Here is a 57671-nt window from a genome sequence, read left to right as displayed (position 1 = left end):
AGCTGATAAACCCCTGCTGTTGCCAGAGATTGGTAGCGATCGGTGGAGATTTGGGCTTCTTCCAAAGTTTTTGGCGTTGTCACCACCAGCGCTGATTTTACTGTCCCTGCTTGGCGTAACTGCTCTAGCTCAGGGCGCAGTTTGACCGATCGTGTGATGAAGACGATCGGCTGTTGGGTATAAAACACGAGGCTGGGTTTCTCAAAGAAATTGACCGCCATGATTAAGGGCTCGCCGGAGGTTTGAACTTGGCGAATTTCCACAGCCAGTTGGCGCAGGGGCAGTTGGCGCTCCTGATCCACCAGGCCCAGTAACGGTAAAACAAATAGGGCGATGAAGAGAGCCATGGCCGCTAAATTGATTGTCCAAAGCCTGCGGTATTTCTGAAACAGGAACGCGAGGAGGATGGAGATCGCGGCAGTGGCCCAAATGGCGGATCCTAAATAGGGTAGACCGAAGGCTGCGACCTGTTTCCCGAGGTTGGGCATGGCCGGATCTCCCTGCAACCAGTTGGGACAGAGCCAAGCGGCCACTGCCAGGGCGATCGCCAGTAATCCTGTGACCGCAAGGGTGATGATTTGCCCCAAATTCTTTTCCTGCGGTTTGCCAGACGCAGACTGCCGCTGTTGGCTCCACCAGAGTCCGACCAGAATGGCCGCAGCGGGAATGGAGGGCAAGCTGTAGGTAATGTATTTCGTTTGGGCGATCGTGAAAAAGCCCAACACACTGCTGAACCAAATCAGTGCCAGTAAGCCTAGATGTTGCTGGCGATCGGCTGATCGCCAAGGTTTTTGCTGGATCACCTGGGCGATCGCGGCGGGTAAGGCCAAGGACCATGGGGCAAACCCACCCAACACCATTAAGAAGTGGTAGTACCAAGGCCCACTGTGTTTGTTCACCACTTGGGTGAAGCGGGCTACGTTATGGAAGCCGAAAAACGCATCAATAAAGGATTGACCGTTGGCAAGATAGGCCAGGATGTACCAAGGCAGGGCGATCGCGACCAGTAAACTGAGGCCCCATTTCCATGGCATCTCCTGCCAAACTTTACGCCACTGTCCTGTGATCAAGACAAATAACGCCATAATGCCACCGGGCAGCACGATCGCCACGGGGCCTTTGGTCAATATCCCTAGCGCCATCAGGATCCACAACAGGATGTACCAGCGGTTCCGGCGTCGGGGTTCCGCTTGCCCATATCCACGCCAAAAGGCCAGAATCGACCCGCTGAAACACAAATTCAGCAGCATGTCGGAATAGCCAGTGCGCCCAAAGAAAATCATTTGCAGATTCAGGGCGAGGGGGGCGGTGATGAGGTAGGGCAGGGCTAGATCGATCGGTGAGGATGAGGGGCGATCCAAGGATCCTGGGGAAGCTGTTTCGGCCTGCCGTGTGGGTGACTCTACCGAGGGCGATCGCACTGGCTTAACCCACTGCTGAGCGATGTAAAAGATAAAGCCCACCAATGCCGTTGCTGCGAGGGCTGAGGGCAACCGCGCCGCCCAACTGTTGACCCCGATCGTCTGGTAGGCGATCGCCATCAGCCAGTAAATCAAGGGGGGCTTATCAAAGCGCGTTACGCCGTTGAAATAGGGCGTGATCCAGTCTCCGGTTACAGTCATCTGCCGTGCGGCCTCGGCAAACAGGGGTTCGGTTTCGTCCAGTAGGCCCGTGCTGCCCAAGCCATACCCAAAGGCCAACCCACCCAAGAGGCCAATCCAGATCCAAGGGACCCAGCGATTTGCTTGCAACGCCTTCACCCGTGCACTCCTTACAGAAACCCCAATCAATATACAGGGTGAAGGGGATGCCTCGGACAGTTAGGGCGTTAAACCTGGACACAAACGCCCGCGAAAATCTCTCGGAACTGCTGCACGACCAAATCCGGCTGTTCTACCATGGCCAAGTGGCCGCAGTGGGGAATTTCAAACACATTGGCCCCCCATTCCTGAAACAACGGATGGAAGCTGGCCAGGTGCCGTACATATTTCAGTTCCATGATGCGATCGTCGGTTCCGGCGATGAAGTAAACCGGCTGGCGCAGACGGGCAACAACCTGGGGCAGGCGATGGACTTCGGCTTGGGTCGTGGAATCCAGTAGGCTCCCTTTGGCGGCATCGGCATCGGCTGCGAGAAAGTCGAGGAGGCGTTGCCGTCCCCAGTGGGGCGCTAACTTCTGGGTGACCATGGCCTGGGCAAACACCCGATCGAGCCAGGGTACGTGGGGCAACCAGCCCGGTCGGAAGCGTACCATTTGCTGTCCCGCTTGACGAAAGCGTTCAAATTCTTCTTTGAGGTAAATTCCGCCCCCGGCATTGACGCAAATCACCCCTTCCACCCGATCGGGCAGGGCCTTGGCGGCCCACAGTGCAATGCTACCCCCCAGGGAATGGCCAACTAACCAGGCTTTGCGGATGCCGAGTTGCTCCAAAAGGTGGGTGAGATCCTCTGCGTAGGCTTGGAGGCTGTAGGGTGAGTGCTGGCTAATTTCTCGGGGATGGCAGGGGTGGGATTGCCCAAAGCCCCGCAGATCGTAGGTGAGGCATTGATAATCCTGGGCTAGTCGATCGACGACAGGCTGCCAATATCCACGGCTCAACATCCAGCCATGGACGAAAACCAAAGTTGTCTGTGAATCGGTGGGAGCGGTTAACTCATAGGTATGAGGGACTCCCAAAACAGAAATCATCGGCATTTTTCAATCCTACCCCGAAAGCGGAAGAGGATTTTTCCACAATTAGCCAGATCAGCCTTGGGATGGACGCAAATTGGCAGAAATGGTCAAAAACAAGCAGAAATGTTAGCCAAGAAACCATTAGTGCTAAAACCTGCGACCCAATAGCCGTTGCTTGACTCCTTCTGCGATTTTTTGGCCGAGATATTCTGGGATCAAGCTTTCATTGGGCCCCAGCAGATAGAGAATTAAGCGGGTGCGCCCGCGCCACACCAGTAAGTTGGCATTGACGACCAACAAATCTTCCTGCCAAATGGCATACATCACTTTGTAGAACAGACCGGGTTGGTTATCGGCTTCGATGAGTAAGGCGGGTAGGTGAAATACTGGATCCACATAGAACTCGGTTTCAACCTGTTCGAGTCCTGCATCGAGATTAAATTCGACCGCGAGCATTTCTTCCACTTCAAAGCGGCCTGCTAAGGCTTCCCGAATGGCGCGGCATACGTTTTCTGCGGTCTTGTCTGTCAGGGCTTTGCCACTGCGAGAAACAATCAGCTTGATAAAGACGAGCATGGGGGGATAAATTTGCCCGTACAGACTCAAGCTATGAATGGTTAACCCATAGGCGGCCAGCACCCCAAAAATGTCACTGAGGAGAAACGACTGATTGCGATAGGCAAAATGAAGTGCGCTTTTGCTTCCCTCCGGTTTGAGTTCGATGACTGCTTGCCGTGTTTTGTATAGTTGGTAAGCTAGCCGGAGATTTTGCAGTTGAATTTCGCTGCTGACAAACTGCTCATAGAACTGGGGAAACGCTCGGTTAAAGCGCTTCAAGAGTTCTAGGGTGGATTGCTTGAGACCCAAGGCCATAGGGAAAAAGTTTCAGTGCAGTATCAAGGAAAGGGTGGGGCGAAAGAGAAGCAATTCTGGTAAACAGCAGACGGGGCCATCCACCGATCGACTATTTTTTGACCATTACAAGAAATTTATCCAGCCTAGATCGCAGGGGTGGTTCGTCCCGCGATCGAACCAGCGTCCTATTGAGATTGGTGGTCTAATCCGGCTTTTAGGTCTGCATACTGGATTCTGCATACTAGATTATGCTTGTCTTGCGACCGTCAGCGCAGAATTCTGGGAAATTCTGTAGCTTCATAGGCTGTCAAGATCAATTCTGTTGGTCTAGATTAAGATGCCCCATGGGAAATACCTGATGCCAATCATCCGAACGATATACTAGCTAGTACTGATTCCACGTTATTGACCTCCACCGCGATCGCATGGGTTTTTGGAAAAGCTTATTCAATGGGCCTGAAACAGCCTCAGCGTCGAAGACCGTCGCGCTAGAGAACTATTCTGCCGTCGAAACAACCGACGATCGCTCGACTCCACGAATTTTTTTTAGTGTCGATCGAGAAATTGATCTCTACGAACTAGAAGAACTGTGTGATGCGGTGGGCTGGTCCCGTCGCCCTTTGCGCAAAGTCAAAAAGGCTATTCAGCACAGTTTCATGGTGGTTTCTATGTGGGAGCAACGGGGCGTCCGGCGACGGATGATTGGGTTTGCCCGTGCTACCTCTGACCATGCCTTTAATGCCACCATTTGGGATGTGGTTGTCCATCCTGACTTCCAAAGCAAGGGGCTGGGTAAGGCACTCATGAAATTTATGATTAAAAAGTTGCGCGGCGAAGATATTAGCAACATTACTCTATTCGCAGACCCCCATGTGGTAGATTTCTACCGCAACCTTGGCTTTATGCCTGATCCCGAGGGAATCAAGGGCATGTTTTGGTACCCCGATTGATCTAGCGGAAAATCCCTAGACTCTGGCTAGCCTTCAGTGCGGTCTTGATTCAATATGCCCCGATCGATCAGGAAAGCTTCGATCACGGTTGACGTTCGTAAACCAGTAATAGTTGAGCTTGACGGATCCAGTGTGATATTTCACCTGCATTAGGGCAGAGATCCGGGCGTTGCATTATGGTGACTTGAAGTTTAAGGATCTGACGGTGCAGTTGGCCTGCTTGTAATTGGGCTAGGCGTTCTACCGTTGCCACTCCTGCATGGAGGAGTAACCCGTTGTATTGGCAGCCCACGCTGGGGACCCGTGCGAGGTCGGCCAGGGCAACCCACTTTTGCACATGTTGGAGGTGGAGATTGAGTTGGGCTGCTAGGGCTTCGCGGGCGGTGGCTGTCCAAGCGGTTTTTAAGAGTTGATGGGTGGTGGTGATGTTGAGCGATCGTAGTTTTGCTTGATCCTGTTCGCTCAATCCGGGCAGTTGGCTTAGTAACCAGTTGGCTGATTTGAGTCGTGCGGGGGCAGAACCCTTGCGCTGGGGCGGGTTTGTTGGATTAGGGGTGGGTTTGGAACGGTGCACCACAATGGATCGTCTCCCCAAGCGGGTACAAAGGATTTGGGCAAGGATGGTTCGGCAAAAGGCACAGGGCTGAAATTGCGCCAGTTACAATCGAGGTTGTTGAACTTGTGGGCTGAAATTGTGAGTTGAACTCTGTGAGCTGAACTCTGTGAGTTGAACTCTTTGAGCTGAACTCTTAGTCTAACGAAGATTTGGATTGTTCAAACTTGTTAAAATTTTTGCTATAATCTCTGAGTGCCAGTACGGGATGTAGCGCAGCTTGGTAGCGCGCCTGCTTTGGGAGCAGGATGCCGCAGGTTCAAATCCTGTCATCCCGATTTGAAATTCAGAGGCTTGAGAACTTGGCTTCTAGTTGGGCTGAGATAGGGTTCTTTGGCTGAGGGAGAGATTTAAGGTGAGTCTGGAGAGTTGGCGAGGCTTCGTGCTTGGCTTGTTCTAGATCTCAGCAAATGGGTTTGGGAAAGTGGTTTTGGGAAGTGGTTTTGGGTGCGGTGGAATTTTAGGGCTTCTCTGTAGGATGTGCAGACTTGCGAGGGCATATTTATAAAATCTACCAGTGGAACGCCTCAGCCAAAAAGCGGAAATTGGTGGGGCAGGCAGGCTCGTTTTAGATAGCGTTGTCAACTGTTCTCGCCTTTTTCTAAGTTTTTGAGAATCAGGGGAACTCGAATGCTCGATCTTGCTTCTTGTGGGGAAGTGCCAGAATAACGATGGAGCCAATGGTTGGAAGGATTCGCTTGTCTTAATATGCGCTTGCCCTAGGATGCGCTTGTCCTAGTTTTGTCTCTTAGTTCAAGTCATGGTTCAGGCTCAAGTCATGGTTTAAGCCCAAGTTATGGTCTAAGTCCAAGTCTTCCACTCACTCTACTGGTTTTAATGTCTGATTCTGAATCGTGCGAAGGAAAAATTTACAGATACCCCACTATCTTGCAGAATGGGGAGACTAAGACCCCGGTCTTCAGTCTGTGGCACAATGAACCTTTCCCCTAGCCTTGTCACAGCGAGCCGACAGTGGAGCGCGCGATTTATCTAGCCCTTATTGCGTAATTTTCAGGAGATCTCAATGAAATCATTGGTGCGTTGGACAACGAAAGCAGGTTTGATTAGCGGTGCCCTAGTCGGTGCTGTCCTCGCCAACGGCCTTGCAGTGCTGGCGCTGACCCCCGAACAAATTACCCAGAAGCTGAGCCGGATTCCTGTGTTTACGATCGCGGATTCTAAAGGTGCGCCTCTGGTTGCGCAGCCGCCCAATGGACAGAAGGGAAATCCTGCGGCGGGTGTGTTTTTGAGCCAAAAGGATGCGCAAGGGTTCCTCGATCGCCTCAAGACGCAAAATCCTGATTTGGCTAAAAATGTCAAAATTGTGCCGGTGTCGATGGCGGAGGTCTATGACCTGGAGCGCAAGAGTGCCAATAGTAAAGATGCCAAGCTGGAATTTGTCTATGTGCCGACGAAGCAGCAGGTGGATTCTGCGACGGCGTTGTTGAAGCAAAGTGGTCAGAAAATTGAGCAGTTTCCAGGAACGCCTCTGTTTGCAGCCCGTGCCGGGAAGGATAAGGCCAAGGGCTTTTTGACGATTCAGCAGGGGAATCAGTCGGTGATTCCGATGTTCTTTGATAAGGAGCAGTTGCAAGGATTGCTCGATAGCTTTAAGAAGCAACAACCGGATTTAGCGGCTACGGCAGATATTCAGGTCTTTCCGTTGGAGGGGTTGTTGGATGCGATGCAAACCCAGAAAGATCCTCAGTTAGAAAAAATTGTGCTGGTACCGTCAGCGGAAGCAGTGCAGTTTATTCAATCACTCATGCAGCAGCAACCTAAGGCGGCTCCCAATGGCCAACCGGCTGCCCAGCCTGCTGCTCCGAAGAAGTAGATTGACGGTTATGCATCGGGTTCTTGGAGCGATCGCTCTGGTAGAGAACCCTGCATCGGATGATGAATGATTAGGATGCCATCCCTTGTTGCCTTATTGGCGGTAGGGATGGTTATTTTTTTGATACAGCGGCGATCGAATTGTTTTGGCTCAGACGATTTTGTTGCATCAGATGTAGTGATGCTAGTCATGAACGAAGTGGACTTGATAGAGCGATCGCTGATCTGACGATTTCCCACAAGTTAGCTGCGGAGTGAGTAGAATAACAGCCACATTTGGAATTATCCGCTAAAATCTACATAACTTCTAGTTTGACTTGAAGCACACTCATGGAGAAATAGTTGCGAGTCTTTTTCTAGAATGCGATTATTTAGATAAGAAGCATTCAGTCTTATATAGCAAGTCAAGTTTATATAGTAAGTCAAGCCCCTAAACTTAGCCTCTATAAATAATGATCACGTCAATTGAACTTGAAAATGTAAGAATTTTTGAGGGTACAGGATGGAATTTTTCACTTCTTCCCATGACAGTATTTTGCGGAACCAATAGTGCCGGAAAATCGACGATTTTGAAGGCTCTATTACTGCTACAACAGAGTCAGGCTGTTCGAGAAAGCTATGGTGGTTTGGAAGGAAGATTAAGGCTTGTTGGGAATCAGGTTGATTTAGGCAGTTATTCTTCATTTGTATCTAATAATGAGACACGGAGAAGTATTTCCTTGTCTGTAACTATCACGGATAAAATGCCTACTCTTTATTACCAGAGAATTTTAGCTTTAAAGCCCGAGAACAAGAACACTGAAGAAGGTGGAAGTATTTCTAGCGATCATTTTAATGGGGATAAGAGAGAGAATCAATTTGTTGATTATGTGCTTAAATCCAGCTTCACATTTGGAATAGTTAGAGGGAAACGTAAGAAATCTAGTGAGACTTCTACATTGAAGGTTATAGAAGGCAGTGAGGGGACGGTATCATTTACACCTCAAGCACTACTGAAGGAAGCCAAATACGAAATCAGTGTTAACAATGAAAAATTACTTTGCTGGAGTGTGAAGAGAAGTGACGATGAGGATGATGAGCTTAGTTATGAAATATTACTTCCGAAAAATTTTTTTAACTCTATTGGAGCAGCAGATGCAATAGTACCAAAGTCAAAAACTAAGATGTATGTAAAGCTTTCGGTTTCGCATCCAGGTATCATCCCTTCCAGTATCATTGCTAAGGTTCAAGATAGTACCAAGAATCCTAGTAAAATTGGATCAGAATTGTCAGAGAAAAGTCAATGGTTGGTCGCAAGATTGCCACCAGTTATAAGAGAGGCAATGATCGACCTAAACAATGCTCTGAATGAAATTCATTATGTTGGTCCTTTGCGTTCCTCACCACAAAGGTATTATTTGTCCTACTCTGAATCCGTGCCAAGAATTGACCCAACTGGGGAAGCTTTGCCGTACATTCTGAGAGAAAAAGCAGTTTACAATTCTAGTGTGTATAATATACCTCCTTGCACGAATGGCGAACCTATACAAGAACCGCTCTCAAAAGCCCTTAACTCTTGGTTGTACTATCTGAGAACAGGAAAAGAGCCTACCCAAGATATAAAAAACTCAGAAATTGAGGTACGTACGACAAGTGACTTGGTTGTAGAGTTGAGGATAAGATCAACTGCTAACCAAAAATGCTATTCGTTAGCAGATTCCGGTTTTGGTTACTCTCAAGTTCTGCCAATAGTTGTGAAAGGTCTTTTAGCAGAGCAAGGGAGTATGTTGCTTATCGAACAACCAGAACTTCACCTCAATCCAGCATTGCAAGTCAGATTGTCAGATTTTTTCATCGCTATGGTTCGATCCAAAAAGCATATTCTCTTAGAAACTCATAGTGAGCATATTGTTAATGCAATTAGAGTCCTCACAGCTGAAGATGAATCTGGAGATTTAGCGACTAGCTGTGGAATCTATTTCATTGATGCCGACTCTGATCGCCCCCTAATACATAAGTTATCAGTACAGTCAGACGGCACAGTTCCTGATCTACCACATAATTTTTTTGGAGAAGCAATTTCTCTAAGCGGTAGGTTACTAAGGGCACAAAAAAGATTTAGGAAATCAGTGCAGGGATAGTTGGAGATTATCTATGTCTTGTTTGCTTTGTCCGTCTCCTATTTTACTTGATCACAGTTTCCCACGGAACGAAGAAGAACTGAGAATTGTTGCCTTTGCGCTTGGTGAATTGGAAGAATTTATTAGTCATGGTAGAGCTAAGCTAGCTAAAACACAAACATTATCTGACTTTATTGATGAATTTGATTGGACTTCTACTCATTCTAATCTACTGATGGAAATTTATAGATTTTTAAGTCAATTGCTTCTCCGCCAGGATGAACGAGTCGTTGACATAAGTAAATATCTTGATTGCATGAATAGTGATTCCGCCTTGACTTATTACTCACATCCATTACCTAAGAGGTGTGGGCATCAAACAGGGCTTTTAGATTTTTGGTCAGATGAGCTAGGAAAAATATTGTTTCTCCATGATCAATGTATTGATAAAAATGATGACTTCTTCATTGGTGTAGCCTGTGCTTATGGATTCGCAGGGCAGTGCATCGATGAATATACGAATCCCCAAAAATGCAGATTTTTCCCCTTAATTAGTCCAGATAATATCGGTATCCTCACTGATGCTTATGAGTGGGAAATACCAAATGATATTCACCAAAAAAAAGTCAGTATTGAGGATGTAAAAAGAAATTGTCAAACAATCGGAGGTATTCTAGAATCACCAGATCGAGATAGTCACTACAAGGTTAAATTTCAAGGGGAAAGACCTTGGACATTCAGTATTAACGATGATCCAATACCAGAACGTTATTTAAGACAGTTAGTGGATAAAACAAACTATCCTATGGATGTCATTAAAACGGCACTTATTAAAGGTAAACTTCCTAGAAAAATTCTAAGGTTAGAAAAGTTATTTTAAGGACTTAAGTGAAGGCTTTATATAGGCTCTTGTTATGTCGAAGGAGTCAGCATAGACTGAGAACAAACCCACTGGAGAATTCGGATAGGCTTTCAGGCGATCGACGTTCGTGCTCAAATATAGATCCCGATTCAGCTTGGTTCTGCTCTGTCGATCGGACACCCAGCTCAAGTATCCAGGGGACTGCCCAGAAGCCCCACCGCCTCACCAAAGGCTACAAGGTACTGTGTCAACAGCTCTCAAGCTAAAATAAAAGAGTCCAAGTCGTAGCGAGGTTAACCCTATGACAGTTCGTCAACGACGTTATAGTAAAGAAGAGATAGCTCGACGTGGACAAGCACTCTATGAGTCCGGTATTCGGCAGCAGGTCGAAGTCGGAAACGAGGGCAAAATTGTCGCTATTGATATTGAAACTGGAGAGTTTGAGGTCGATGAAACGGTCATAGGTGCTACCGATCGACTCTTTGAACGTCTTCCTGATGCTCAACCTTGGGGGATCCGAATTGGGCATCACGCCGTTTATCATTTTGGTTCGCGGAGTTTGAGAAAGAGTCAATGATACACGGAGCCGTAAATCTGCATCGTGAAGCTACCCTTCCTCTTGTAGTTGGTAACTCAACTGGTCAGAAAGAAGTTATCAACACTGTGATTGACACCGGATTTGATGGCTTTCTCTCTTTGCCATCTGAAATTATCGTTCGTCTTGGATTGCCTTGGACGATTTCCAATCCAGCAACTTTAGGTGATGGCAGCGAAGTCTTGTTTGATTTTTATGCTGGAATTGTGATTTGGGACGGGCAATACCGCACGATCGACATTGCGGAATCAGAAACAGAACCTTTGCTAGGAATGGCAATGCTCTATGGTTATCGATTACAGATTGATAATGTTGAGGGAGGTATCGTCCAGATTGATGTGCTGTGATTGTAGTTTGGGTTCGATCGGCGTAATTGCTCCTGGTATCAGTTAAGGCATTAAGAGAGGCGGTCAATCATGCAATCTGAAGTGAAAGTCAAACAGCCATCGTTGTATGACACTGATTATCAGCTTTGGTTGGATCAAACGGTTGCCCAGTTGAAAGTCAAAGATTTTAGCCAAATTGACTTAGAAAATTTAATTGAGGAGATCGAGAGCTTGGGGAGAAGTGACAAACGAGCCATCTCTAGCTACCTGATGCGGTTGTGTGAACATTTTCTTAAGCTGCGGTATTGGGAATCTGAGCGAGAACGGTGTTTCCGAGGTTGGAAGCTTGAGGTTGCTAACTTCCGTTTGCAAATGCAAGCCATACTCAAAGATAGTCCCAGCTTGAAAAATCATCTTCGTGACAACTTTTTGCTGGAGTATCGCAATGCTAGAAAACTGTTCCTCAACGCAAGTGAGTTAGAGGCCCGTTTAATTCCTGAGGAGCCTGAATTTACCCTAGAGCAAGTCCTAGATGAAGATTGGCTCCCCTGGCAGCCCGCATAGCTTCTACTGTTTAAACCTAATGTTTGGATTGAGTGGTGGGTTGAACCAGAACAATGGCAATGTTTCCTTTTTCGGTGTCCGGTGCGGATTTAGAACAGTGGCGCAAAGCAGCTCTGGCGGCGGCGATCGAGGCGCAGGTTGAACCCAGCGAACTGGATTGGTTTTTGCAGGCTGTTGCGAATCTCGATCGGCTCACCTTGCGGTTAAATTTGGTGGCTCAGCAGCCTAGCGTGGGTCTGCGCGTACCCTTTGCAACGCTACAAACCCAGTGGCAGCAACGCCTGCACGATCGTGTTCCCCTGCAATATTTGGTGGGATTGGCCCCTTGGCGTCACTTTGAATTGAGGGTTACGCCGGATGTGTTGATTCCGCGTCCGGAGACGGAATGTGTGATTGATTATGTGCAAACGGCGATCGCGCAGAATCCAACGTTGGCGGAGGGCGATTGGGTGGACTTGGGGACGGGCAGTGGGGCGATCGCGATCGGACTGGCGGATCTCATGCCCCAGGCACGCATTCATGCGGTGGATCTCAGTGCGGCAGCGTTAGCGATCGCGCAACAAAATGCTGAACGGTTGAATTTGCGCGATCGTATTCAGTTTTATCAGGGATCTTGGTTTGCGCCGTTGCCAAATCTACAAGGTCAGTTAAAGGGAATGGTGTCTAATCCGCCCTATATTCCCAGTCAGGAGGTTTTAGCGCTGCAACCGGAAGTAGTGCGCCATGAACCCCATTTGGCCTTGGATGGCGGTATGGATGGGTTGGACGCGATCCATGATTTAATTCAAACGGCCCCGGCCTATCTCCAGTCAGGGGGAGTGTGGTTGGTGGAAATGATGGCGGGACAGGGGGATGCGGTGGTGGAGGCGTTAGCCCAGCAAGGGGACTATTGCAAAATTGCTCTACTCAAAGACTTGGAAGGGGTCGATCGATTTGCGATCGCGGAACGGCGTTAATAAATTGGGGAAATGGGGAGTGCTCCTAGGGATTTATCCCATCCTTTATCACACTAAAGAGCTAGGTAAATCACTGTGATATGGGGATTAAATCACAGTGACACTTGGGAAAGTGTGACATTCTAGAACTTCTATCAAATGAGAAAACGATAGATTAAGGGTCATTGACCTAGTTGGTGGCTTCTAGGCTTAAGTTGGTGGTTTCTCACTTTCTGGCTCATAGCTACTGGCTCGTGGTCAATAGTCTACGTCTTTGCTTACACTTGTTGTCTACATTTATTGCCTACACTTTTGCCTACACTTTTGTTGTCACTTTTACTGACACGCTTTTGCTGACACGCTTTCACTGACACGCTTTCACTGACACTTGGTATCTACCTTTAGTTTTGCTCTACGCTTTTGCTACTCTTTGATTTAAGTTTGCTCACTCAAGTTTGTTGACTCAGTTGTTGTGCTACGTGTTGTTTCTAGATTGTTTAACTTAAATGTTGTAGATTGCCGTAATCTTTCTATGATCTTCCTTAAGACGTATGCTCCCTGTGAGGGAATCAAGGATTAAGTTGCAGATTCTATCTGAGAATTGATTGCCATAATGTTTTCCAAGAGATTTCTTGGGTTGTTGTGAATTGATTTGCTGAACGACTAATCCTTGCTATTAATTTTCGTGTAATACTTGAGTTGTATAATATTTAACTGAGATCACACTTGAGCTAGATAAAGTTACATCGATTTACCGCTAAATTTTTTTCTACCTAGTCAGTAACTTTGTCTTGCTATCAGTGTTGCTGGTTATGCGTCCAGCAAGTTTGATACGAGTTGGCTAGGTATTTTGTTCCTATAAGCTAATTGTTCGATCGTTCGTTATGCCAGAGCCACAGCCAATTCCACCGCAACCTGGGCAAGAGTCTGTTTGGGACTATCCCCGTCCTCCAAGGTTGGAGCCCACGACGAAGCATATTCAGGTGATTTGTAACGGAGTGACTGTGGCGGATACTCGCAGGGCGTATCGGGTGCTGGAAACGAGCCATCCCCCGGTGTATTACATCCCGTTAGACGATATTAACCAGACGTACCTGTTGCCTTCTCCGAGGACAACGTTTTGTGAATGGAAAGGCGAAGGTCGTTACTACACGTTAGCGATCGGCAATATCCAACTGCCCAACGTCGCTTGGTATTATTCTGACCCGACACCTGCCTTTTCTGATATCAAAAACTATGTGGCGTTCTATGCGGCTCCGATGGATGGTTGCTATGTGGATGGCGAGAAGGTGACGCCACAACCGGGGAGTTTCTATGGGGGTTGGATTACCCAGGATATCGTGGGGCCGTTTAAGGGGGAGCCGGGATCGTGGGGTTGGTAGGATTTGCGGCTGGTAGAATTGGGGGTGAAATTTAGCCGCTTGAGTTGGCGATCTGGCTATGACGATTGTCGTTTTTGGCAGCCTCAATATGGATTTGGTGACCCAGGTGCCTCGCTTGCCCCAGGCGGGAGAAACGCTGATGGGCCACCGATTTTTTACGACGCCGGGGGGGAAGGGGGCTAACCAAGCGGTTGCCGCTGCGAAGCTGGGGGTTCCGACGGCGATGGTGGGACGGGTGGGGAATGATGGCTTTGGGCAGGAGTTGTTAGCGAGTTTGCAGTCCTATGGGGTGGAGACTGGGGCGATCGCGATCGATCCGGAGATGCATTCTGGGGTGGCGGTGATTACGGTGGCGGATACGGGGGAGAACCAGATTTTGGGTGTTTTTGGGGCGAACGATCGGGTGGGTGACCCAGAGGTGCAGCGTTTATCCCCGTTACTGCCGACGACGAAGGTGCTTTTGCTGCAACTGGAAGTGCCGATCGAGGCGGTGCGGCAGGCGGCTCAGGCGGCAAAGCAGGCGGGGGTTTGTGTGTTTTTGGATCCCGCGCCTGTCCCTGGGGGATCGATCGAGGATTTGTATCCCTATGTGGATATTTTGGTGCCGAATGAGGTGGAGGCTAGCCAGTTGACGGGGATTGTGGTGAATTCGCTGGAGACGGCCCAGCAAGCTGCCCAGCGGTTACAGGCCCAGGGAGCGAAGACGGTGATTGTGAAACTGGGTGCCCAGGGGGCGTTTTGCCGGACGCTGGAGGAGGAGTTTTTTGTGCCTGCGTTTCCGGTGACGGCGATCGATTCTGTGGCGGCGGGGGATGCCTTTGCGGGGGGATTGGCGACGGCGATCGTGGAGGGAAAGTCGCTGCGGGAGGCGGTGGTGTGGGGTTCGGTGGCGGGGGCTTTGGCGACAACCCGGCGGGGGGCGCAGGTGGCCATGGCCGATCGGTCAGAATTTGATACCTTCCTGCAAACGGTTTCTCGGGCAGGTTAGGTAAGATTGGTTAGGTCATTGTCGTTATTTCCCCATGCCTCGCTGGAAACTTGCCACTGAATTTCATTTTTCTGCTGCCCACCAAATCCGGGACTACAACGGGCCTTGTGGTCGGCTCCATGGTCACACCTATACGGTGAAGCTGGAGGCGACAAGCGATCGGCTCCATGGGTCGGAGTATTGTCCCCATCCGGTGATGGTGGCGGATTTTCGAACGTTGCGTTGGGCGAAGAAGGATGTGACGAAGGGTGGGCTGGATCACTGTGTGCTGAATGAGGTGATGCCACCGGAGTATGAGACAACGGCGGAAATGATTGCGAAGTATATTTACGACAAAACGAAGAAGATGTTGCCCGATGGGGTGAGGCTGAATGTGTCGGTTTCTGAGTCGCCGCATTCTTGGGCGGAGTATACGGATGATTAAGTCGCGGGTGCGATACGGTTAGACCTGTAAAGTTTTTCGATCCCCCCAATTCCCCCCTTAATAAGGGGGGAATTGGGCCAAATTCTCTCAAAGTTCTCCTGATTTCTCGCGCAGTGGCGCGTTGGCGCAGGAATTTTGGGGGATCGTTAGGGATTGCAATTCCAGATTGATTGGGTGTTAGAAAATTGTGCGGCTCTATCTTTTAGTTTTGTTTGAGTTGTTGTTTTAGGGATTTTGTTGTGGTTTCTTTTTCTAATATGTTTTCTAATCCATCTGATGTTGTAACTGATGATCGTTTGTCTGTAGATAAATCATCTGCTTCAGAATTGCAGAATTTGTTGCCGATCGTGGAGACGTTTCATTCTGTTCAGGGTGAGGGGGCTTGGGTTGGGGCGAATGCGTTTTTTATTCGGTTAGCGTTGTGTGATGTGGGTTGTCCTTGGTGTGATACGAAGATTTCCTGGAGTGATAAGCGTCATCCTCGGCATGGCGTTGCGGATTTAGTTGCGGAAGCGCAGTCTTGTCATCCCAGGTTTGTGGTGATTACGGGGGGTGAACCGTTGATGCATGATTTGTCAGAGTTGACGGAGGCTTTGCGGCAAGCGGGTTTGCGGGTGCATTTGGAAACGTCGGGTGCCCATCCGTTAACGGGGCGGTTTGATTGGATTACGCTGTCGCCGAAAATGTTTAAGCCGCCGGTGGCGGAGATTTATGCCCATGTGCATGAGTTGAAGGTTGTGATTTCTCAGTCTGAGGATTTTGCTTGGGCGGAGGAACAGTCGGCGAAGACGCCGGAATCGGTGGTGCGGTATTTGCAGCCGGAGTGGACGAGTGCAGAGGGTCAAAAGTTGGTGTTTGATTATGTGCTGGCGCATCCCCAGTGGCGGATTAGTTTGCAAACCCATAAGTTGTTAGGGGTTCGCTAGGGGGGAGGCTCGATCGAGCCCGCAGATCGATCGGTCTGCAAAATTCTACGATCGAAGTAAGGTTAATATTTTGTTGGTTCTGTACGGTTGACTTGGGAGGAGTTTGTTCGTAGGCTGGTTTTTCATAGCGGTTGCCGTGGACATCCTTCTTTCAGGTGATGGTTAGGTAGGAAGCATGGGGCCGCTGGGATCCTGAAAATTTAGGGCACTACCTGGGATTGCTGACACAAGCCCAAGTAGCTATTCCCCCTCGCTGCGTGAACAGCAAGGAGGCTTGTTGAGAATTTTAGCATTCGATCGAGCCACTCTTGTTTGTGATGTCAAACGGGGTGGCTCTAAATTTTTGGGCTTCTTTAGACCCTCATCCCCAGCCCTTCTCCCACACGCGGGCGAAGGGAGCAAGATTGCAGCAGGGATGGGATGCACTTCAACAAGGAGAAGCTCACATTATGGCGAAAGGTTCTAGCGATCGGAGCGATCGTGAAGTTCAACATGAGAAACAACGCTTACAGATCCACTTAATCGGTCACAAGGAGTTCGTGCAGGATACGATTAATCAATTCCATGCGCATCGAATCGCGGACAGGATTCATTGGAGTCAACCGATGAAGATTGTGCATTCTGACGGACAATACATCAGTATATTGAGTCGCGAACGTCTGCGTTAACGGTTAAAACGTTAGGTGTCCCGCAGGCTTGTTATTTTGGCAGTCTGTGGGTACCTCGGCTAGGGCGATCGAGGTTCCAGTAAAAGCGATTTGCTCATTCGTGGTAGTTGAGAGCGATCGTGTATTTTCTCCCTTATTTGTGTGATGCAAAGTTCGATCTGCTTTTCAGGTTGGTTCGTGGGCAGTTGTTTTCAGATAAAAAAATTAGACAAATTTTATGATTCGCTTAACTTAACCCGTCGTCGTACCTGATTGGTAATGCTGGACTAATTTCAGCAAGGTCAACTCGCAGCAAGTGAACTTTGCGTTATACCGCTTCGGTTAGTGGAGTCGTTTGAATTCAGATATGAATACCAGTCGTGAAGTGGTTGAGATAGTTTTGTCAGAAGTAAACACTACTGATGAACTTCATGCTAAGTTGTCTGATGCTTTGGGGTTTCCAGATTTCTACGGACGAAATTGGGATGCATTTTGGGACAGTATTGCTGGATTACTAGAAATGCCTCGACAATTACGTTTTTATGGATGGAATAAGTTTGTAGAACGATTTCCTGAAGACTCTCACAAACTCAAAAACTGTTTAGCAAATATGATTCAAGAGTCTCCTGAATCGGCTTCGGAAGTAGAATATGTTTGAGTACGTTTACCGTCCTGTTCGCTAAGGTTAAAATAAAGGGGTTAAGTTTGGACGAGGTGAGGCCAATGGCAGTTCGACAACCCCGCTATAGCAAAGAAGAGTTTGCTCGACGTGGCGATGAGATTTATGAGTCTCAGGTGCGCCAACAGGTTGAGGTCGAGAATCATGGCAAGATTGTGGCGATCGATATCGAAACTGGAGCCTTTGAAGTCGGTAAAAACAGCATAATTGCATCCGATCTTTTGCTCGCTCATCATCCTGATGCTCAAATTTGGTTTGTCCGCATTGGTCATCGTGCCGTTCATCGGATTGGATACTTTGAGGCAGGCTGATCACAATGATATCAGGATACGTGAATGCAAATCGAGAAGCAATCATTCAGGTTGCGATCGTGGGTTCCAGTAAACAGTTGAAGAGTGTTAGAGCAATCATCGATACAGGATTTACAGGAGATTTAACCCTACCTAGAGATGTTATTGATGAACTGGGATTTACGTTGAGAGGATTTCAAAGAGTAATTTTAGGAGATGGTAGCGTTCAATATTTTGAGATGTTTGTCGGTATTGTGATTTGGGATGGACAGATGAGGGATGCTGAAATCAATGCAGCAGAAACAGATTCACTGGTTGGAATGGGGTTACTGGAAGACTACAAGTTGGAGGTAGAGGGAAGACCAAACGGTGAAGTCAGAATTATACCCCTGCCAGAATCCCTCTAAAATGCGGTCTAACATATGCCCTAAGCCTCACTAAGTCAAGTCAGAATGCGAAATACACTTCTACTATTGTTGCTAGTCCAAATATAAGCATAGCGATCTAGCGATTCTAAACCAGATTGTTCTAGCGTTGTTAGAATTGAAGGCTAAATCTTAAATTCATTTCATTGGTGTTATTCACAAGTTAACAAATTATTTCATACTTATGAAATAATTTGTTATGCCAACGATGAACTTTTCTGCTGCAATACCAACAGATACTTGGCTGCATCATCAGGGACCCGGTGTTACCCGCAGCAAAACAGAATGCAAACCTATTTGAATGCCAAGGCACGAATTTTTCGCGATCGCGGTAGTTGTTGCCAGCATGAAGCCAAGCCGGAACGATCTCGGCATCGGGACGTTGATGGAACTCACCATCTATTTCAGCTTCACACTGACGCACTGAATTGAGCAAACTGCTAAAAGCGGATGCCAACGCCCCCTTGGATGGAGGCTGCGGTGCCACCACCGCGTTTGTAGGCGTCAAAGGCAATGACGGCATTTCCAAAAACAACGACGTTGCTGTTGGGCAGAGAATAGTCGATGCCGGGTTGGATGGCAAAGGCGGTTTTGTTACCCACAGGTGTATTGCCACCCAGGTGCACAGAAGCCCCTAAGCCCAGGTAAGCATCGGTTTGCCAGTTGATGGGCACATCGTAGGAGATGGTCGGCACGATCGCGGTACCGGAGCCAATAAAGCCTTGGGCCCGGATGGAAATCGGGGCTTCGAGGAACTTATAACGGGCAGCCACTAACCCGGAAATTTCCCGTTCTTCGCCGTTGCCTCCTTTGGTCAGCCCGATCGCGGGGCCAATGCCAACGTAGCTTCCATAGGCCGCTTGGGCTTGAACGGGGGCAGCTTGGAAGCCAACGGCCAAGGCCACACTACTGGCGAGAACGGGGGCGATCAAGGTGATGGGTTTAAAGGCGCATTTCATCGTTGAACTCCTCAGAGCAAGTTCGCTAGGGTTAGCGATCGAAGGTTCTCAGCCAGGTTCAAATGAGCTGATTTCTGCTTTTATCATACCCAAGAACACCAGAACGTTTAATTTTCCTGGTTTGAGCTTGGGTAGACGGGCTGGCTTAGGGGGATGGGCTAACGCTGGGGGACGGGCTGACGCTGGGGGATGGGGAGGGTGAACTGGGACGGCCCTTGAGGATGTCTTGGGCGGAGATGCCGTCGCCTTGGAACCCGAAGTACCAGAGCACCGCGATCGCCTCGGCGCGGGTGACAGAGCGCTTTGGCTGGAAGAGGGTGGTATAGCCTAGGGCGCGGCGAATGTTGGACTGGTCGCTGTTTTGGAAGTCCATGTAGACCGCGCGTAGGGCTTTGGGGGCAATTTTGCTGGCATCTTGGAAGCCCCAGGTCTGCTGGATGCTATCGATCGTTGCGGTGGGTAGGGCTTGGCGGGTGTCGAGTGGGACTTTCCAGAGAATCAAGTCTTCGCGGGTGAGGGGGGCATTGGGCCGAAAGAGGGTGGCGGTGCTGTCGCCGGAGAGGGGACTGGGAATGAGGCCCGCTTCGGCCAGTCCTTGGATGGCGGGAAAGTCAGGATCGTCGCTGGGAATGTCCTGGAAGGTGGGGGGCGTATTGGAGGTTGCGAGACGAATTTGCTTGGTGGTGTTGGCGTGGAGTCGATTGTTGACGATGACCAGCCAGTGGGCGTATTCGCGGCGGGTGATGTTTTTGATCAGGGATGTGTCGTTGCCTAGGGGGATGGTTTCTAGGGCGAGGACATCTTTGAGGTAGGGGTGGAGTTGGCTGGGGACTGGGGTGAGGTCGGGGGTGAGGTCGGGGGTGCGATCGGGGGGAGTGGGGAGTGGGGAGTGGGGAGTGGGATTGGGGGATGACGTGGGGGATTGGGGCGTGGAGGGTGTGGGCAGGGGGGAGGGTGCGGGGGTGAGGCGTGGATCGGCTTGGATGGCTTGCTGGAGGGACTGGGCGTTGGGACTGTTGGCACAGCCGATGGGCATCAGGAGGAGGGGGATGAGGAGGGAGATTCGGAGATCAGACAGCACGGCAATACCCAGGATAACCAAGTCTTTTCTAGTCTAGCTTCCAAGGTTGGCTCTCTGGGAGGGGCGGGATCAGGGGGGCGGTGGGAGAATTGTGGTTAAGGTTAGCCGGATTTTGGGCAGGGTGAGGGGTGTGATGCGATTCTGATATTGCTGCTGTCTACAGATTGAGGGTGAATTGGCGTTGGAGGGCGAAGCGGAGCAGGCGTAGGGGCACGCTGGAACTGCGCAGGATGGGGAAGCGCAGGTACCGTCCGGAGAATAGGCGTAGGAGTCCTTTTAGGCGGGCTTTGCTGCGGGTGAGGAGAAGGTCGAGGGCGTTTTGGGCGTAGGGTGGGCGGAAGGCGAGGCGGCCATAGAGGATGTCGGCGCGGTGGGCGGTGCTGAGGCCGTGGTTACGATGCTCGGGGTTGGGGTGTCCGCCGTGTTCTCCGTAGTTGCGGAAGGCGACGTAGTTTTTCAGTCCTGCCTTGCGGAGGGTTTCTTCGATTTGGGTGTCCCAGGTGGTGTATTGCTGGGGGCCATAGTTGCTGTGAATGCGATCGGCGAGGCTGATGAGATACTTTGCGGCGATCGGTGTGACGATGTAGGCGACGGTGGAGGCAGAGAATCCTTCCGCGTAATTTTGGGGGGAGACGGTATAGATCTGGGGGGCGCAGGTGTAGAGCCATGCAACGCCGGTATCTGGCTGATCGAGGGGGCAGGGCAGGGGCAGTTGGCCGATGCCGCGTACGGGCACAAAGTCGGCTTCGATAATGAGGGCGGGGCGATCCAGGTCGAGGATTTTTTCCCAGGCGCTGCGGTGGTTCAGGAGGCAACGATAGCTGGGGGATGCGTCGGCGAGGTGGGAGGCTGGGGTTTGGCGGCAGACTTCGGGATTGAGGTGTTCTTGGGTCAGGAATTGGGCGAGGGCTTGGGTGTCTTCGCGGTGGGCAATGATAAAGCTTTTGGCGATGGCTTGGCTTAGGGTTTGACTTAAGGTTTGGCTCGGGGCTGGACTTAAGGTTTGGCTCGAAGCTTGGTTCGGGGCTGGACTTAAGGTTCGGTTCGGGGTTTGGTTTGGGGCTTGGCTAGGGCTGTACATAGTACCGGGATAGATCTAGTACCAGGATAAACGCTGAAAGAAGAAAATTACAGGGAGAGGGGCAGCGGGGGGGCAAGTAGTTTTTGCGGGGAGAGGGTTTGTTGAAAGATGCCTTCGATTTCGGCGATGTTGGTTGTTAGGCTGAAGTGGGTCTGGACGTGTTGGCGGCAGCGTTGGGAGAGGAGCGGGTCGGTTTGTTTCCAGGTAAGGACTTGTTGGATGCGATCGGCGAGGGCGGCGGGGTTGCGGGGGGGGAAGAGGGTTTGGGCGAATTCCCCGGTGAGGATTTCGGGGATGCCGCCGGTGTGGCTGGCGATGACGGGGGTGCCGCAGGCCATGGCTTCGATGATGACGCGACCGAAGGGTTCGGGCCAGATGCTGGGCATGATGACGAGGTCGCTGGCTTGGTAGAGGCTGCGGGTTTCGGTGAGGTGTCCTAGGAAGCGGACGTTGGCTTGGATGTTGAGGGTTTGGGTGAGGACTTGGAGTTCTTTGAGATAGTCGGGTCGATCGAGGAGGGGTTTCCCGGCAATCAGCAGGGTCGATTTGGGCTGGGTTGCGTTGAATTTAGCGAAGCCGTGGAGCAGGTTTTCTAGTCCTTTGCGACGATCCAGACGACCTGCGTAGGCCAGGAGGGTGTGATCGGTGGGGAGGTTCCACTGTTGCTGTAATTGCTGGCGGGGGTGGGGATTTTGGTTGCTGGCGGGGGTGAAATATTCGGTGTCGATGCTGTTGTAGACGACTTCGATCGGGGGGTGACCTAAGCTCTGAACCCAAGGTTTTTGTAGCCAGGTTTGTTTGGTGTGTTGGGAAACGGTGATGAATTTATGGACGGCGGAGAGGTAGTGCGATCGTTGGAGATCCAGTTTGTCGGGGGCGGGAAGGCGGAGGTGGCAAACCAGGGGCAGACGGGTTAATTGGGACAGCAGTCCGGCGAAGGGGATGTCATAGATCTGGTTGGTGTAGATCAGGGTGGGTTCGTTGGGGTGGATGAGGGCTTTGGCGCGGTTGAGGTCGCGGGGGAGGTTGAGGAAAGTCTGGAGGGGACGGTGACGGGAAAAGGAGAGGGCGGTGATAGATAGGGTCTGTTGACAAAAAGCTTGATATTGGGACAGGAGATCGCCGGATTGGGTGTAGAGCAGGCTGATGCGATGCCCCCGCTGGTGCAGTTGTCGGGATACTTCAAAGAGGCTGCGTTCTTGGCCCCCCCGTCGGGAGGTGGGTTCTTTTTCCAGGACAAGAATATGCATGGTACCAACTGCCTCAGTAAGGGGGTTCGCGCTGGGCCTGTTGAGATTTGGTGATACAGGCACGAGTTGGCTTAGTGTTCCCCAGAAGCTGTGGGTTTTCCCATGCAGGATTAATTTTTATCTTTTTGGGGTGCTGATGAATTTCTGATGAATTTCTGATGAATAGATAATTGTGGGCTGATTGGCAACGCGGGGTGAATGGCGATCGGGGAATTATTGCGTTACCTGTGGTGTGTATTTAGATGTGTATATAAGTATTGTTTAGCGATAGTCCTGATGATTTTTGTTAATGAATTCTAGTGATTCTAAGCGTGTTGGTTTTTCAGCGTTTTAACTTTTTATGCAATTTTTTCCAGAGGCTCTGGAGGCGGAGTTGGGTGATGCGGCTGGGGGTGAGGGGTGCGATGTCGCTAGGGGACTGTTGCATGTAATCAAAGAAGGTATTGACTTCAGTGAGAATGTGCTGGAGGCGGGAGAGGATGTTTTCAGTGCGGTATTCGGCTAGGAAGTGGGGTGGAAGTTCGATCGGGGGTTGGTGCAGGGTTTGCAGGATGCGATCGCGATCGTATTGGGTGGAGTAGCTGGCGATTTTTTGGCTGTTGAAGCTGGGGTCGAGGTAGTCGGAGAGGCCGTGGTTGACGCTGGAAAAAACATGGCAGCCGCAGGCCATGGCTTCTAGGGGTTGGAGGCCGAAGCCTTCGGTGACGTTGCGTTGGGCCCAGTATTCGGCGGAGTCGTAGAGGTAGACTTTGCTGCGGTTGAAGAGGATGGAGAGGTCTTCAACGTAGTAGTCTACGATTTCGACGCGGCATTGGCTTTGTAGGGCGGGGATGAGTTGGGTGAGGAGGTAGGTGGAGGATTTGCGGGCTTGGATGAGGATGTCGATGTCGCGGGGCTGGTGGCGGTTGTGGAAGTTGTCGGAGATTTGGTTGGGGAGGTAGTAGATGGGGGAGTGGGGGGCGTGTTGGCCCCAGTAGCCGAGGGTGTTGCGGCTGACGGTGACGATCGGGATGTGGGCGGGTAGGCGGAAGTTGTATCCGGCGCTGTGGGCGTGGTAGAGGGTGGGGTTGCTGTGTAGTTTGCGGATGAGTTTGGGGATGTCGAAGCCCCAGCTGATGATGAAGATGCTGTCGGGGTGGTGGGGCTGTTGTTGCAGGAGGTCGTCGAGGAAGAGGTGTTGGGGTTCGCGTTGGCGGTAGGTGACGATTTGGGCGGGGCAAATCTGTTGGGCAAATTGTAGGGTTTTGAGTTCGGCCCAGAGTCCTCCGCAGGCGAATTTGCCGCTGGTGCCGGGGAGGAGGAAGTAGAGCTTTCTCATGGTGGGACGGGGATGGATGAATTCGGTTTGTACGATACCGGGGATGGGGTTTGTTGTAAATGGTTGGGGAGTGTGGGGAGTGGGAGTGGGGAGTAGGGGAGTAGGGGAGAGGAATTGGTCTTGTGTTCTTGTTTGAGACTTGGGATGAGTCTAGAGTTGAGACTTTTGTGGGAGTATGAGATTCGTTTCTGTCGCGATATCTTATTTGAGACTTGTTTTGGGTCTAGATTTGGGTCTTGGATGAGATTTTGGGTCTATTCTCGAGATGACTGGTCTTAAGATGGGTCTTGGGATGAGTCTTGTTTGAGTTTTTGAGACGGGTTGGAGGTGGAATGGCAGTTTATGAGGATCCTGCTCCCTGTTGGGGAGGTGGGTCTGCAAGGGGTTATGAAAAAGGGGCTGTAAAAGGGGTGGGATTTGCAAGGATTCTTGGGTTTGCTGTAATCCTATTGGTTTTTTCTAGTTTTGATTCCCTGTTGTTGCTTGTGGAGTGATGTGTGTAGTGCGGGGGAATCGATCGAATGTGTTGCTAAGTATCACGGGATTGCAACTTTTTGAAATATAGTTGACTTTTCCCCTGGTTTGTCCGTAGGCTTATGTTCCAAGGCCAGTTGCAACCGTGTTGTTTACCGATTGAGTTGGCTGTACCCCAAAAATTAGAGCGCTACCCAGCGTTGAGTGGAGTCAACAAAGGGTAGCTAAACCCCCAAGCTGGATACAACAGCTGGGCGGTCTGACACGGATTGTAACATTCGATCGGGCCACCCTATTTGTCCTGCGCAAGAGGGTGGCTTTAATTTTTGGGATTTCTTCCCGCTACAAGTTTAGGAGAAGTCCCATGGTGATTAATTTTGCGGAACTCGATCGGGTGATCGAGGACGATCGTAAGCCGATGCATGTGTACCTGGTGGGGACGCAGCAGGATGTGCAGGCGACGATCAATCAGTTGTATGTGCTGCGGTTTAGCGACAGAGTTCGTTGGAGTCCGCCGGTTCCGGTGCCGGGTTCGAGTTGGCGCTATGTGAGTGTGATGGAACGCGATCGGGCTTAGGGGTGGAGTCGCTTAAATCTTGAGAGATCCCCCTAAATTGTAAGAGATCCCCCTAAATCCCCCTTCAAAAGGGGGACTTTGAGAGAATCTTTTAGATTTCAGTACAATTCCATCAATTTACTCAATATTTCCGGTTCCCCCTTTTTTAAGGGGGGGTAGGGGGGATCGAATCTGTTGCGGGGATGAGGTAATTTGATATCACTGGATTGTTGCGAAGAACCCCGGTTTTTGTAAGAAAAAAATTGCGGAAAATTGGATTTTTCTGCGGTAGAACAGTAAGTATCTATTTCCTCAATTGATGTAGCCGCTATGGATCCCATTACTTTGGCAACGATCGCTGTAACGCTCATCGCAACGAAGGCGACGGAAAAGGTTGGTGAGAAGATTGGGGAAGGGGCGATCGCGTCTGGTAAGCGGTTGTTGGATGTGTTGCGGCGCAAGTCTCCGGATACGGTGAAGCGGTTGGAAGCTGCGAAGAATCCGGAGGTGATTGATGCAGAAATTATTGAGGAAGTGAAGCAGGTTGCGGCAAGTGATCCGGAAGTGCAAGCTGCGGTGAATGCAACGGCTCAGGCAATGCAACAGCAGTTGGGAACGGTTGTAAATCAAACACAGTTGGCGGAAAAGATTGGCATTTTGATTCAAGGCGGTTACAACCCAATCACGATCGGTAAATTGGAGATTTGACCAGAGTCGTCGAGCGGGGCTGCGACCAAGTTAGATCCCCCTTACTACTATCCGCAGGACTTTTTCGGAGCGATCTTTGTGGGTCGCGATCGGGAAATGGTGGAGCTTCACGATCAGTTGCAGAAGGCCGATCGGGTGGCGATCGCGGCGGTGGGGATGGGTGGTGTGGGTAAGACGACGTTGGCGCGGCAGTATGCGAAGGTGTATGAGGGGGAGTATCCGGGGGGGATTTGGTGGGTTGCGGGGCGATCGGTGGCGACGGAGATTGTGGGCTATGCGGCGCGATCGATCGGGTTGGAGGAGCTTGATCCGAGTTGGGATGAGGCGCGGGTGGTGCAGCATTATCTGGCGCGGTGGGAGGAGCGGTTTCCGGGGCGGAAGTTGTTGGTGTTGGATGATGTGGCTGAGTACGGGGAGGTGAGGGGGTATTTGCCGCTGTCGGGGACGTTTCAGGTGTTGATGACGACGCGGGTGAAGTTGGGGCGTCCGGTGAGTTGTTTGGAGTTGGGGGTGTTGGCGATCGAGGATGCGATCGATCTGTTGTTGCAGATGATGGGATCCCCCCTAGCCCTCGGATCCCCCCTAGCCCCCCTTCAAAAGGGGGGAACTGGAGAAATAGAGGGAATTGATGGGATTGCGAGAGAATCTGAGAATTCTTTCAAAGTCCCCCTTTTTAAGGGGGATTTAGGGGGATCTGCGGGGGATTTAGGGGGATCTGGGTCGGAATTGGCGGCGGCGCGGGAGTTGTGTGAGTGGTTGGGGCGGTTGCCGTTGGCGATCGAGTTGGTGGGGCGGTATTTGGCGGAGACGGGGACGATCGCGGGGGTGTTGGGGGAGTTGCGGGCGAAGTCGTTGGCGGCGCGGGCGATCGATGAGGTGCCGGAGGAGATGGATTATGGGCGGAATGTGGAGGCGGCGATCGCGTTGAGTTGGGAGCCGTTGGCGGAGCGGGCGCGGTTGGTGTTGGGGATGGTGAGTGTGTTTGCGATCGGGCCGATCGAGTTGGGCTGGGTGCGGGATTGTTTGCCGGAGGTGGAGGATGTGGGGGAGGTGCTCGATCGGGGATTGGTGAAGCGGAGTTTGTTGAGTCGGTTGGAGGATGGGCGGTACCAGATGCACGCGCTGGTGCGGGAGTTTGTGGCAGTGCGGCGGGATGGAACGCTGGGAGAACGATTTGTACGAGTGATGACTGAGATTGCTCAGACAATTCCGCAGGAAGTGACATTAGAACAGCAAAAAACTCTACAAGATATTGAACAACATCTTGTAGAAGCCGCAACATATACTAGTTGTTTAGAACAACAGACTAATTCAGTGAGGATCTTTACTGGATTAGTCTATTTTTATGAAAGCCAAAATCAATGGAAACTATCAAAAAAATGGAACAAAGAATTTCTAAAGTTTAGCGAATCTCATTTTGGCTCACATCATTCAGTAACTGCTGATGCATTAAACAATTTAGGTGTTGTACATTACAGGACTGGAGATTATAAAAAAGCTACACGTTTATATCACAAGGCTATTAATATCTGGAAGTTAAGCTCAGGTGAAAATAGCATTAATGTTGCAAAAGGACTCAATAACTTAGCAGTGCTACAGCGAACTTTAGGACAATATCATGATGCCGAGACTTCTCTTTTACAAGTTGTTAAAACTTTTGAGGAGATTTATGGAAGAACACATGCTGACACCACAATAGCAATTAGCAACCTGGCAGATGTATATCATCTTCTGAGAAATTATGAGGAGGCAGAAAAACTATTTCAATTTGTGCTCGAAACAAATAAGGTTGAACGGCCAAAGGATAGATTAACAATAGCAAAAAATCTGAATAATTTAGGAACGCTTTATAAATCAACTAAAATCTATAAGAAAGCAGAGTCACTATATGCTGAAGCATTAGAAATCGTAAAGAGTTTTTTAGGCCATGATCATATTTTTACAGCAGCAATTTTGAATAATTTAGCAGGGGTATATAGAGAATTAGGCAATCATATTAGGGCAGAAAGACTCTACTTGGAAGCCTTAGAAATACGCACAACTAAATTAGGTTGTACACATATTGATACAGCAAGAACCTTGAACGATTTGTCTTTGTTGTATTTTTATATGAAGCAGCTAGATAAAGCTATTTCTCACATGAGTGGTGCTAATCAAATTTTTAAAGAAGTTTTAGGGGAAAATAACTTGAGTACAGTTACCTCTGAGCAAAGTCTTGCTTATATGAAGCAAGTCAAGACGCAAATCGCTGGTTCCTAGAAGGCACATTCATCTAAACACCATATGTTGGTTTAAATAACTTAATTGATCTGAGTCCTGTTCACCGTAGCGAGTTCTATTTTGCAGTACCAACCCCACCCGATCGAAACTGCACACATTACGCTAACGGCAGAGTATTTGAAGTTAGCGGAAATTTTGGCGCGCAATAGCCATGACGTTTGGGTACAGCAACGGCTAGACGATGGCTGGCGCTATGGGCCACAGTACGACCTAACCCAGCGGTACCACCCCTACCTAGTCAACTACAACGACCTGCCCGATCGGGAACAACACAGTCGGCGAGTCACCGTCTCCGAAACCTTAAAAGCCCTACTATCCCTAGGCTACCGCGTGGAAGTGCGGGATCCCACCAGCCCCCCCAGCCTCTTCCTAGAAGACCAAGACCTCGCCGTCATGGTGCAAGGACTCACCCGATCGGCAGAACTCAACCTCAGCTCCCTCCTCGATCTGCGACGGGAAATCATTCGCATCCAGCCCCGTAGCTCCGACATCTACCGCACCTTCGGCGATGCCCTCCTGCAACTGGGCGAACCCCTGATGGCCTACGACGCCCTCGCCGAAGGCTTACGCTACTGGCCCCAAGACCTGCGCTTGCAGCAATTACTCGCCCTCGCCCTCGCCCGCAGCGGCAGCACCGTCACGGCGAATCAGTTACTCGTGCAGTTAGTCGAAGCCGGTCAGCAAGACGAAGAAACGATCGGCCTCCTAGCCCGTACCCACAAAGACCTCTGGCAACAGGCCACCGATCCCGCGATCGCCGCCATGCAGTTAGAGCTAGCCCTACAGCGCTACCAGCAAGCCTACCAGCAGAATGGCAGCGTCTGGACAGGCATTAATGCCGCCACCTTGGCCTTGGTCAAAGGCGATCTGACCCAAGCGCAAACCCTGGCGCAACGGGTGCGATCGCGCTGCTTAGAACAATTGACCGCACCCGTGCTAGGCCGGGGCGAAGACTACTGGCGGTTGGCCACCTTGGGCGAAGCCGCGCTGATTTTGGGCAATTGCGCCGAAGCCGAGGATTTCTACGGGCAGGCCGCCGCGATCGGCCAGGGACGCTTTGGCGACTTGAGTTCCAGTCGGCGCAACGCGGTGCTATTGGCAGAAGTCTTGGGATTAGACACCGATCGGGTCAAGCACTGGTTCCAAATTCCCAAGGTCGTCGTGTTTTGCGGCCACATGCTCGATCGGCCCGATCGGCCCCAACCTCGCTTTCCAGCCGCCTTAGAAGGAACCGTCTATCGAGCGATTCTGGAACGCTTGCAAAAGATGGAAGTGCAGTTGGGCTATGCGCCTGCGGCCTGTGGCGCAGATATTTTGTTCCTGGAGGCGATGCGGGAACTCAAGGGGGAATTGCACATCGTTTTACCCTGCAACCGCGAGCAATTTATTCAGGATTCCGTGGATCTGATTCCGGGGGCAAACTGGGGCGATCGCTTCGATCGGTTAATGCAGGATGCGACGGAGGTGGTGATCGCGTCGGGTAACAAGTTGGAAGAAAACGACGTGGTCTATGAATATTCCCATCGCTTGCTCTACGGCTTAGCCAAAATTCGGGCCGATCAGTTGGGAACGGAGTTAATCCCCTTGGCGGTGTGGGACGGCAAACCGGGGGATGGGCCAGGGGGCACCGCCAGCACCGTAGCCAATTGGCGACGCTGGACGGATCATGTAGAGGTGATCGATCTGGCAGCGATTTTGCGGGAACACCAGGCGCGATCGGCCCTATCCTTGGACACCGCTTTACAAAACGGCCAGACAGCCGCTTCAGCCGCTTTCGGGAATGCGATCGATCCCCCTTTAATGAACGCGATCGGCCATTCCGCCAGCCCCCCAGCCAGTCCCCTCGCCAGCTCCCTCGCCAGCAATCCCGCCCTCGCCACCTGCGACATTTCCAGCCGCGAAATTCGAGCGCTACTGTTTGCCGACGTGGTGAACTTCAGCCATTTGGAAGAAAACCAGCACGGGCCATTCGCCCAGCATTTCTGGGGTGAAATTGCAGCGTTGACGGAACAATATCCCATCCTGATGAAAAATACCTGGGGTGATGCATTGTATTTTGTTTTTCCCCTCGTGCAACAGGCGGGAGAATTTGCCTTGGCACTGTGTGATCTGGTGCAATCGATCGACTGGTCTACCAAGGGTTTACCCGCTGGCCTCAACTTGCGGATTGCGCTGCACGCAGGGCCAGTAGAACGCACGGTAGACCCGATTACAGGGCAGTTGAATTACGTGGGAATGCACGTCAGCCATACAGCCCGGATTGAACCGATTACGCCACCGGGCAAGGTCTACGCCAGTCAAGCCTTCGCCGCGATCGCCGCTTCGGAGGATTTGCGCCAGTTCACCTGCGATTATGTGGGGCAAATGCCTTGGGCCAAGCGCTATGGCACGTTTCCGACCTATCATGTGCGGCGGGTGCTGGCGGGGATGTGAGGCCGCAGGCGGGGCAGCCGTGAGATGTGAAGAATGGTGAATAAAGGCGGGTGGGGATCTTGGCGGTGGCTGAATTAGCGTGGATATACTAGCAATATCTTGCTGAAATGCGCTTGCTGAGGATCGATCGATTCCCCTAAATTCCGTAGATCCCCCGCAGATCCCCCTAAATCCCGCAGATCCCCCTAAATCCCCCTTAAAAAGGGGGACTTTGAATGAATGCTCATCTTTTCGACTCATATTATTAGTTTGCTGCAAATTTCCGGTTCCCCCCTTTTTAAGGGGGGGTAGGGGGGATCTCATCGGTTAGGGGACATCGGGGAGTGCATAGGCTGTGGCGGGTGCATAGGTATAAACAATTTGCTGATGGCTCAGGCCCATTATGAATGCGCAAAATTCCCAAAATTCTCAATCTCCTCGATCGCAATCCCAAGCCTCGCCGCAATTACGATCGATTCGGCGGCAGCAAATTCAGACGTATTTAGCGATTTCTGCCTTTATTGCGGCGCAGTTGGTGGCGGGGTGTAATGACGCTGGCGATGAGGCGGCGGCTCCGATGGTTCCGGCGCTGTTCTATGAAAATAAGGCGCAGTGTGAGGTGGATGCGAAACGCCAGCAGGATCTCTATGCCGCTCGACTGAAGGCAGCGCAGGCTCAGCCGACTGCGGCGGGAACCCCTTCCCCCCAAGTGCACCCCCCGTTGAAACCCCCAGCGCTGAAACCGGAGGATTGTGAAGGGCAGATGCGGGCGGCCCGAGCCGAGCACGATCGGCATGCTCCGGTCTATAAGAGTCTGACCGATTGCCAAGCGGAGGGTGTGCAGTGTGAACCCTATTCTGACGGAACCCAGTCTAGTTCCAGTCATGGGGGCTATCGTCCCCGCTTTGGGGGGGCTTATATCTATCCCGAAGGGAATCCGAATTCACCCAGTGAAAGTCCGGTCAATACCGGGTCGGGGTCGCGGTTTTATCCGCCCCACACGGTCTATAGCGGGCTCAATCCAGGGGAAGTGGTGACACCCAATGGAGATCCGGTCTCCCGCACATCATCTGGATCGGTGATGGTTCCTGCCCACACGGGCTTTGCGGCTCCGAGTCGGCCTGCGGGTACGGCGGCCAAGGGGACGATTACGGGCAGAAGTCAATCGGGGTTTGGTTCTAGTTATAAGAGTACGGGGCGGGGAGGTAAGTAGGTGAAGGCAATTCGGGTGGCTCGACGATCGGGCTGGCAAAACCATATCCGGGAACACGCTTACCAGGCGGATGTGCTGAGTGATGCGGCGCAGAAATATTGGGTTGAAGCGTTGCCGGAACCCTTTGCGATGCAGTTTCACACCACGGAAGAAACGGCGATCGCGGTGGCGACGGAACGGCTGTGGGAAATGTGTGTGACGTTTCTGGACTGGTTTTTCACGGATGAGGTCTATGGTGCGGTCGATCGACGGTTAGAGCGGTTGCGCATTCCGGCTCCCTACTGGCAGGTAATTAAAGACAGTTGGGATCGGTGCGATCCGGTGGAGGATTTGTCGTTGTTGACGCGGTTTGATTTGGCGGTGACGGAGGAGGGCCAGATCAAGTTACTGGAAATTAATGGGGAGACGCCGCTGTTGGGTGCGGAGACGGTGTATCAATGGAATTGGTATGTGGATTATCAACGCAATTACCAACATAGTGATTATCCCTTACCCAGTGATGCGAATCAGTTTAATGATTTTTGGGAACATGTGGCGGGACAATGGCGACGGATTGCAGAGGACTATGATCTGAGGAAAACGGGCATCACGTTTCTGGTGGATGAAAATCTGGAAGAAGATGCGGAAATGGCGATGCAGTTGATTCAGATTCTGCACGATGAGGTTGATCCAAATATCTATGTGCAGATTCTCTATTTGCGTGGGTTGCGGGATGAGCAGGGCAATGAGGTGCAGCGGGGGCTGGGTCTGGATGAGGAGGGCTATTTTATTGATGCGGTGAATCAGCGAATTCCGGTGCTCTGGAAGATTTACGATTGGTCGGATATTCAAAGTGATGTGGCTAATCTGGGGGTGACGGAGGCGTTGGTGCGGCAGTTGGCAACGGCGGAGGTCAAGGTGATTGAGCCGCTGTGGAAGCAGGTTTTGTCGAATAAGGGTGCCTTGGCGTTGCTGTGGGAGTGTTTTAAGGATTCGCCCGATCGACGGTATTTGCTGCCGACGTATTTTGAGGATGATGTATCGGTGGAGGCGACCCGTTTGTTGATGGGGATGTCTGTGAAGAAGCCGTTGCTGGGCATGGAAGGGGTGGGTATTTCGATCGAGACGGGGGGTGGGGCGTTGGAGTCGCGGCCCAGTCTGGGGTATGGCCGGGAGGGGTTTATTATTCAGGAATATGTTGAATTGCCGCAGGCGTTTGGCTATTACTATGTGGTGGGCAGTTGGGCGATCGATGGGGCGGCGGCGGGTATTGTGATTCGGGGAGATACGTCACGGATTACGGGGCGGCATTGTTTGATTATTCCGCATATTGTTTCGGATGCAGGGTTATACATTCCCTAGGGGGGCGATTACAACTCAATTTGGGATTACCACCGGGATTACCACTATGAGCATAGGGCAATATGCAGATTGCAAAATTAGCCAAAATCAATGGGATCTAGATCAGGTGTTGCCCCGTGATTACCAGGTGCCGGACTCGTATTTGCGGACTGCACCGCCGGGGGTTTTGGAGAATTTTTGTCGGCTGCTGGGGCGGGATGTGTTTTCGGAAGCGGATGCAGGGGTTTTGTACGATTATTTGATGGTGCGTCGATCGGAGTTTTCGTCAGAATTTCTGGGGATGCTGGCACTCTGGTTAAACGATGAAACGAAGCATTACGAAGCGTTACGTCGGGTTTACCATGGGTTGTCTGGGGTCAGTTATGGGGCGATGGATCGACAGTTTCACGATCGGGTACATGAGATTGAACCGATCGTAATGGTGTTGCAGGATGAATTTACGATCCTGGTGACGATGATGTTTGATGAGATGGGTTCGGTGTATTCCTATCGCCGGGATTTGCGGGAATATTATGGTTATTTTGGGCCTGTGCTCCAAAAGGTGGGGCAGCATCTGATTCAGGATGAGGGGATGCATTTTAATAATGCGGCGGAGTTGCTGTTGCATGGGCACCGCGATCGGTTGGGGGAGGTGGAGCCTTTGTTGGGGCGGATTGCGGCGCTGGAGGATCGGTTGGGGAAGTATTACAAGACGTTTTTTCTGGATCACGCCCAGGAGCAGTTTCGGTTTCCGCCGCAGTTTAATGGGGTGATTATTCGGGTGGTTTTGGCGCGGTTGGGGTTGGGGGCGAGGCCGGAACCGAGGGAGTTGAAGGCGCTTTGGCAGTGGGTGCCGGAGGGCTGTCGGTTGGTTCCGATCGGGGGGAGGGGTAAGCGATCTTCATAAAAAATCGGGTATGTCAAGTTCCACAGCATACAGCCCTTTGCTTGACTGAATCGATGCAGCCTACAGCATAAAAGGCTTCAGGCTTTGTATCTGCTCTTTATCGTTACGTAATCTGCTGTAACTTTGAGATTAACATCTCAGTTCGTTTTTCTTACATAATTGTAGTTTTTTGAACTATTTCTAATAACACAAAATCATTTTACTCAACAACTTTATAGTAACCATTCACCTCTAATTTGATGTTTGAAGTTCCAGGTGGAATTAAATTTTTAAAAGACAATTCTAAAGACTTTCCTTGCTCAAGAACAATATACTGACCATCTACTTTGGATAGGTTAGGTTGTGTCGAATAAATCCGCCTAATATCGTTAGTGGATGGGTCAATATAAGCTAAAGCAATGGAGTCAATATAAGAAATCTCTTTCTCTCTTTCCTCTATCTTGATTCGAATATTTTCGCCTGATGGCTGACCTATAAATAACTCGTCATAACCTTGAAGACTTTTTGAATTCCTACCAGTTATGATAGTTCCAAACTCTACCCAGTCCTTTTTCTCAGGATTGTAGACCAACAGATAAGGACAACTTCCTTCATTGAATACAGCTTGTATCAGAAAAGGCGGTTCTTGCTTTGGAGATGGAATTTTAATATTAGCATTATTAATTGAAATAGACTCAACTACCCAAATGGAGCCAACTGCAATTTGTTTGGGTATCCTCTCTAACACACGATCTAGTGACTCTATTTTTTCTACAAAGCTTTGAGTAAAGCTCATACTTGAGGATAGAGTTTTTAAACACTCTATAGATGATTCTATAGATTTTAATCCTCTTCCACATAAAGAGTTATATTTTTGCTCTAATGTTGGTTGCGCCATATATAGTTGCGTTAATTTAAGATCCCTCTTGTATTCATCTGTAGAAACTTCATAAAACGATTTTAACTTCTTAGTTTGGGAAGAAGTATCAAATCCAAACTCTACAGGAATAAATAAATGCTCCTTAGGAGCAACGCTCATATCAAGAGACAAGCTTTTCCGGCTAGAAACTTGGAAAACTTTTTCTCGATTATCAACAGTCGTAAGCTCGTATGGGTTTCGTTGAACTTCTTGAACAGATATAGAATCTAATCTAACAACTGCTTCACTGGTGTTCTCTATGTCTAGAAATTTGACATAAGGTGAAGGCATTAGCCTATCTATTAAATCTCTCGTTTCTCTACATCCCAATAAGAACTGGTACACTTCATTCAAGTTCTTTGCATAAGGATATAGAAAAGTAAAAAAGCCTCGAAAATTTGGATTATTTCGAATAATTTTCTCAATCCAGTCTGATTTTAAGCTTGGGCTAAATTTATAACTGTAGTCATCTCTAATACCTTGTTCTGAAAAAGCTGAAAGTTGAGGAAACTGAGCTACTAAGCTATCCTTTTTACTTTGACTAATCAAACGCTTTAAGATTATGGTGAATTTACTATCCTCCTCATTTTGCTGTAATGGCAATGACACAGGTGCATAGTGAAATGCATAAGTTGAATCTTCTCCCTTGTACATCTCCATCTGAAAATTACGCTTTGATGGTTGCTTTTTTGCAAGATCGATAGCTTTAATAGAACTAAGAGCTTCACTACCTTGCTTATAAAGCAAGTATTGATACCTATTTTGCTCATGAATTGTTTTTTCGTTCCCAGTTTCCAACTTAAACTTTTCTATACTTTCAAAAGCAGGACTCTTAGTATAGACAGCAGGAGTTCTCTCAGTTCCTAAGATTTCAGATAGCACAGCTGAAATAAATTTATCATTAATTGAAGGCTTAAGCAATGTAAGAGCTAAAGTTGGGTAATCATTAACCGTTGTCAGATACCTGGCTTTAATACTACTGCCAGGGTTGATTTTATTAGTGTTATCGGGGTTGGGAAGACCAACAAAGAAGAGAGATAATACAATGACAAATGCTGCGAATGCCCCTGTAGCTCGCAATGTTACTTTACTAATCGGCAGCCTTGCTTCCAAACCTAGATCACCTGCGAACAAGTATCCTGACAAACCGGATAAGAATGCAGCGAAAAACCTAACGATTGCCAATTTGCCAGAGTCCATTGCCGTTGGATAAAGTAACACAAAAATGAATACTATGACGACAACACAAACTAAACCAAGCGCAATTCCCCGTTCTGTAGATGAAATTTTCTGTGGTTCCTGACTGTTCGGCTGACTTGGTTGCTTTCTCTTGCCCATAAATCTGGTGTTTCTTGCCTTTCGATACAATTTTTACAGATTATACTCGATGAAAGTGTTTGAGAAGCTTATAAAAATAAGCAATTACCAATGCTAAGGTTAGTTCGGGATAAGAAAAGAGCGAATTGATAAGCTAGAAGTGTTGTCATACTCTAGTTTGCCTCATGCTATACGAGCTATCGCCTCGGAAACAGTCGACTATCGAGAGATTATTGACCCACTCAAGAATATCTCTCAAATTGAGCATTCTCGCCATCCCATCATAGTCCCATCAATTGTTTCGTCAACGTCATTTGTGAATTGATTGTCTATTCTCAACACCTCCAACGCCTGCTCTCCAGATTGACAACCTGCTGCTTAACCCGAACTAACTTTGAATATTGTCAAGAAGGAATCCTGCTTTCATCTGATGCTCTTTCGCTGCCTAAACTTACGCGATCGCTGGCTGGAAGTGAGGCAATCTATAGAGTTAGTTTAATTGAATCCCCCAAGGCCAGTTTCTCCCCTTCAAAACATTTTTCCATTTAAAACTAATAATTGATTCGTTTCAGTTTGAATTAGAGAAAAAGCTTGAGATTTCCGTTAAATAAGCTATTCCATTTGAGCAGTACTCGATCGATCATTTCTATCAGGAACTATCGTGTTGAAGACAGGTGTGAGCGATCGGATTTGACCGGGGTTTGCTGAAGGAAATTTGGGCTGAGGACTGCTGGGGTAGGCTATGGAGTGGACTGGGTGAAGCCAGGGAATCCCTGATGGATCCGTTTGAGGTTTAGGGCGTATGCGGTGTTGAAGGTTGGTTTGGACTTCTGCGGTCATCGCAGGCGCTCAAAATCTCTCTAATCTCTTAAAACTCTTGACTAGAAAGGTTTTTATGCGTTCGCTCAAAGGACTGCTTTAGACTCTGGACTAAAATTGGACTAAATTTTCAGCCCTCAATTCGACCCATTTCACCCCCGATCTCTCGACCCTTACCCAGCCTAGTCCGATCGAAATCCCCCACCCAGACCAGTAACCTCTCACCCCAGCCTAGCGCGATCGACCGAACAACAAGCCCGCGATCGTCCCCTCATTTCTATTCCATTTAACCCCCATCTGGACTAATCTACCCCTCAAATTTGAACGAAATTTTGGGCCGACTCCAGCCCCCAAACCACCCTCAATTTCTAACACAGAAACCCCCATCCGCCGCAAAAATAATCAGCACCAATCCAGACCCATAACGCTCAAAAATCACGGGCAGAAATCACCTTCAAAAATCACCATCAAACGCATTACCGATCGACCTTCTCCGTTGGCCTAGGTTGAGAAGTTTCACGGGCAATTTGCTCGACACATTCAGTCAGATCTTTACGCATAGAATTCGCACTATGCCATGCCCCTGAGAAGAGTTCCCGACCCTCCAGATGAACCGCAAAATCCTGAGTGTCCTCGATCGCGCCAAGCAACGCCTCACTCGACGGAACCTTAAAAAACATCATCCCCATACTAGGAATCATTGGAAACCGCGATGCCAAAACCTCTACATTTTGCGTCTCACCGGACTGCACCAAATCCACCCGCAGCCGCTTCACCCCTTTCTTATCGTGCGGCACCTGCTTAGCAAAGAACATCATCGCCGTTCCAGACTGTTCACCCTTCCAATCCATCAGGATGACCCCACCATTCAGTGTCCAAAACGATGCCGCACAGGCAAGGGTAGGCTGTCCCGCCGGAGAACGCCCCACCGTCCAAGTTCCTTCAGAAAGCTGGTCAAACGTCTTACCCGCAGCTTCACCATGTCGCTTAACGAGGGCTTCTCTATGGCTTTTGAGCGACGACTGACGCAGGTGTTCAAAGAAATCCAGCCATTTTTTAGGATCATAGGTAGACAGCCCAGGCAACCTGACGCCATTATCAGCCATCGGAGGTGGCGCTGGCCGATTGTTGCTTCCCCCACCCCCAACACCCCCATCCATCGGAGCACAGCCAACCCATCCCCCACTTCCACCCCCGATCGGAAAGAACCCCGGCGGACAGCTTCCCTCAGCCCGAACCCGCGAAGGAACGAGCGCAGCAACAGAAATCGCGACCAGAACCGAAAAGAGATGGAATGGTTTTAATGACATTTCGAAAAGACCTTGCAAACGTCACTCTTGATGAAACAGAATCCAGCCTACCTACCCCAGGCGATCGATCACTTATGCAACCGTTTCTCCTATCAGCTTGGTCAGACACCTATTCAGCAAACATCTCAGCCAGGGTAGCAAGCAACATTTTTTGCTCATCTTGGCTGATGCAACCCAACTTTTTGACCAAACGATTTTTATCGACTGTGCGGATCTGATCCACAACAATTTGCCCACGCTTGCCTTGAAACTGGCAAGGAATCCGAGTGGGGTAGGAATTTCCTTGGGTAGTCATGGGAGCAATGATCACCGTCGCAATAGAACGGTTCATCTCATTCGGCGAGATCACAACACAGGGTCGCGTTTTCTGAATTTCACGACCAACCGTAGGATCTAAGTTGACCAGAAAAACATCGAAACGCTTCACTACCATTCCCATTCTGCCTGATCCCAATCAGTAGGACTAACCTCATCCAACAGGACATCATCCTGATTCGTAGCCATTGCCGTAAAAGCTTCATCCCATCCGGCACGCCGAGGTTGTGCCGTGCGAATCGTCAAACAATTACCCTGCACTTCAATCTCAACTTCTTCCTGAATACCACTTTGCTCCAAAAGGAGTTTAGGAATCCGAACACCTTGGGAGTTACCAATTTTAACGATGCGAGTCTTGATAACGGTGCCCATACCCAGATACCCGAAATAGCAAGAGTGTAATTACATCGTAGTTACCAGAAAGACCCCTGTCAAGTAATGGGGAACCCCAATGTAGTGTGACAGCTGGGGTGATAAATTTTCGTCAAAAAGTAACATCATGCGGATAATGGAGCGGTCATAAATCGCCGTTCACGATCGGCCGCATAAGCAATGCAGGCTTTTAAATCTTCCCGGGTTAGATCAGGAAAATCATCGAGAATTTCTGCTTCAGTCATCTCGGAAGCTAGATACTCAAGCACTTCATAAACCGTAATACGCAAGCCACGTACACAAGGCTTCCCACCGCGTTTATCGGGTTCGATCGTAATGTAGTTTCTGTAGTTCACAATTTAAGATATTGGCATTCTGTTCTTGACCTTGACACAATCTTAGACTGAAAACGAAGAGACTTCACACGATCGACCGGCCCCATGGGGTTATGTGATATCACTTCCTCCGATCGACATTCTCTACCTCACCTCAACTGGCCTTGGCTAAAGAGCGAACCGTTAAAATTTCATCTGAACGCAAACTTTCTACTCCGGAGAGGGGAACAGCAATCACTGCTAAAGACTCACCGATCGCGTTAAAAATTTCCAAGACACAACCCTCTTCACCACCACTGGGATGAGGAATAAAATCAACCAGCGTCGCGACATCTCCAGCTCTCAAGCCATACTCTGGGAAATCGCGAGTCAAGGCAACCTCCTGATACAACTCCATCGTTGCTTCTATCTCCAATCGTTTCCCTCGGCCTGAATCGCTGCTTTCAGCTTTTAAGATTACTGTCCTCGATCGGGTTTGCAATCCACAAAACCCAAGGCATCCTCATCCAAAAAACTCGCGATCGCCATCTCCACCACAGCTTCGATGGGATATTCAATTTCTGCCGCACGGATTATTAGAGCAGTCCGTATCCGTTCCGGTAAACGCCCCAAAATCACTTCAGCATCAGCGGGAGATAATCGCTCTTCAAGTTTCGCTTGCATGACTACCTCTCCATAGGAATTTGAACATTGTAGGGGGGTTCAGTAGCTCTCAGAATGATGGCTTCTAGCTCCAATAGTAACGTAGGGTTTTCCCAATGGGGAAGCGTTTGAACTACAATCCGTACATCCTCATCATTGTACTGAGCGATCGCGAGCTGCAAAAAACTCACGATCGCTTACAACCATTACCGCTGACGTTCGCGACTCAAGATGCTGATGTATTGCCCATCAGAATGCACAATCTTCACTGGCTGACTCCAATGAATCCTGTCCGCAATCCGATGCGCATGGAATTGATTAATCGTATCCTGCACGAACTCCTTGTGACCAATTAAGTGAATCTGTAAGCGTTGACACTCACGTTTAACCGAACGATCGCCCCGATCGCTAGAACCTTTCGCCATAACTGAGCTTCTCCTGTTGTGCATTGGAAGAAAGCCCAAAAATTTAGAGCCACCCCGTTTGACATCACAAACAAGAGTGGCTCGGTCAGATGCTAAAATCCTCATCAAGCCTCCTTGCTGCTTGCACAGCGCGGGGGAATAGCTACCCTGAGTTGGTGCAACAACAAAGGGTAGTGCCCTAAATTTTCAGGATCCCAGCGGCCCCATGCTTCATGCCAACCCATTTCCTCAAAGAAGGATGTCCATGGCACCGCCTTGAAGAACCACCCTACTAACAAGACCAGAAATCTGTCAACCGTAGACCACAAATTCTTCTCAAATTAACCGTCCGATCTCCGACCCGATCGCTCGATTGTATCGCTCCACACCATCCACCTCTGCACCTCAATTGTTGGCAATTTTCAACGCCCTTTCGCCAAAATTTCCTAACTCAAAGTCCCCTAATTCAGCATTTCTTGATAATTGCAGGTCGCATCAAGCAACCCCACCTTAATTGATTCGCTATAGAGAAAAATCGATCGCAGGTTTGACACCCCCCAAAAACACCCCAACCGATCGCCTTTTCTCCTCAAAAAACAGCTAAAAAATGAAAAATTACCTACAGAAATATCTTCCCGATCGCGCTAAATTAAAGCATTTCCAGCGCTTGGCCTATCCCCAGCAGCCCATCCCGTCCTCCCCAAAATCTCCCCAAATCCCCCCTAAAATCTCCCCAAATCATTCAGCATTTTTGAACCCCACAGGTTCGAAATAAAACTTGTTGGATCACATAACAGATCTGAGAACTTTCTTAAAACTTGACACTCCAAGCCGTCTTTATTAGAAAATCCAGATTAGCAAACCCAGGTTACCTAGAGTTAAGAGTTCCCTGCCTCTAGATGACCCTAATTTTTATCCGCTAGGGCATCAATAATGAATCATTCCATCCTACGCAAACAAGGACTCTACGATCCCCAATTTGAACACGATGCCTGCGGCGTTGGGTTCGTCGTGCATATGAAAGGCCAGCGATCGCACGACATCGTCCAACAGGCATTGACCATTCTGGTAAACCTGGAGCATCGCGGCGCGTGCGGTGCCGAAATCAACACCGGCGACGGTGCAGGCATCCTCACCCAGATCCCCCATACCTTCCTGCACAAAGTCGCCAGCGCCACCCAGATCGCCCTACCTGACCCCGGTCAGTACGGCGTCGGCATGATCTATGGCTCCCCCGATCCCGTCCAACGGGCCGCCGGACGCCAAGCCTTTGAACAAATCGTTCAAGAAGAAGGCCAAACCGTCCTCGGCTGGCGCGATGTCCCCACCGACAACAGTGCCCTCGGAGACACCGCCAAGGCCAGCGAACCCTTCATGCAGCAGGTGTTCATCCAGCGGGCCGCCGATCTAGCCGACGAACTCGCCTTCGAGCGCAAACTCTACATCATCCGCAAACGTGCCCACAACGCCATTCGCGCCACCGGCATCGACCCCTGCTGGTATCCCGCCAGCCTCTCCTGCCGCACCCTCGTCTACAAAGGGATGCTCCTGCCGGATCAAGTCGGCAGCTACTACCCCGACCTCCACGATCCCGACTTCACCAGCGCCCTGGGTCTCGTCCACTCCCGCTTCAGCACCAACACCTTCCCCAGTTGGGAGCGATCGCACCCCTACCGCTACATCGCCCACAATGGCGAAATCAACACCCTGCGCGGCAACATCAACTGGATGCACGCCCGCCAATCCCTCTTTGCCTCAGAGCACTTCGGCAACGATCTGCAAAAAGCCCACCCCGTCATCAACATCGACGGCAGCGACTCCCTCATCTTCGACAATGCCCTTGAACTGATGGTGCTGTCTGGTCGATCCCTGCCCCACGCCGTCATGATGATGATTCCGGAACCCTGGGCCGCCCACGAGTCCATGGACGACGCCAAGAAAGCCTTTTACGAATACCACGCCTGCTTGATGGAGCCCTGGGATGGCCCCGCCTCGATCGCCTTTACCGATGGCAGCGTCATGGGAGCCGTCCTCGATCGCAACGGTCTGCGCCCCTCCCGCTACTACGTCACCAAAGACGACCTCGTCATCATGGCATCGGAGGCAGGCGTTCTCCCGATCGAGCCGGAGCGCGTCGCCCACAAAGGCCGTCTACAACCCGGTCGCATGTTCCTCGTAGACATGAACCAAGGCCGCATCATTGCCGATGAAGAAATCAAAAACGAAATCGTCAATGCCCAGCCCTACCGGGAATGGTTAAATCAGTATTTAGTGGATCTCACAACGCAACCAGAACCCGCCCAGCCATCCTTAGCAGAAACACTACCGTTAACCCAACGGCAAATGGCCTTTGGCTACACCTTTGAACAGGTACGGATGCTGCTGGTTCCCATGGCCCGTGATGGCGTGGAAGCCGTAGGCGCAATGGGATCGGATACCCCGCTGTCGGTGCTGTCCGACCAGCCCAAACTGCTCTACGACTACTTCCAGCAACTGTTCGCCCAGGTGACCAATCCCCCGATCGACTCCATCCGGGAAGAAATTATCACCTCCGCTGAAACCACGATCGGCTCCGAACGCAACCTGCTCAAACCCGAGCCGGAAAGCTGCAACCTGATCAAGCTCAAAACGCCGATTCTGAGCGACATTGAACTAGCTAAGCTCAAACACCTCTCCAACGACAATTTCAAGTCCCTCACCCTGCCGATCCTCTTCGATCCCACCCAGGGCACAGCGGGCCTAGAAGCTGTCCTCAATCAAATCTTTGCCCAGGCCGATGCCGCGATCGCCGAGGGGGTGAATATCCTGATTTTGAGCGATCGGGACATCAGCGCCAGCCAAGCACCCATTCCCGCCCTCCTCGCCGTCGCTGGACTACACCACCACCTGATTCGCCAGGGCACCCGCACCCGCGTCGGCATCGTCCTGGAGTCCGGGGAACCCCGCGAAGTGCACCACTACGCCCTGCTGATTGGCTACGGTTGCGGCGGTATCAACCCCTACCTGGCCTTTGAAACGATTCAAGAGCTCATCAATGAAGGCTTGCTGGTGAACGTGGACTACGCCACCGCCTGCAAGAACTACATCAAAGCGGCCACCAAGGGCGTCATCAAAGTCGCCTCCAAAATTGGCATTTCCACCATCCAAAGCTATCGCGGGGCGCAAATCTTTGAAGCGATCGGCCTTAACCAAGCCGTCATCGATCGCTACTTCACTTGGACAGCCTCCCGCATTGAAGGGGTTGGCATTGAGGTTCTCACCGAAGAAGCCCTCCTGCGCCATCACAACGCCTTCCCCGATCGCCCCGCCAACGCCCCCACCCTGGATGTCGGCGGCGAATACCAGTGGCGCAAAGATGGGGAAGCCCATCTGTTCAGTCCCCAGACGATCCACACCCTGCAAAAGGCCGTGCGGGAAGGCAATTATGACCTGTTTAAGCAGTACGCGGCCCTGGTCAACGAGCAGAACCAGAAGTTCTTCACCCTGCGCGGCCTACTGCAATTCAAACCCCGCCCGCCCGTGCCCCTGGAGGAAGTGGAACAGATCGAAGCCATCATGCAGCGCTTCAAAACCGGGGCCATGAGCTACGGCTCCATCTCCAAGGAAGCCCACGAAGCCCTAGCGATCGCCATGAATCGCATCGGCGGCAAATCCAACACCGGGGAAGGCGGCGAAGATCCCGATCGCTACACTTGGACGAACGAGCAGGGCGATTCCAAGAACAGCGCCATCAAACAAGTGGCCTCCGGTCGCTTTGGCGTCACCAGCCTCTACCTCTCCCAGGCTCGGGAAATCCAAATCAAAATGGCCCAGGGAGCCAAGCCCGGTGAAGGCGGCCAGCTTCCCGGCAAAAAGGTCTATCCCTGGATTGCCAAGGTGCGCCACTCCACCCCCGGCGTCGGCCTCATTTCTCCCCCGCCCCACCACGACATCTACTCGATCGAAGATTTGGCGGAACTGATCCATGATTTGAAAAATGCCAACCGGGAAGCCCGCATCAGCGTCAAACTCGTCTCCGAAGTGGGCGTCGGCACGATCGCCGCTGGCGTCTCCAAGGCCCACGCCGATGTCGTCCTCATCTCCGGCTACGACGGTGGCACCGGAGCCTCCCCCCAAACCTCGATCAAACACGCCGGGTTGCCCTGGGAATTGGGCTTGGCCGAAACCCACCAAACCCTGGTGCTCAACAACCTGCGATCGCGCATCGTTGTGGAAACCGACGGCCAAATGAAAACCGGGCGGGATGTCGTGATTGCGGCGCTACTGGGTGCTGAGGAATTTGGCTTTGCCACTGCGCCCCTGGTCACCCTCGGCTGCATCATGATGCGGGTTTGCCACCTCAACACCTGCCCCGTCGGCGTCGCCACCCAAGACCCCCAACTGCGGCAGCATTTCACCGGCGATCCGGCCCATACCGTTAATTTCATGCGCTTCGTCGCCCAGGAAGTGCGGGAACTCATGGCCCAACTCGGCTTCCGCAGCCTTAACGAAATGATCGGGCGCACCGATGTCCTGGAGCCTAAACAGGCGATCGACCATTGGAAAGCCAAGGGACTGGACTTCTCCAAGATCCTCTATCAGCCCCAGGTCGGCGAAGACGTGGGTCGCTACTGCCAAATTCCCCAGGATCACGGCCTCGCCAAATGCCTGGATCTCACTGTCCTGCTGGATCTGTGCAAACCCGCGATCGAGGAGGGCAAACCCGTCAAAGCCACCCTGCCCATCAAAAACACCAACCGCGTTGTCGGGACCATCCTCGGCCACGAAATCACCAAACGCCACTGGGAAGGTCTCCCGGAAGACACCGTTCATCTGCACTTCCAAGGCAGCGCGGGGCAGAGCTTCGGAGCCTTCGTGCCCAAGGGCGTCACCCTAGAACTGGAAGGGGATGCCAACGACTACCTCGGCAAAGGACTGAGCGGTGGCAAAATCATCCTCTATCCCCCCGCTGGCTCTAGCTTTGTGCCCGCTGAGAACATCATTACGGGGAATGTGGCCTTCTACGGAGCCACCAGCGGTGAAGCCTACATTTGCGGCATGGCAGGCGAGCGCTTCTGTGTCCGGAATTCCGGGGTCAATGCCGTGGTGGAAGCCGTCGGCGACCATGGCTGCGAATACATGACGGGCGGCAAGGTCGTCATCCTGGGCAGTACCGGACGCAACTTCGCCGCCGGGATGAGTGGTGGGGTGGCCTACATCCTGGACGAAGCCGGGGACTTTGCCACCCGCTGCAACACCCAAATGGTCGGCTTGGAACAACTGGAAGATCCGGAGGAAATCAACGACCTCCAGCAGATGCTCCAGCGCCATGTCCACTACACCCAGAGCCAAAAAGCCGCTGAGGTTTTAGCCCACTGGTCGGACAACCTGCCCAAATTCATCAAAGTCATGCCCAAGGACTACAAGCGCGTCCTGCAAGCGATCGCCGCTGCCATGGCCGATGGACTCACCGGGGACGAAGCCCTCGCCGCTGCCTTCGAAGCCAACGCCCGCGATGTGGCCCGCATTGGTGGCAGTTAAGCGCCAGTTAAGCGGCATGTTAGCCCGATCTCGCCCCTCTCTTTTCCCCTCCGCCCTTACCGATCTACGAAACATCAACCATGGGAAAACCAACCGGCTTTATTGAATTCCTCCGCGAAATTCCCGCAGAAGTTGCCCCGATCGATCGTCTCCGCAACTGGGATGAGTTCCACCTCGAAATGCCCGAGGAAAACCTCCGCACCCAGGGTGCCCGCTGTATGGACTGCGGCATCCCCTTCTGCCACACGGGCACCATCATCAGCGGCATGGCCAGCGGCTGCCCGATTAACAACCTAATTCCCGAATGGAATGACCTGGTCTATCGCGGTCTCTGGCAAGAAGCCCTCGATCGCCTGCACAAAACCAACAACTTCCCCGAGTTCACGGGCCGCGTCTGTCCCGCCCCCTGCGAAGGCTCCTGTGTCCTCGGCCTCAACAACCCCCCGGTGACGATCAAAAACATTGAATTTTCCATCGCCGAAAAGGGTTGGGAAGAGGGCTGGATTACCCCCCATCCCCCCAGCAAACGCACCGGAAAACGGGTGGCCGTCATTGGGTCTGGCCCCGCCGGACTCTGTGCTGCCGCCCAACTCAACCTGGCGGGTCATGAAGTGACGGTCTTTGAACGCGCCGATCGGCCCGGTGGCTTGCTCATGTATGGCATCCCCAACATGAAGCTGGATAAGGAACAGGTTGTGCTGCGTCGGCTGAATATTCTGGAAGCCGAAGGCGTCAAATTCATCTGCAATACCGAAGTCGGCAAAGACTTCCCCGCCGAAAACCTCCTGAGCGAATTTGATGCCACCATCCTCTGCACCGGAGCCACCAAGCCCCGCGATCTGCCGATTCCAGGCCGTGAGTTGCAGGGTATCCACTTTGCAATGGAATTCCTCACCGCCAACACCCAAGCCCTTCTCGATGGCCAACCGGGTAACGATTACATTTCCGCCGCTGGCAAAGATGTCGTCATTATCGGTGGCGGTGACACCGGAACCGACTGCGTCGGCACCTCGCTACGCCAAGGATGCAACAGCCTCGTGCAGCTAGAAATCATGCCCAAACCTCCATCGGAGCGGGCTGCTAACAATCCCTGGCCGGAATGGCCCAAGGTCTACAAAATGGACTACGGCCAAGAAGAAGCGGCGGCTGTTTACGGCGACGATCCTCGGGTCTACACCACCACCGCCACCCACTTTGAAGGAGATGACAACGGCCAAGTCAAAGCCGTCCACACGGTTCAAGTGGAATGGACGAAGAACGACCAAGGCCAATTCATTCCCAAACCCATTCCCGGCACCGAAAAAGTGCTACCCGCCCAACTCGTTCTGCTAGCCATGGGCTTCCTCGGCCCCGAGCAACCGCTCCTGGATGCGCTGGGGTTAGAACGGGATGGCCGCAGCAACGTCAAAGCCGACTACGGTCAATACACCACCAGCATCCCCGGAGTCTTCGCCGCAGGTGACTGCCGCCGGGGCCAAAGCCTAGTCGTCTGGGCCTTCAACGAAGGTCGAGGGGCTGCCCGCGAATGCGATCGCTACCTCATGGGCAGTACTGACCTCCCCTAAAGACCGATCGCGCCCATTATCGCGCCTATTACTGAAACTTTCTGAATCCCCCGTGATTAGGCTACTGGTACGTTCCAGCCACCCGATCGCGGGGGATTTTGCCTAATGCTAGAATCGCGGTATTGCAGCCTAGGAGCCGTTCGCCCATGAACCAACCCATCACCCCTACCCCGCTGCCTTGTATGGGTTCTTTACCGACCATGCATGACCTTCCTAGCGACGACCCTCTGGAGCCCGGTTTGCCCGACGAATTTCATGGAATCCAACCCCAACTACTGGCAGAAACGCTAAGTCTTCAAGACTACGCTGCCAGCGAGATTTTCTGCGCCTTCGACCTAAACCTCTACTACGACCCGAACAATATGGGCTGGTACAAGCGCCCCGATTGGTTTTTAGTCGTGGGTGTACCGCGCTTATATCGAGGCAAAACCACCCGCTCCAGTTACGTCACCTGGGACGAGCAAGTCAATCCGGTGATGGCGATCGAATTTCTGTCGCCCGGAACCGAAGCAGAAGACCTGGGGCCGTTTGCACCCAAACCCCTACCACCGACCCAACCCGGTAAACCACCCAGTAAGTTTGCGGTTTACGAGCAAATTCTGCAAATTCCTAATTACTTGGTGTTTAACGAAACCGATCGACGATTACGGTATTTCCGATTAGTTGATGGACGTTATGCCGAACAAGCGATCGCGCCTCAAAATCCGCTGATTTGGATACCTGAAATTAAGCTAGGACTGGGACTGTGGACTGGGATTTTTCGTGGCATTCCCCAGGAATGGCTACGCTGGTGTGATGCCCAAGGCAATTGGTTACTGACTGAAGCTGAAATAGAACGACTAGCCAAAGAACGGGAACGGCTAGCCAAAGAACAGGAACGACTAGCCAAAGAACAAGCAGAACTCCGTGAACAACAGGAACGGCAGGCGAAAGAACAAGAGCGACAGGCGAAAGAACAGGAACAACAAGCCCGAGCACGGCTCGAAGCCTATCTCCGTTCTCAAGGCATTGATCCCAACAATCTCCCTGAATAGCCCCCAATGCTAGAATCGCGGTATTGCAGCCCAGGAGCCGTTCGCCCATGAACCAACCCATCGCTACCACCTCGCTGCCTTGCATGGATACCTTACCGACCATGCATGACCTTCCTAGCGACGACCCTCTGGAGCCCGGTTTGCCCGACGAATTTCATGGAATCCAACCCCAGCTACTGGCAGAAACGCTAAGTCTCCAAGACTACGCTGCCAGCGACATTTTCTGCGCCTTCGACCTAAACCTGTACTACGACCCGAACAATACGGGCTGGTACAAGCGCCCCGATTGGTTCCTCGTTGTCGGCGTCCCCCGTTTGTATCAGGGGAAAACCACCCGTTCTAGCTATGTGACCTGGGACGAGCAAGTCAATCCGGTGATGGCGATCGAATTTCTGCCGCCCGGAACCGAAGCAGAAGACTTGGGGCCGTTTGCACCCAAACCCCTACCACCGACCCAACCCGGCAAACCACCCAGCAAATTCACCGTCTACGAGCAAATTCTGCAAATTCCTAATTATTTAGTGTTTAACGAAACCGATCGACGATTACGGTATTTCCGATTAGTTGATGGGCAGTACGAAGAACAAGCGATCGCGCCTCAAAATCCGCTGATTTGGATACCTGAAATTAAGCTAGGACTGGGACTGTGGACTGGGATTTTTCGTGGCATTCCCCAGGAATGGTTACGCTGGTGTGATGCCCAAGGCAATTGGTTACTGACTGAAGCTGAAACGGAACGACTAGCCAAAGAACAAGAACAACAAGCCCGATCGCGCCTCGAAGCCTATCTACGATCGCAGGGCATCGACCCCGAAAATCTCCCGGAATAGCTCGATCGTAGGCTAGTTGTCTAGTTCCTGGATTGTTTAATTCCCTGATGCAGCAGGCAACTGATGGTAAGCACAAACAGCCCCCGATCGTAACGTTGGACAAGGGTTCTGCTTCATCGGTATCCCCAATAACTCCAACCGCTTCAACCCCACCAACGGCAACAAATCCTTCGCTCCCGCCTCCGTCAGCAACGTATTATTCAACGTCAATACTTCCAGTCCAATCAATCCAGCCAGCGGACGCACATTCTCCACTAGGTTGCCATCCAGCCGCAATTCTCGCAAATAGGTCATCAGTGTCAACGGCGACAAATCCCGCACCCGATTCCCCTGCAACGCTAACGAAGTCAAATCCTTCAACGCTGCTAAAGCCGAAATATCCTGAATTTGATTATTCTGTAACGATAGCGATCGCAAACCCTGCAACCGCGCTAACGGCGTGATATCCGTCAGCCCCACCCCATCCAACGTCAAACTCGTCAGCTTCGGCAAGCGATCGATTGCCCCTAACTCCTTGACCGCACTGTCCCGAATCACCAACGTCTTCAGATTCACCAAACCAGCCAGCGGCGACCAATTTGCGATCGGATTCCGACTCAAAACCAATGTTTCCAGCGTCGTCAGCGTACCCACAGGCCGCAGATCCCGAATGCCCGTTCCCGATAGGTCCAACACCTTCTGCTTCGCTAAGCCCTGAGCCGCCCGATCGCACTGAGTCGTCCCCGCCACCCGCAGCAGCACATCCATCGTGTGACGACTCTCTGCTGATAACTTACCCCGCTGCCCACACATCCCTTGAAACAGAGCATTACGCGCCCCCACTCCAGATTTCTTCCCCGTCTGCTGAGATGAACTGGGCGACTTTTGGCTGGGCTTTTTCCTTGGAACAGACTTTTTCGTCGGCGTTTTCAACCGTACCTGAGTAGTTTTTGCAGAAGTCGCCTTTCCCTGGCCCGAGGGGGTAGCTGCCTGTCCTGCCTCTGCCCCCATTCCAACGAACCCACCCAGCAAAATTCCAACCATCAAAGGAAAAAAAGAGCCTCGACCCACCATAACAAACCCCTCAATCAAATCCCACAAAACCTAACAGGATTCTTAAAAACCTGAGCATCAAGCCCGATCGACCCGACAATGATAGCCTGTCACAGCCTTGAGGAATCACCTTCATGGCCTATTTTTGTACACTTAACCTCGGACAAAATCTTTACCTCGACAATGACCAACACAACACGATCGTCACCCTTACCCACAGCCTGGGCGAAACTAGCCCCACCCGCCAAATCCTCCCCACCGGAACCTGGCAACTTCCTCCAGAAGTCTGGAAAACCCGCCAAGGCATCATCATCAAACTAACCACCGTCCAACAGCGCTATTTCCTCCTCATCCAAGGCAACTGGGTACACCTCCTCAGCAGCCCTCTCAATCTCAACAACGCCCTCCGGCTACCGCTCCTCAATCCCGACCAACCCACCGACCCAGCGCCTAACTGTTTTACCCAAGCACAGTGCTAAAACAGCCTAAAAGTTAAAACAGCCTAAAACGACCCAAGAACAACACTAGGTCAATCCAACTACAACGCTAGACATTCTCCAACGAGACAATTAGCCCCGACTAGATCCGACGATCGAGAGCCCATTTCAAGCGAGCCCCCTCGATCGTCCTTCCCAATCTCCCTAGCAATCTCCCTTGCTAGAAATTGCTTGTGCCAAAAATTCCTCCCCCTCCACCAACACCCCCGACGGCATCCAAATTCACCCGACCGAACCCCATTCACCCCCTCCCCATTCCACCCATTCCAAAATTCCCGCCAACCACGCCATCACCCTCGATTCGCGACGGGAAATCCCCAAAGCCTAAACCTAAATCCAGCAAGCATCACAACATTTTTCAAAATACCTGAACAATCAAAATTTTGATTACTAAAACTCGATCGAATAATCAACCAGAACAATCAAGTACATCCTCTCCAGAAACTACAAGTAAACACCAGCCAACAACATCACACCCGCAAATCTCACTTTCTCATAAAAGACTCTATTAAGACTCATCTTGAGTCTCAAATAAGAATAACCGCGAACAGCGTCTCGAGTGAGACTCAAAGTGAGTCTTGAAATGAGTCTCAAAATAGCTGATGAGATGAGCTTCACGATGGCTGTTGCGATCGAAGCAAACGGCAAACTCAAAATGCCTCATGCCTCATACCAAAGCAATTGATCAATGCTGCAAATCTGAGCTGCAAATCTAAGCTATAAATCTGATTTCCCACCTCCCCCGCACTACATGCCGCTGGGCTAGAAAACCTAGGAGAGACAAGAAACTTTCTCCAAGTCCCCGTTTGCTTGGCGTAGCCTCTCAATACCTTGGCGTAGCCTCTCTGTAGGGGATGGCAGGATTTAAGGAGATCTGTCGAGGTGTTATGCAGATCTAACACACGATCGATGCCTAAAATAAATATTGAAATCAAAAATCAAACAATACATGAATAACTACTGGAATAACTAAATCGCTGTACGTTAAAAACTAGGTACGATCGAATACCTTCCAAACATAAAACACAACTCCAAACAAACCTCCCTCTCACCCCTCCCTTCTTAAAAAATCGATCGGAAATTATTAAGCTCCTCATATATTTCAGTAAAGATCAGCCCCCAACCGACCCAGCCTCCCACTTAAAAGCTAAATTTTGTTAGGGGATGCATTGAGAACGCTCGTAACCTTGGAGAGGTGACCCAGATGCTCTACTTCATCGTGACCTGGTTCCTGCTAGCGATCGTCTCCTGCACGATCGGCATTGGACTACTCACAGACCTCAACATTCCAGCCTTTCCCAAAGAAGGCGATCGCGCGATCGTGGCCACCTGGCTCGGCATCGTCCTCCTCAGCGCCACCCTCCTCGCCACCTCCCTGGTGCTCCCCCTCACCCCCTGGGTCGGCCTCGCCATCGCCGGACTTTGGTGTAGCGTCAGCCTCCTCCGCCCCCAACCCCGATCGCACCTGCGGCACCTGTGGCAACACCTCCGCCCCCACGGTGGGCTCCTCCTTGGCCTCGCCGCGATCGCCGCGATCTCCACCAACGGCCAAGTCCTCTGGCACGACACCGGCTACTACCACTACAGCGTCCTGCAATGGCTCGGTCAATACGGATCCGTCCCCGGCATCGCCCTCCTATTTAACAACCTCGCCTTCACCTCCGCCTGGTTCGCCCTCGGTGCCCCCCTCAACCCCGCCGCCCTCAACGCCCAAGTCAGCGCCGTCACCAATGGCTTCATCCTCTGGCTATCACTCTGCCATGCCAGCCTCGTCTGGCCCCGCCTCTGGCAACGACGCGCCAGCCTCGCCGACCACTTCATCGCCCTCTATCTCCTGGCTGCCCTCCCCATCGCCCTCTTCACCAGCCCCCTCAAATCCATCACCATCTCCCCCTCCCCCGACGGCATGATGCTCTTCTTCATCGGCACCGTCGCCTGGGCCATCCTACAAACTGCCACCCCCGAGCCGACCCCCACCCCCAGCCTCCTGGATCCCTGGGACGATCGCCCCCCCGCTGACCCCGCCGACTCTCGCCCCGCCGACTCTCGCCCCGCCGACTCTCGCCCCGCCGACTCTCGCCTAATTGCGCTCGTCTTGGCTGCGGGCACCGTGACCATGAAACTCACCGCCCTCCCCGTCCTCGCGATCGGTCTAGCCTTTTACCTCTGGCAACGGCCCTTCCGCTGGGGCGATCGGCTCGTCGGCCTTGCCACCATGGTCGCCGTCCTCCTGCCCCTGGTCTCCGCCAGCATCGTCACCTCCGGTTGTCCCCTCTATCCCTCCTCCGCCCTCTGCCTAGACCTCCCCTGGTCACCCACTGCCCAAAAAATTACCCAAGTCGCCCAAGGCACCCACGGCTGGACAACCTGGTACGGCCCACCCCCCAGCGGCGTTCATCCCTGGCTCTGGGCCATGTGGAACTGGTTCATCTCCTCCCCAAAAGAACAAATCACCGCGATCGCCATCCTCCTCGCCCTCGTCGGCACCGTCTACCTCTGGAAACACACCGATACCAAAAGCGTGCGATCGGAACTGTGGGTTAGCGCCCTAGGCGTCGTCGGCATCGGCTTCATCATGGCCACATCCCCCTTTTTCCGGTTTAGCGTGCCCTACATCCTGGTACTGCTGGCCCTCATCAGCGCCGTCTGGCTCCACCGTTGGCCCGGTCGCTTTTGGCCCCCAGCCCTTTCCTGGAGCCACCAACCCCCTACTGCGATCGTGCTCTTCATCGCCGCCGTTGTCACCGCGATCGGTCTCAGAAACGCCGCCGGTTGGCAAATTCTCCTCCCCCCGCAAATCAGAAACGACTCCCAAATCGTCGTGCAGCAGACTAACGGCATCATCTACTTCGCCCCCAAGAGTGGCGATATTGTAGACGGGCCAGATAAAAATAAGGATATGTGTTGGGCGGCCCCATTGCCCTGCGCCTACGAAATTCCTGACGATGTGTACCTGCGGGATCCCCAGCGGGGTATTGCAGGCGGCTTTGTCCGGCGACGCTAGGCATAATTGTTAAGCAGGATGGCTAGGCATAATTGTTAAGCATGACTGCTAGCGGTAAATTGCTAGACATCATCGCTAGGAACAGCCACTTCCTCCAGCGACGCCTTCGGGTATCTTCAATATGGTTCAAAGATATGGTTCACAATGGTGCAGGTACAGGCTTCCTCTGTACCGTTGGGCCGATCGTTGATTTTCCGACCTGTTATTCTCCAACTCATTGCCTAATTCCATGGATATTAAAGCCCTGATTCGCGATATTCCTGATTACCCCAAGCCGGGAATCCTCTTCCGCGACATCACCACCCTGCTCCGCGATCCCAAAGGCTGGCAGTACACCATTAACACCCTCGCAGAGAAATGCTCTCCCTTCGCACCGGAGTACATCGTCGGCATGGAATCTCGGGGATTCCTCTTTGGCACGCCCCTCGCCGTGCACTTGGGCACGGGCTTTATCCCCGTCCGCAAACCGGGCAAACTCCCCTCTGCGGTGTATTCCGTCGAGTACGAGTTGGAATATGGCACCGATCGCCTGGAAATGCACCAAGACGCCATTACCCCCGGTTCCAAGGTCTTGATTGTGGATGATGTCATTGCCACAGGGGGCACCGCCGCCGCCACGGCCCAACTGGTCGAGCAGAGCGGGGGGGAGTTAGTCGGGTTTGCCTTCCTCGCGGAACTGACCTTTTTGAATGGTCGCAAGAACTTACCCGACGTTCCGATCGTCTCGCTGATTGAGTACTAGACTGAAGGGCAAGACGATCGGGCCTGTCCAACCGTTGGCTAGCTGTTGGCTAGTTAGGAATCGCTGACTTGCAAGCGCTAACTAGCCAACACAACTGGCAAACGCTAACTGGCAAACGCTGCGGGCAGATCCCCGATCGTGGTTCCCGTTTAACTCCCCACTCACTTCCGAAAAGTTCGTCTCCGAAACGTTCGTCCCAGAGTCTGCAAATCCATGTCTGCTTCTACACCCTCCTTCGATCGCTTCCTGCGGGCCACGGCGGATGCACTGACCAGTGATACCGCCATATACATCATCAAACGGTTACTGCAAGCGGCCCTGACGTTGCTGCTGGCTTCCATGCTGTGCTTTTTGATTATTCAACTTGCACCGGGCGACTACCTCGACGCCCTGCGGGAAAATCCACGCATCTCGCCAGAACGTTTGGAAGAATACAAACGGCAGTTCGGCTTAGACAAACCCTGGGATCAACAGTATTGGCTCTGGTTATGGCAGATTATTAGCAAAGGTGACTTCGGCACCAGTTTCGTCTATAACCGATCGGTCATTTCACTCCTGTGGGAACGGGTACAGGCCACCTTACTCCTCGCCATTAGCTCCCTTGTCGTCACCTGGGCGATCGCCATTCCCATGGGCATTGTCGGCGCAGTCTACCAACAAAAATGGATCGATCGGGTGCTGCGTGTCCTCAGCTACATTGGCCAAGGCTTGCCCAGTCTGATTGCCGGACTCTTGCTGCTGGTGTTTGCCCAAAACACTTCCCCCCTGTTTCCAGTGGGTGATATGACCAGCATTGACCATGACGATCTCACACAGTTAGGAAAGATCATCGACATTGCATGGCACATGATCTTACCCACGATCGCCCTCAGTATTACCAGTTTCGCTGGATTGCAACGCATTACGCGGGGAGAAATGCTGGATGTGCTGCGTCAGGATTATATTCAAACCGCACGGGCCAAAGGTTTACCTGAAAATAAAGTAATCTATGTCCATGCACTGCGCAATGCCGTCAACCCGTTGATCACACTGCTGGGGTTTGAATTTGCGAGTCTGCTGGGTGGAGCCTTTATTACAGAAAACTTCTTCAATTGGCCAGGATTGGGACGACTAACGTTACAAGCAGTGCAAGCCCAGGATTTATACTTAGTCCTCGCCAGCTTGATGATGGGTTCCGTCATGCTGATTCTGGGCAATTTGCTAGCAGATTTGCTGTTGAAGTTTGTCGATCCTCGGATTCAACTCTCCGATATGAACTAGAGACCCCATGAACTAGAGACCCCATGAACTAGACACCCAGGAATGTTGAGGTCACGAACCACCAACCGCTACGTTTAAAAGCATTCAACACAAGCATCCAAAGAGGATTGATGATTTCCATCAATCTTTTTTTGTCCATTGTCATGAATCTGAAGCAACCGTGAATCGAAGCGACCGTGAATCGAAGCAACCGTGAATCGAAGTACCCGCGAATTGAAGTAATCGTGAATGGATGTAAAAGATTCGGGCGAACTCTGGGCCTTGGCCTCACAATAAAAACAGCTTCAACAATCTTGCGGGTCCCTTCCATCGACACAACCAGTTGCACCTTGCTTGCACCTTGACCCAGCGACCCACTTAGCCACCCCTCTACCTAACTAATTTGAGGTAATGCATGTCCGATCGAATCTGGTATGTGATGCGCTCTCGACGGGATGGTCAATACTTAGCCGCTTACCCCAAGGCGGCAGAAGGAACGGCCCGATCGCCCGAGCATGGCTATGTACTGCTATTCAATCAACATGCGGATGCATTGAGCTACGTCAATCGCTTTGCACCAGAGTTGGGCAGCACAGTTGCCGTAGAATCCATGCTGAACCACCAATTATCCGCCTTACTGGAGCGTTGGTCCTTTAAAGGCGTGGGGATTGTCGAAGATCCTTGGATGCCCCAAGTTCAGTTCGCAGTACGCCAAGCAGAGTTCTAGCTGCCAGGTTGCCAGTTCACAACGGTCTTGGCTTATTAACTTGACTCATTAACTCTTGGCCCATCAACTCTCGGTTCATTAACTCTTAGTCCATCAACTCTTGACCTGCAAACCTTTGGCCTGCAAACTTTTACTTCACCAACCTTTTCGGTAGGCTTGTTTGCATGGTTTACCCTAGCCGCTGGATTGCCCTGTTCCAGCAGGCGGGTGTTCGATCGGGGATCGTGGGTGTTCGATCGGGAATCGCCTAGAATCCCATGACTCAGATTCATGAGAAAAATTCTGTAAGCCTGATTGCTGAAAATTAGCTGAAAATTATCGATGTTTGTGGTGCTGCTCTATGGTTTCTCGATAGGAAGTTGCTACAATGCGAGGTGTACTATATTGTTGATCTAATTACTTCTCTAGAGGATTGTGGTTTTCTACAATACAAAAGATAATTTTAAAAACTAAATTTAAGAACAAGAATTGTGTCAAGGGTGCAAAATTTTTTTAAAAATTGTTGTCAATTGTTATCAAGCCTAAGATCGTTGTCAAAGCCACAGGACTTCGTTTTAGCTGCGTGATCAAAGGATAAAGTTTGCTAAATGCAGAATGATCTCAGACAAGTCATATTCTGTGTGCGAGACAGTTTAGACGAGTTCAAAATTTGTGAGACGATCGTCTTCGCCTGTGTAGATGGATTGGGGCTAACGACTTGCGAAATTGTGCTCTGCAATACCGATCGCACCTTAGTGACCGCGCAGTACTCTTACATAGCAGCGTCCTCGCAAAACGATCGCCGTCAAGTGAGTCGAGTGGACTTTCCTCTAGGGGTACAAGTCGGAGAAGAAGAAATGCCACAGATAGGGCAAACAGCGGTGGGTTCCGCCTGGTTGATGATGCCGATTCTAGATGCCTCCGGCAAACTCGGTGAGTTGAAGATCAATCGCGCGGCCCAGTATCCATTCACCGAAGAAGAACAAAGTTGGCTAGAACAAGTCGCCGCAGAATGCGCGATCGCCATTCGTCGCATTCGTTTAAATCAAATTATCCAAACTCAGACTGTTGAACTCAAACGGTTATCCCAACTCCAAGATAATTTCCTCAGCACAGTGTCCTACGAATTGCGGATTCCCTTAGCCAACATGAAAATGGCGATCCAAATGCTGAGCCTCTCACTCAGTCCCAATGAGGTCGCAGCCGATGGAAGCTTAAGTTTCTCACCAGAAACCTTTAAAAAAGTTCGACGCTATTTAGAAGTTCTCCAGAAAGACTGCGATCGGGAAGCAAAACTGATTCAGGATCTCCTGGATTTACAACAACTTGATACCGATACGTTGTCACTCCTCATCTCGGTCATCGACTTGGAGGAATGGTTGCCCTATGTCGTGAATCCATTCTTCAAACGTTTTCTAGAATACGATCTCAGTTGCGAAGTCAACATTGAACCAGATTTGCCCC

At 51.2% G+C, this 57671-nt stretch carries 55 protein-coding genes, 1 tRNA gene and 1 pseudogene (2 of these 57 running past the window's edge); 36 read left to right on the top strand and 21 right to left on the bottom strand.

Translation table 11 applies throughout. The annotated features are described in order from the left end of the window. The 3 genes from H6G21_RS02375 to H6G21_RS02365 form a co-directional block, all read right to left on the bottom strand. On the bottom strand, positions 1-1760 hold the 5' portion of the coding sequence (locus tag H6G21_RS02375; protein WP_199306966.1) for a glycosyltransferase family 39 protein. Its footprint begins 22 nt before the window's first position; 1760 of the gene's 1782 nt are visible here — the first part of the coding sequence; the start codon lies at positions 1758-1760; its stop codon lies off the left edge, out of view. 68 nt (positions 1761-1828) lie between these two features. Then, positions 1829-2695: an alpha/beta hydrolase gene (locus H6G21_RS02370; protein WP_190570056.1), complete on the bottom strand. Its 867-nt coding sequence runs from the start codon at positions 2693-2695 to the stop codon at positions 1829-1831. Positions 2696-2821: 126 nt separating this feature from the next. Then, a complete protein-coding gene (locus H6G21_RS02365) occupies positions 2822-3547 on the bottom strand; it encodes a hypothetical protein (protein ID WP_190570054.1) in 726 nt (241 codons plus the stop codon). 407 nt (positions 3548-3954) lie between these two features. Between H6G21_RS02365 and H6G21_RS02360 the strand changes: the two genes are divergently transcribed. Further along, a complete protein-coding gene (locus tag H6G21_RS02360; RefSeq protein ID WP_190570053.1) occupies positions 3955-4479 on the top strand; it encodes a GNAT family N-acetyltransferase in 525 nt (174 codons plus the stop codon). 82 nt (positions 4480-4561) lie between these two features. Here the strand turns inward: H6G21_RS02360 and H6G21_RS02355 are convergent, their stop codons facing one another. After that, complete coding sequence (locus H6G21_RS02355; RefSeq protein ID WP_347277964.1) at positions 4562-5056, bottom strand: DUF4332 domain-containing protein; 495 nt, start codon at positions 5054-5056, stop codon at positions 4562-4564. A 240-nt stretch (positions 5057-5296) separates the two neighbouring features. Here H6G21_RS02355 and H6G21_RS02350 point away from each other — a divergent pair. From H6G21_RS02350 to H6G21_RS02290, 13 genes are all read left to right on the top strand, one after another. Beyond that, positions 5297-5370 (top strand) — tRNA-Pro (locus H6G21_RS02350). Between the two features lie 746 nt (positions 5371-6116). Then, the gene (locus H6G21_RS02345) at positions 6117-6926 is read left to right on the top strand and encodes a Tic22 family protein (protein WP_190570051.1); all 810 of its coding nucleotides are present in this window, start codon (positions 6117-6119) and stop codon (positions 6924-6926) included. 451 nt (positions 6927-7377) lie between these two features. After that, positions 7378-9045, top strand: a complete 1668-nt coding sequence (locus tag H6G21_RS02340; RefSeq protein ID WP_190570049.1) for an AAA family ATPase — start codon at positions 7378-7380, stop codon at positions 9043-9045. Between the two features lie 13 nt (positions 9046-9058). Next, complete coding sequence (locus tag H6G21_RS02335) at positions 9059-9904, top strand: hypothetical protein (RefSeq protein WP_190570047.1); 846 nt, start codon at positions 9059-9061, stop codon at positions 9902-9904. A gap of 283 nt (positions 9905-10187) precedes the next feature. Beyond that, positions 10188-10463, top strand: coding sequence for a hypothetical protein (locus H6G21_RS02330; RefSeq protein WP_190570045.1), 276 nt, complete (start codon positions 10188-10190; stop codon positions 10461-10463). Continuing rightward, positions 10460-10828 (top strand): clan AA aspartic protease, encoded by a 369-nt coding sequence (locus tag H6G21_RS02325; RefSeq protein ID WP_190570042.1) that lies wholly within the window; start codon positions 10460-10462, stop codon positions 10826-10828. Before H6G21_RS02330 ends, H6G21_RS02325 begins: the two co-directional genes overlap by 4 nt. A gap of 69 nt (positions 10829-10897) precedes the next feature. Next, positions 10898-11371, top strand: a complete 474-nt coding sequence (locus H6G21_RS02320) for a DUF29 domain-containing protein (RefSeq protein ID WP_190570040.1) — start codon at positions 10898-10900, stop codon at positions 11369-11371. A 53-nt stretch (positions 11372-11424) separates the two neighbouring features. Next, positions 11425-12327 (top strand): peptide chain release factor N(5)-glutamine methyltransferase, encoded by a 903-nt coding sequence (prmC, locus tag H6G21_RS02315; RefSeq protein WP_190570038.1) that lies wholly within the window; start codon positions 11425-11427, stop codon positions 12325-12327. Between the two features lie 863 nt (positions 12328-13190). Beyond that, positions 13191-13688, top strand: a complete 498-nt coding sequence (locus tag H6G21_RS02310; protein ID WP_190570036.1) for a DUF427 domain-containing protein — start codon at positions 13191-13193, stop codon at positions 13686-13688. Between the two features lie 58 nt (positions 13689-13746). Next, positions 13747-14676 carry a ribokinase gene (rbsK, locus tag H6G21_RS02305; protein ID WP_190570034.1) on the top strand — a complete coding sequence of 310 codons (930 nt, stop codon included), beginning with the start codon at positions 13747-13749 and terminating at the stop codon, positions 14674-14676. A gap of 34 nt (positions 14677-14710) precedes the next feature. Beyond that, positions 14711-15100, top strand: coding sequence for a 6-pyruvoyl tetrahydropterin synthase family protein (locus H6G21_RS02300; RefSeq protein ID WP_190570033.1), 390 nt, complete (start codon positions 14711-14713; stop codon positions 15098-15100). Between the two features lie 296 nt (positions 15101-15396). Next, the gene (locus tag H6G21_RS02295) at positions 15397-16026 is read left to right on the top strand and encodes a 7-carboxy-7-deazaguanine synthase QueE (RefSeq protein WP_242041590.1); all 630 of its coding nucleotides are present in this window, start codon (positions 15397-15399) and stop codon (positions 16024-16026) included. A gap of 449 nt (positions 16027-16475) precedes the next feature. Further along, positions 16476-16694 (top strand): hypothetical protein, encoded by a 219-nt coding sequence (locus tag H6G21_RS02290; protein ID WP_190569303.1) that lies wholly within the window; start codon positions 16476-16478, stop codon positions 16692-16694. A gap of 3 nt (positions 16695-16697) precedes the next feature. Here H6G21_RS02290 and H6G21_RS02285 read toward each other — a convergent pair whose 3' ends face one another. Next, positions 16698-16844: a hypothetical protein gene (locus tag H6G21_RS02285; RefSeq protein ID WP_190570030.1), complete on the bottom strand. Its 147-nt coding sequence runs from the start codon at positions 16842-16844 to the stop codon at positions 16698-16700. A 196-nt stretch (positions 16845-17040) separates the two neighbouring features. On the opposite strand from H6G21_RS02285, the gene H6G21_RS02280 reads away from it, so the two are divergent. From H6G21_RS02280 to H6G21_RS02265, 4 genes are all read left to right on the top strand, one after another. Beyond that, positions 17041-17331, top strand: a complete 291-nt coding sequence (locus H6G21_RS02280; protein ID WP_190570028.1) for a barstar family protein — start codon at positions 17041-17043, stop codon at positions 17329-17331. Between the two features lie 65 nt (positions 17332-17396). Further along, complete coding sequence (locus H6G21_RS02275; protein ID WP_190570026.1) at positions 17397-17663, top strand: hypothetical protein; 267 nt, start codon at positions 17397-17399, stop codon at positions 17661-17663. A gap of 5 nt (positions 17664-17668) precedes the next feature. After that, positions 17669-18049 (top strand): clan AA aspartic protease, encoded by a 381-nt coding sequence (locus H6G21_RS02270; protein ID WP_190570024.1) that lies wholly within the window; start codon positions 17669-17671, stop codon positions 18047-18049. A 303-nt stretch (positions 18050-18352) separates the two neighbouring features. Next, positions 18353-18499 carry a hypothetical protein gene (locus H6G21_RS02265; protein WP_190570022.1) on the top strand — a complete coding sequence of 49 codons (147 nt, stop codon included), beginning with the start codon at positions 18353-18355 and terminating at the stop codon, positions 18497-18499. 8 nt (positions 18500-18507) lie between these two features. Here H6G21_RS02265 and H6G21_RS02260 read toward each other — a convergent pair whose 3' ends face one another. The 5 genes from H6G21_RS02260 to H6G21_RS02240 form a co-directional block, all read right to left on the bottom strand. After that, positions 18508-19026 (bottom strand): hypothetical protein, encoded by a 519-nt coding sequence (locus H6G21_RS02260; protein ID WP_190570020.1) that lies wholly within the window; start codon positions 19024-19026, stop codon positions 18508-18510. A gap of 145 nt (positions 19027-19171) precedes the next feature. Beyond that, a complete protein-coding gene (locus H6G21_RS02255) occupies positions 19172-20107 on the bottom strand; it encodes an S-layer homology domain-containing protein (RefSeq protein ID WP_347277963.1) in 936 nt (311 codons plus the stop codon). A 157-nt stretch (positions 20108-20264) separates the two neighbouring features. Beyond that, the gene (locus H6G21_RS02250) at positions 20265-21188 is read right to left on the bottom strand and encodes an LPS biosynthesis glycosyltransferase (protein WP_199306964.1); all 924 of its coding nucleotides are present in this window, start codon (positions 21186-21188) and stop codon (positions 20265-20267) included. A 47-nt stretch (positions 21189-21235) separates the two neighbouring features. Then, a complete protein-coding gene (locus H6G21_RS02245; protein WP_190570018.1) occupies positions 21236-22438 on the bottom strand; it encodes a glycosyltransferase family 4 protein in 1203 nt (400 codons plus the stop codon). 322 nt (positions 22439-22760) lie between these two features. Continuing rightward, positions 22761-23756, bottom strand: a complete 996-nt coding sequence (locus H6G21_RS02240) for a glycosyltransferase (protein ID WP_190570016.1) — start codon at positions 23754-23756, stop codon at positions 22761-22763. Positions 23757-24594: 838 nt separating this feature from the next. Here H6G21_RS02240 and H6G21_RS02235 point away from each other — a divergent pair. The 7 genes from H6G21_RS02235 to H6G21_RS02205 all read left to right on the top strand — a co-directional run bounded on the left by H6G21_RS02235 (position 24595) and on the right by H6G21_RS02205 (position 33626). Next, entirely contained in the window at positions 24595-24807 is a 213-nt protein-coding gene (locus H6G21_RS02235; RefSeq protein WP_190570015.1) for a hypothetical protein, read from the top strand. A gap of 309 nt (positions 24808-25116) precedes the next feature. Further along, the gene (locus H6G21_RS02230; RefSeq protein ID WP_190570013.1) at positions 25117-25494 is read left to right on the top strand and encodes a hypothetical protein; all 378 of its coding nucleotides are present in this window, start codon (positions 25117-25119) and stop codon (positions 25492-25494) included. Between the two features lie 78 nt (positions 25495-25572). Continuing rightward, positions 25573-27753, top strand: a complete 2181-nt coding sequence (locus tag H6G21_RS02225; RefSeq protein WP_190570011.1) for a tetratricopeptide repeat protein — start codon at positions 25573-25575, stop codon at positions 27751-27753. A gap of 81 nt (positions 27754-27834) precedes the next feature. After that, positions 27835-30207 (top strand): TRAFs-binding domain-containing protein, encoded by a 2373-nt coding sequence (locus H6G21_RS02220; protein WP_190570009.1) that lies wholly within the window; start codon positions 27835-27837, stop codon positions 30205-30207. 382 nt (positions 30208-30589) lie between these two features. Next, entirely contained in the window at positions 30590-31399 is an 810-nt protein-coding gene (locus H6G21_RS02215; RefSeq protein ID WP_190570008.1) for a DUF1190 domain-containing protein, read from the top strand. Next, complete coding sequence (locus H6G21_RS02210; RefSeq protein ID WP_190570005.1) at positions 31400-32740, top strand: glutathionylspermidine synthase family protein; 1341 nt, start codon at positions 31400-31402, stop codon at positions 32738-32740. A 46-nt stretch (positions 32741-32786) separates the two neighbouring features. Then, positions 32787-33626, top strand: a complete 840-nt coding sequence (locus tag H6G21_RS02205; protein ID WP_190570003.1) for a hypothetical protein — start codon at positions 32787-32789, stop codon at positions 33624-33626. A 199-nt stretch (positions 33627-33825) separates the two neighbouring features. On the opposite strand, the gene H6G21_RS02200 is transcribed toward H6G21_RS02205, so the two are convergent. From H6G21_RS02200 to H6G21_RS02165, 9 genes and pseudogenes are all read right to left on the bottom strand, one after another. Continuing rightward, positions 33826-35862: a hypothetical protein gene (locus H6G21_RS02200; protein ID WP_190570000.1), complete on the bottom strand. Its 2037-nt coding sequence runs from the start codon at positions 35860-35862 to the stop codon at positions 33826-33828. A gap of 1274 nt (positions 35863-37136) precedes the next feature. Further along, complete coding sequence (locus H6G21_RS02195) at positions 37137-37970, bottom strand: hypothetical protein (RefSeq protein WP_190569998.1); 834 nt, start codon at positions 37968-37970, stop codon at positions 37137-37139. A 109-nt stretch (positions 37971-38079) separates the two neighbouring features. Beyond that, complete coding sequence (locus tag H6G21_RS02190) at positions 38080-38409, bottom strand: type II toxin-antitoxin system PemK/MazF family toxin (protein ID WP_190569996.1); 330 nt, start codon at positions 38407-38409, stop codon at positions 38080-38082. Then, positions 38397-38657 (bottom strand): AbrB/MazE/SpoVT family DNA-binding domain-containing protein, encoded by a 261-nt coding sequence (locus H6G21_RS02185; RefSeq protein WP_190569994.1) that lies wholly within the window; start codon positions 38655-38657, stop codon positions 38397-38399. The genes H6G21_RS02190 and H6G21_RS02185 overlap by 13 nt, the downstream gene beginning before the upstream one ends. 125 nt (positions 38658-38782) lie before the next feature. After that, positions 38783-39013: a DUF433 domain-containing protein gene (locus H6G21_RS02180; RefSeq protein ID WP_190569992.1), complete on the bottom strand. Its 231-nt coding sequence runs from the start codon at positions 39011-39013 to the stop codon at positions 38783-38785. A 133-nt stretch (positions 39014-39146) separates the two neighbouring features. After that, positions 39147-39389, bottom strand: a complete 243-nt coding sequence (locus H6G21_RS02175) for a DUF4926 domain-containing protein (protein ID WP_190569989.1) — start codon at positions 39387-39389, stop codon at positions 39147-39149. Between the two features lie 59 nt (positions 39390-39448). After that, positions 39449-39655 carry a hypothetical protein gene (locus tag H6G21_RS02170; protein ID WP_190569987.1) on the bottom strand — a complete coding sequence of 69 codons (207 nt, stop codon included), beginning with the start codon at positions 39653-39655 and terminating at the stop codon, positions 39449-39451. 2 nt (positions 39656-39657) lie between these two features. Continuing rightward, positions 39658-39822: pseudogene (locus H6G21_RS26140) on the bottom strand (GIY-YIG nuclease family protein); the annotation flags it as partial. Positions 39823-39840: 18 nt separating this feature from the next. After that, positions 39841-40059 carry a hypothetical protein gene (locus H6G21_RS02165; RefSeq protein WP_190569985.1) on the bottom strand — a complete coding sequence of 73 codons (219 nt, stop codon included), beginning with the start codon at positions 40057-40059 and terminating at the stop codon, positions 39841-39843. Positions 40060-40971: 912 nt separating this feature from the next. Between H6G21_RS02165 and gltB the strand changes: the two genes are divergently transcribed. Further along, positions 40972-45558 carry a glutamate synthase large subunit gene (gene gltB / locus H6G21_RS02160; RefSeq protein ID WP_199306963.1) on the top strand — a complete coding sequence of 1529 codons (4587 nt, stop codon included), beginning with the start codon at positions 40972-40974 and terminating at the stop codon, positions 45556-45558. Positions 45559-45638: 80 nt separating this feature from the next. Beyond that, positions 45639-47123, top strand: a complete 1485-nt coding sequence (gene gltD, locus H6G21_RS02155) for a glutamate synthase small subunit (protein WP_190569983.1) — start codon at positions 45639-45641, stop codon at positions 47121-47123. A gap of 61 nt (positions 47124-47184) precedes the next feature. On the opposite strand, the gene H6G21_RS02150 is transcribed toward gltD, so the two are convergent. Then, entirely contained in the window at positions 47185-47325 is a 141-nt protein-coding gene (locus H6G21_RS02150; protein WP_190570541.1) for a hypothetical protein, read from the bottom strand. Here H6G21_RS02150 and H6G21_RS02145 point away from each other — a divergent pair. Together H6G21_RS02145 and H6G21_RS02140 are read left to right on the top strand one after the other, a co-directional pair. Then, the gene (locus H6G21_RS02145; protein WP_242041587.1) at positions 47324-48157 is read left to right on the top strand and encodes a Uma2 family endonuclease; all 834 of its coding nucleotides are present in this window, start codon (positions 47324-47326) and stop codon (positions 48155-48157) included. The genes H6G21_RS02150 and H6G21_RS02145 overlap by 2 nt on opposite strands. A gap of 47 nt (positions 48158-48204) precedes the next feature. Further along, complete coding sequence (locus tag H6G21_RS02140; RefSeq protein WP_199306962.1) at positions 48205-48987, top strand: Uma2 family endonuclease; 783 nt, start codon at positions 48205-48207, stop codon at positions 48985-48987. A 36-nt stretch (positions 48988-49023) separates the two neighbouring features. On the opposite strand, the gene H6G21_RS02135 is transcribed toward H6G21_RS02140, so the two are convergent. Further along, entirely contained in the window at positions 49024-50040 is a 1017-nt protein-coding gene (locus H6G21_RS02135; protein ID WP_190569979.1) for a leucine-rich repeat domain-containing protein, read from the bottom strand. A gap of 113 nt (positions 50041-50153) precedes the next feature. On the opposite strand from H6G21_RS02135, the gene H6G21_RS02130 reads away from it, so the two are divergent. From H6G21_RS02130 to H6G21_RS02100, 7 genes are all read left to right on the top strand, one after another. Beyond that, entirely contained in the window at positions 50154-50498 is a 345-nt protein-coding gene (locus tag H6G21_RS02130) for a hypothetical protein (protein WP_190569977.1), read from the top strand. 175 nt (positions 50499-50673) lie between these two features. After that, the gene (locus H6G21_RS02125) at positions 50674-50844 is read left to right on the top strand and encodes a hypothetical protein (RefSeq protein WP_190569975.1); all 171 of its coding nucleotides are present in this window, start codon (positions 50674-50676) and stop codon (positions 50842-50844) included. A gap of 876 nt (positions 50845-51720) precedes the next feature. Then, a complete protein-coding gene (locus tag H6G21_RS02120) occupies positions 51721-53520 on the top strand; it encodes a hypothetical protein (RefSeq protein ID WP_190569973.1) in 1800 nt (599 codons plus the stop codon). A gap of 229 nt (positions 53521-53749) precedes the next feature. Then, entirely contained in the window at positions 53750-54262 is a 513-nt protein-coding gene (locus H6G21_RS02115; RefSeq protein WP_190569971.1) for an adenine phosphoribosyltransferase, read from the top strand. A 213-nt stretch (positions 54263-54475) separates the two neighbouring features. Continuing rightward, on the top strand, positions 54476-55522 hold the full coding sequence (locus H6G21_RS02110) for an ABC transporter permease (protein ID WP_190569969.1): 1047 nt from the start codon (positions 54476-54478) through the stop codon (positions 55520-55522). A gap of 394 nt (positions 55523-55916) precedes the next feature. Next, positions 55917-56228: a hypothetical protein gene (locus H6G21_RS02105; RefSeq protein ID WP_190569967.1), complete on the top strand. Its 312-nt coding sequence runs from the start codon at positions 55917-55919 to the stop codon at positions 56226-56228. Positions 56229-56815: 587 nt separating this feature from the next. Further along, positions 56816-57671: the 5' portion of a GAF domain-containing sensor histidine kinase gene (locus H6G21_RS02100; RefSeq protein WP_190569965.1), read on the top strand. It continues 371 nt past the right edge of the window; the window shows 856 of its 1227 coding nt (coding positions 1-856); it begins with the start codon at positions 56816-56818; its stop codon lies beyond the right edge, outside the window.

Origin of the sequence: Alkalinema sp. FACHB-956, from assembly GCF_014697025.1 — a bacterium.
Classification (GTDB): Bacteria; Cyanobacteriota; Cyanobacteriia; order Leptolyngbyales; family Leptolyngbyaceae; genus Alkalinema.
This window is presented reverse-complemented; position numbering and strand designations above follow the sequence as displayed.

Excerpts from the sequence above, each read along its gene's own strand:
- H6G21_RS02195 (WP_190569998.1), bottom strand. The coding sequence starts at position 37,970 with ATGTCATTAAAACCATTCCATCTCTTTTCGGTTCTGGTCGCGATTTCT.
- H6G21_RS02150 (WP_190570541.1), bottom strand. The coding sequence starts at position 47,325 with ATGGTCGGTAAAGAACCCATACAAGGCAGCGGGGTAGGGGTGATGGGT.
- gltD (WP_190569983.1), top strand. The coding sequence starts at position 45,639 with ATGGGAAAACCAACCGGCTTTATTGAATTCCTCCGCGAAATTCCCGCA.
- H6G21_RS02270 (WP_190570024.1), top strand. The coding sequence starts at position 17,669 with ATGATATCAGGATACGTGAATGCAAATCGAGAAGCAATCATTCAGGTT.
- H6G21_RS02325 (WP_190570042.1), top strand. The coding sequence starts at position 10,460 with ATGATACACGGAGCCGTAAATCTGCATCGTGAAGCTACCCTTCCTCTT.
- H6G21_RS02280 (WP_190570028.1), top strand. The coding sequence starts at position 17,041 with ATGAATACCAGTCGTGAAGTGGTTGAGATAGTTTTGTCAGAAGTAAAC.
- H6G21_RS02145 (WP_242041587.1), top strand. The coding sequence starts at position 47,324 with ATGCATGACCTTCCTAGCGACGACCCTCTGGAGCCCGGTTTGCCCGAC.
- H6G21_RS02130 (WP_190569977.1), top strand. The coding sequence starts at position 50,154 with ATGGCCTATTTTTGTACACTTAACCTCGGACAAAATCTTTACCTCGAC.
- H6G21_RS02135 (WP_190569979.1), bottom strand. The coding sequence starts at position 50,040 with ATGGTGGGTCGAGGCTCTTTTTTTCCTTTGATGGTTGGAATTTTGCTG.
- rbsK (WP_190570034.1), top strand. The coding sequence starts at position 13,747 with ATGACGATTGTCGTTTTTGGCAGCCTCAATATGGATTTGGTGACCCAG.
- H6G21_RS02360 (WP_190570053.1), top strand. The coding sequence starts at position 3,955 with ATGGGTTTTTGGAAAAGCTTATTCAATGGGCCTGAAACAGCCTCAGCG.
- H6G21_RS02240 (WP_190570016.1), bottom strand. The coding sequence starts at position 23,756 with ATGAGAAAGCTCTACTTCCTCCTCCCCGGCACCAGCGGCAAATTCGCC.
- H6G21_RS02335 (WP_190570047.1), top strand. The coding sequence starts at position 9,059 with ATGTCTTGTTTGCTTTGTCCGTCTCCTATTTTACTTGATCACAGTTTC.
- H6G21_RS02205 (WP_190570003.1), top strand. The coding sequence starts at position 32,787 with ATGAGCATAGGGCAATATGCAGATTGCAAAATTAGCCAAAATCAATGG.
- H6G21_RS02215 (WP_190570008.1), top strand. The coding sequence starts at position 30,590 with ATGAATGCGCAAAATTCCCAAAATTCTCAATCTCCTCGATCGCAATCC.
- H6G21_RS02310 (WP_190570036.1), top strand. The coding sequence starts at position 13,191 with ATGCCAGAGCCACAGCCAATTCCACCGCAACCTGGGCAAGAGTCTGTT.
- H6G21_RS02175 (WP_190569989.1), bottom strand. The coding sequence starts at position 39,389 with ATGGAGTTGTATCAGGAGGTTGCCTTGACTCGCGATTTCCCAGAGTAT.
- H6G21_RS02105 (WP_190569967.1), top strand. The coding sequence starts at position 55,917 with ATGTCCGATCGAATCTGGTATGTGATGCGCTCTCGACGGGATGGTCAA.
- H6G21_RS02265 (WP_190570022.1), top strand. The coding sequence starts at position 18,353 with ATGCAAACCTATTTGAATGCCAAGGCACGAATTTTTCGCGATCGCGGT.
- H6G21_RS02365 (WP_190570054.1), bottom strand. The coding sequence starts at position 3,547 with ATGGCCTTGGGTCTCAAGCAATCCACCCTAGAACTCTTGAAGCGCTTT.
- H6G21_RS02200 (WP_190570000.1), bottom strand. The coding sequence starts at position 35,862 with ATGGGCAAGAGAAAGCAACCAAGTCAGCCGAACAGTCAGGAACCACAG.
- H6G21_RS02340 (WP_190570049.1), top strand. The coding sequence starts at position 7,378 with ATGATCACGTCAATTGAACTTGAAAATGTAAGAATTTTTGAGGGTACA.
- gltB (WP_199306963.1), top strand. The coding sequence starts at position 40,972 with ATGAATCATTCCATCCTACGCAAACAAGGACTCTACGATCCCCAATTT.
- H6G21_RS02165 (WP_190569985.1), bottom strand. The coding sequence starts at position 40,059 with ATGGCGAAAGGTTCTAGCGATCGGGGCGATCGTTCGGTTAAACGTGAG.
- H6G21_RS02245 (WP_190570018.1), bottom strand. The coding sequence starts at position 22,438 with ATGCATATTCTTGTCCTGGAAAAAGAACCCACCTCCCGACGGGGGGGC.
- H6G21_RS02290 (WP_190569303.1), top strand. The coding sequence starts at position 16,476 with ATGGCGAAAGGTTCTAGCGATCGGAGCGATCGTGAAGTTCAACATGAG.
- H6G21_RS02190 (WP_190569996.1), bottom strand. The coding sequence starts at position 38,409 with ATGGGAATGGTAGTGAAGCGTTTCGATGTTTTTCTGGTCAACTTAGAT.
- H6G21_RS02330 (WP_190570045.1), top strand. The coding sequence starts at position 10,188 with ATGACAGTTCGTCAACGACGTTATAGTAAAGAAGAGATAGCTCGACGT.
- H6G21_RS02185 (WP_190569994.1), bottom strand. The coding sequence starts at position 38,657 with ATGGGCACCGTTATCAAGACTCGCATCGTTAAAATTGGTAACTCCCAA.
- H6G21_RS02110 (WP_190569969.1), top strand. The coding sequence starts at position 54,476 with ATGTCTGCTTCTACACCCTCCTTCGATCGCTTCCTGCGGGCCACGGCG.
- H6G21_RS02275 (WP_190570026.1), top strand. The coding sequence starts at position 17,397 with ATGGCAGTTCGACAACCCCGCTATAGCAAAGAAGAGTTTGCTCGACGT.
- H6G21_RS02320 (WP_190570040.1), top strand. The coding sequence starts at position 10,898 with ATGCAATCTGAAGTGAAAGTCAAACAGCCATCGTTGTATGACACTGAT.
- H6G21_RS02120 (WP_190569973.1), top strand. The coding sequence starts at position 51,721 with ATGCTCTACTTCATCGTGACCTGGTTCCTGCTAGCGATCGTCTCCTGC.
- H6G21_RS02235 (WP_190570015.1), top strand. The coding sequence starts at position 24,595 with ATGGTGATTAATTTTGCGGAACTCGATCGGGTGATCGAGGACGATCGT.
- H6G21_RS02140 (WP_199306962.1), top strand. The coding sequence starts at position 48,205 with ATGAACCAACCCATCGCTACCACCTCGCTGCCTTGCATGGATACCTTA.
- H6G21_RS02370 (WP_190570056.1), bottom strand. The coding sequence starts at position 2,695 with ATGCCGATGATTTCTGTTTTGGGAGTCCCTCATACCTATGAGTTAACC.
- H6G21_RS02170 (WP_190569987.1), bottom strand. The coding sequence starts at position 39,655 with ATGCAAGCGAAACTTGAAGAGCGATTATCTCCCGCTGATGCTGAAGTG.
- H6G21_RS02260 (WP_190570020.1), bottom strand. The coding sequence starts at position 19,026 with ATGAAATGCGCCTTTAAACCCATCACCTTGATCGCCCCCGTTCTCGCC.
- H6G21_RS02115 (WP_190569971.1), top strand. The coding sequence starts at position 53,750 with ATGGATATTAAAGCCCTGATTCGCGATATTCCTGATTACCCCAAGCCG.
- H6G21_RS02230 (WP_190570013.1), top strand. The coding sequence starts at position 25,117 with ATGGATCCCATTACTTTGGCAACGATCGCTGTAACGCTCATCGCAACG.
- prmC (WP_190570038.1), top strand. The coding sequence starts at position 11,425 with ATGGCAATGTTTCCTTTTTCGGTGTCCGGTGCGGATTTAGAACAGTGG.
- H6G21_RS02300 (WP_190570033.1), top strand. The coding sequence starts at position 14,711 with ATGCCTCGCTGGAAACTTGCCACTGAATTTCATTTTTCTGCTGCCCAC.
- H6G21_RS02250 (WP_199306964.1), bottom strand. The coding sequence starts at position 21,188 with ATGTACAGCCCTAGCCAAGCCCCAAACCAAACCCCGAACCGAACCTTA.
- H6G21_RS02345 (WP_190570051.1), top strand. The coding sequence starts at position 6,117 with ATGAAATCATTGGTGCGTTGGACAACGAAAGCAGGTTTGATTAGCGGT.